Genomic DNA, 56,407 nt, shown 5'->3' with positions numbered 1-56,407 from the left:
GTCACCGGCGACGACGGCGAGCGGGCCCGGCACGACGTCACCGTCGCCTACCGCCACCTGGTGGCGCTGGAGGCGCTCGGCGCCGGCGGCCTGGCCGGCACGGTCTCCGACGTGTGCGGGCGGCTCGCGACCGTCCCGCTGCTCGCCCCGCCGAACGGCGAGGTGCTGGAGATCGGCACCGCCCACGGGCTGTTCGCCGCCGCGCTCCGCCGGATGCTGCGGCGCGGCGGGGTCGAGGCGCGGCTGACGATCGTCGACCCGCTGGACGGCTCCCCCACCCGGGAGGACGTGGTGCGCGGCAACCTGGCCCTAGGGGGCGTGGCCGCACCGGCGGACATCGCGCGCATCGAGCGGGGCGGGTTCGAGGACGGCGGGGTGCGCGAGCGGATCGCCGACCGCCGCTACGGCGTCATCGTGGTGAACGGCCGGCACGACCTGGCGGCCGTGCGGGACCTCGCGGCGCCCGGCGCGGTCGTCGTCATCGGCGACCAGCCGCGCCCGGCGGGCCTCACCGGCCTCGGGCGGGTCGCCGACTCGGTGTACTGCCGGGCGGCCTGACCGCGGAGCAGTCCGCACGGAACGGAACCGGACCGCCCCGGTCACCGCGGTGGCCCCGGTGGCCCCGGCGGGAGGGCGGCGGCCGGGCGGACCGGGGGCGGGGTCACACGCCGCGCATCTGCCGCTGCCGTTCGAGCGCCCGGCGCAGTTCCGCCGGCAGCGGGTGGTACGGGCCGTACACCCGCTCGGTGTCGTACAGCAGGTTCTGGAGCTGCTGCTGGGCCGCCGTGTGGTCGCCCATGGCGAGGAGCAGGTGCCCGATGCGGTGCCGGATGTCGAAGGCGCGGGCCGGGTCGGCCGCGGCGGACCCGCTGCCCGTGTAGTAGGGCAGGACCGCGCGGTACTCGGCGAGCGCGGCGGCCGTCTCGCCCAACTGCTCCAGGCACAGGGCCGCGTCGTACCGGAACTGCAGCGTCTGCGGGTCGGCCGGGCCCGCCTCGGCCGCCCGGTCGTCGGCGAGCCTCCGCAGTTCGGGCAGGGCGCGCCGGAACTGGCCGTCGTCCATCAGCGTCGTCGCGTACTGCTTGCGCAGGATCCGGACGACCGGGGAGTGCTCGCCGTGCTCGGCGGCGGCCGCCGGGAGGATCCCGCCGAGGATGTCGACGGCCTGCGTGATGCTGCCCTCGCCGAGCAGCCGCTTGACCTCGTCCACGGCGGCCGCCACGTCGGGGCGGGTCGCGGCGGGCGGGACGGTCGGCTGCGGCACCGGCGGGGGCGTGGTGACCCGGTCGGGCCAGGGGGCGTGCGGGCGCAGGAAGGGGCGCGTGGGGTCGAGCGGGCCGGTCGGGACGCCGCGCGCGGGCAGCAGCGGGGCCAGCGCCTCGTACACCTCCTGCGCGCCGGACGGCCGGTGCTGCGGGTCCTTGGCCAGCAGCCGCAGGACCAGGGCCTCCAGCGCGTCGGGGATCTCCGGGCGCAGCTGGCGGACGGGCAGCGGCGGCTCGTAGAGGTGGCGGTGGAGCACGCCGAGCGCGGTGGAGCCGGCGAACGGCACGTTGCCGCTGAGCAGTTCGTGGAGCAGCGCCCCGAGCGCGTACAGGTCGGTGTACGGGCCGACCGCGCCGCCCATGGCCTGTTCGGGCGCCATGTAGGCGGGGCTGCCGATGGGCGAGCCGGTGTGGGTGAGGCGGGTGGTGTCGGTGTCGATGACGGAGGCGACGCCGAGGTCGAGGACGGTGACCGTGCCGTCGGGCTTCACCATGACGTTCCGCGGCTTGAGGTCGCGGTGGACGATCGGCACGGCGTGCACGGCGGCGAGCACCGCGCACAGCTGCGCGGCGACGGACACCGCCCACTGCCACGGGTAGGGGTCGTGCTCGGCCAGGTGGTCGGCGAGGTCGGCGCCCTCCACGTACTGCATCACCAGGAACAGGTCGTCGCCGTCGCTGCCGGCGTCGTGCACGGTGACCAGGCCCGGGTGGGAGACCTGGGCGGTGACGCGGCACTCGCGGACGAAGCGGCGGCGCATCTCGTCGGCGCCGGTAGCCGCGGCCATGTGGTCGGGGCGCAGCAGCTTGACGGCGACGCGGCGGTCGAGCCGCCCGTCGTAGGCGGTCCAGACCTGGCCCATGCCGCCCTGGCCTATGACGGTGGACAGCTCGTACCGCCCGGAAATCACCCGGCCGTTCACTTGCCCTCTTCCCGCGGGTCCTGGGGCTCCCGGCGCAGCAGGTCGCTGAGCTCGTCCAGCTCGGCGCGCACCTGGTCGATGCGCTGCGACTTCGGCTTGGCGGAGGGCTGCGGCGGGGTGTGGGGGGCCTGGGACTGCGGGTGCGGCCGGGGGGCCGGCGGGGCGGGGACGGGCCCGGCGGCCGGGGGCCGGGGCGCCTGGTGGAGCGGCGGGGGCGTCGCCTGCTGCGGGAAGGTCTGCTGCGCCGGGGCCGCGACGGGCGGGTAGCCGTACCCGGTGGCCCGGGCGGGCCCGTACCCGCCGACGGGCGGGACGGGGCGCCCGTAGTGCCGTATCTCGGCGATCAGGTAGTAGATGGTGACGCCCACGATGGTGACGATCATCCACCCGCCGAAGAAGAGCGCCGCCCCGTCGCTCATCTCCTGCTTCTCGTCCTCGGGAACCGTCTTGCCGAGGAAGACGAAGATCCCGGCCGTGGACAGCAGGAGAAGGCCGAACAGGGCCCAGTCGAGGGCCTTCCGGGTGACGACGGCCAGCCGCAGCAGCGGGGTCCAGGCGAGGAAGCCGCAGCTCAGCACGGTGAGGACCACGAAGAGCGTGCGCAGGACGACCAGCGTGCCGTCGGCGGGGCGCCCTGGCTGAGGCGGTGCGTGGCCGTGGCCGTGCATTACTGCTCCTGGATGACGTGTGCCGACCCGGAGAGTCGGGCGAGAGGACGAGCGTATACATCGACACCGACAGCGGTGCCGGGGTTGTACGGAACCGTTGTGGAAACGATCACCCGCCCGGTGCGGCCTCCACCGTGCCGTCCGTCAGTCCGTCGTACATGCCCTGCACCAGCCGCTCCCCCAGCCGCCCCGCGAGGCGCAGGGCTTCCTCGAACTCGGCGAGCGCGCGGAACGTCTCCCCGTACCGCTGCTGCTCGGTGAGCGGCAGCCGGGGCAGTTGGAGGCGCCGCACGTCGAGCCGGGTCGCCGTCGAGGCGTAGCTGCTGGCCTGCCGGTTGTTGGCGGTGCCGCGCAGGAAGCCGGCGAGGAACCAGGGATCGATCGCCGCCGGGTCGGGGCGCAGCAGCTGGAGGTTGCGGCCCAGGGCGGCGCCCGCGGTGGCGTCGTCGACGACCCGGGCGATCGACCCGCCGCCGAGGACCGGGACGACGACGTCGCCGGCGCGGACGAGCACGGGCTCCTCGGCGGCGCCCTCGGGGAGGCTCCCGGAGGGCCCCTGGCCGGCCAGGACGTCCTGCTCGGTGAGGACGGGTACGGAGGCGGGGCCGTCGCCTGCCGTGGCGGCGGCCGCCGTGCCGGAGGGGGCGGTGGCGGCGGGCGCGCCGGGGACGGTGACCGCGGTGCCGCTCGCGGGGGCGGTTCCGGTGCCGCCCGCGCGCAGTTCCAGGGCGCCGGTGCGGGCCAGTTCGCCGACGGTGACGCCGGGGAGGCGGGCGGGCTCAGGGTGCGCGGCGGTGCGGGCGGGCGGCGGGGTCAGCTCGCCGGTGCGGCGCAGCACGGCCGTCAGCCGGTCGCGGACACCGGCCAGTTCCTCCGCGCCGCCGACGGCCGGCGGGGGCGGCAGGTGGCGGGCGGGGGCGAGGTCGACGTCGTCGTCGAGGAGTTCGATGACCGGCACGCAGCGGTGGCCGCCGGGGCGCTCCTCGACGGTGCCGTGCTTGTCGAAGGGCTGCCAGGCGTCGAGCACGGCGGAGTGGACGGCCGGCCAGTCGAGCTTGTCGCGGCCGGTGTCGGTGTGCTCGGCGGTGTCCACGACCAGCAGCGCGGGCGGGGCCGGGACGCCCGCGACCGGCTTGCGCAGCACCCACAGGTGGAGCGGGATGCCGTACGGGGGTGCCGCGCCGGCCGGCAGGGCGACGACCGCCCGCAGCGCGCCGCGCCGCAGCAGGTCGGCGCGGATGCGGCGGCCGGAGCGGCGCGAGGCGGCGGCGGGGGGCATCAGCAGGACGGCGGTCCCGCCGGGGCGCAGCCGGGCCAGGGCGTGCTGCACCCAGGCCAGTTCCGACTCGGTGCGGGCGGGGAAGCCGTACTCCCAGCGCGGGTCGTAGGCCAGTTCCTCGTGGCCCCAGTTGCGTTCGTTGAACGGCGGGTGGCAGAGCACCGCGTCGGCGGTGAGCCGCGGGAAGGCGTCGGAGCGCAGTGAGTCGCCGGCCCGGACGCGGACGTCGGCGCCGGACTGGAGGGCCAGGCGGAGCGCGGTGAGCGCGGCCAGGTCGCGGTCGGCCTCCTGGGCGTACAGGGCGGTGGGGCGGGTGACGGCGCGCAGCAGGGCGCCGGTGCCGCAGGCGGGGTCGAGCACGGTCCCGGCCGGGCCCGCGAGCTCGGCCATGAGGGAGGCCGGGCCGGGCGGGGTCAGGGTGTACTGGCGGGGATTGGCGTCCAGGTGGCGGCCGAGGAGGAACTCGAAGGCCTGCCGGGCGCCCGTCTCGGCGGCGAGTTCGGCGGCGGCGCGCAGCAGGGGGACGGACGGGGCCGTCTCGGTGGGGTTCGGGGTGGGGACGGGCCGCTCGGGTCCCAGACGGAGGGTCAGGACCTCTTCCAGGGCGGGCGGCAGGAGTCGGGCCATCCGCTCGTCGGACACGGCGGTCATCTCCAGCCAGCCGCTGGGCCTGTCGCGTACGACGAGGAGCGCGCAGCCGGTGTGGACGAGGGCGGTGACGGCTCCGGCGGGGTGGCCGGCGATCTGCTGCCAGACCCGCTCCCGCAGCGGCACCTCGGCGAGCTTGCCCTGGACGCGCAGCCACCGTTCGACGTCGGCGAGCGAGAACGACGGACTGGTCTCGGTGCCGCCGACGGGCTTGGGGAAGTCGGCGTGCCGGCGCCGCCAGTTGCTGACCGCGGCACGCCCCACCCCGGCGAGGCGGGCGATCCCGGCCGCGGTCACCTCTGCTGCGTTCTCCGGCACCGGCCGACTCCCTTCCTCTGCTGCTGTGGCGCCGATCCTACAGCCGTACACAAGAGGGATCTCTTCACAGTGTGACCGGACCGCGATTCCGTGAACCGTGTTGACTCGGTTCACACGCTCTGGTCTTATTGACCCATCGCCACACGGGGCAGCTGCCACAGGCCCCGGCACACAGCCATGTCACTGTCCGGGAGGGCACCCATGTCCGACTTCACGCAGCAGCCCCAGCACGGCACCCAGCCCGGAGCGGGCCAGTACGGCGGCGCCCCCGGCGCGTACGGCGGTGGACCCGGCCAGTTCGGGGCCGCCCCGGCCTACGAGCAGCCGTCGCGTCCGGCCCGCAACGGACTGGGCACCGCGGCCCTGATCCTCGGCATCATCGGCACCCTCGCGGGCGTCATCCCGCTGATGTTCTGGCTCGCCGGCCTCCTCGGTCTCATCGCCCTGGTCCTCGGCCTGGCGGGCCGCGGCCGCGTCAAGCGGGGCGAGGCCGTCAACAAGGGCGTGACCACGGCGGGCGCGATCCTCGGCCTGGTCGCCATGATCCTGTCCGTCGTCGGCGCGGTCCTCCTCTACAAGGTCGTGGACGACGCCGTGAACGAGGCCGTCAAGTCGACGAGCAGCACGGCTCCCAAGGACCCGGCCGCCGGCAGCGGCGGCACCGCGTCCGGCAAGCCCGCCGGGGACGCCGAGGCCACCGAGGAGGCCGCCAAGGGCAAGCCGCTGGCCGCCGGCGACACCTCGATCTACGACGACGACCTCCAGGTGACCGTCTCCGCGGCCACCTCCGTCAAGCCGGGCGAGTTCGCGATCGGCCACACCGAGGGCAACAAGGTCCACGAGCTGACGATCACCGTCGAGAACGCCGGCAAGGAGAAGTTCTCCACCGACGGCCTCACCGTGAGCGCCCGCGCGGGTGCCGACGGGGTCGCCGCCGAGGAGATCTTCGACGGCGAGACGTACGGCGAGGGCTTCACCGGCAGCATCCTGCCCGGCAAGAAGGCCACGGTGAAGTACGCCTTCGACGCCCCCGCCGACGCCAAGTCCCTGACCGTCGAGGTCTCCCCCGGCTTCGACTACGACGCCACCCAGTGGGACCTGAAGCTCTGACCCGGCACCACCGCACCACCCTTCCCCCGCCTCCCCGTCCCCAGAAAGCACCCCCATGTCTTCCACCGCCCCCCGCGCCCTCACCCGCTCCGTGCTGACCGCCCTCTGCGCCGTCGCCGCGCTCGGCCTCACGGCCTGCGGCCCGTCCGGCTCCCCGGGCGGGGGCCAGGCGAAGGACAGCGGCCCGTTCCCCGGCCTGTCCGGCCCGCAGATCGCCAACAAGGCCGTCAAGGCGACCAAGACGGCCGAATCCCTCACCCTCGACGCGAACCTGAAGACGGCCGACGGCCAGATCAAGGCCTTCATGGCCATGGACACCAAGGGCCGGTGCGCGGGAACCATGACCATGGGCTCCACCGGCACCATGGAGCTCATCAAGACGGGCGAGGACGCCTACATGCGCTTCGACGAGGCCTTCCTGCGCGAGCAGAACGAGGGCGGCTCCGCGGAGGAGACGGAGGCGGTCCTGAAGATGCTCAAGGGCCGCTGGATGAAGACCGACGCCACGGACCCCGAGGCGAAGGACAGCCTGGAGATGTGCGAACTCGACACGATGCTCTACGAGTTCGAGACGGGCATCAACTTCGCCCAGCGGGGCGCGGAGACCACCGTCGACGGCAAGAAGGCGCTGATACTCACCGAGAAGGACGGCGCGGCGACGTACAAGATCTACGTCGCCACGGAGGGCGAGCCCTACCTGCTGAAGATCGAGCAGAAGGGCGGCGAGGAGCCGGGCACCATGTCCTTCCGGGACTACGACAAGCCGGTCGCGGCGAAGAAGCCGGCCGCCAAGGACATTCTCGACCTCGACGAACTCGGCGCGCAGTAAAGAGGCCAACGGGGGGCACACGGGGGAACGGTGGAGCCGGACGGGCCGTCGGAGGGGACGGCCTGTCCGGCTCCGCCGCGCGTCCCGGCGCCCCCGCCGGCACGCGCCCCGCCGCCTACAGCCGGTGGCGCACCCACACGTTGGGCTCGACGTACACGGCGTACCCGCTCGACGCCTCGCACCGCACCGGCACCAGCGCGCCCGGCACCTCCACGGGCCCGTCCGTGTCGAACGGCAGCCCCGTCCACTCGCGCCACCGCTCCACCGAGTGCGCGATCGTCATCGACGCGGGCGCCACGGACTCCACGACCGCCCCCGCGCGGACGTGGACGCGCAGCCACGGATCGTGCGGCAGCCCGTCCTCCTCCCGCGTCCGGAAGGCGTACTCCCGCATCGGTGAACCCGGCTCCAGGTGCTTGCCGCTGGGCCGGACCGGCGCCACCACCTCGCGGAAGCCCATCGCCCGCGCGTTGTCCCGCATCGCCGCCAGCATCCGGGCCGACAGCCCCTTGCCCTGTACGCCGGCGTCGACGGCGATCTCGATGGCGCTCACCGTGTCCGGGATGCGCCCGTGCCGCCGGTCCGAGAACGCCCACAGCAGCACCTGGTCCCAGCCGGTCGCCGGCAGTTCGCCGCGCCCCTCCGCCGCCAGCTGGAACGGAACGCTGAACGCCCGCGCCACGACCGCCCCCTCGGAGTCGGTGGCCACCAGGACGTACTCCGGCAGCTCGGCGACGATCCGGCCCATGTTGGCCCAGCCGATGGGGTCGTGGCGCATGAACTCGGGCCACAGGTCACCCATCCGCCACAAGGGGCCCTGGAGTTCGGGTCGTTCGGCGAGCGTCGTTATGTGCAGTTCCATCCGGGCAGGCTAAACAGCCGCCCCGGCGGAGCCCAACGTGTTTTCCGCCGGCTCAGCCGCCGCACTGCCGCAGCATCGTGTCCTTGTCCGCGGCGGTGACCGGCAGCGCGTACTTCTTCGCGACCTGCGCGAACCGCACGGCGTACGCGCACCGCACCGACCGGTCCGGCGGCAGCCAGGACGCCGGACCGGAGTCCCCCTTGCGGCTGTTGGACGGCCCGTCCACCGGCAGCAGGTTCAGCGGGTCGTTCGCCAGTTGCTCGCGCCTACTCTCCGGCCAGCGCGAGGCGCCCATCTGCCAGCTGTAGGACAGCGGGACGACGTGGTCTATCTGCACCGCGGCCGCCTCCGCCTTCTTCCACACGATGGCCTTGCCGGTGTACGGGTCGTGCAGCGTCATCGCGACCACCACGCAGTCCGAACCGGAGCGGAGCCGCACCTCCCGGCCGTCCCGGCGCAGGAGGTCGTTGCGGGTGTCGCAGCCGTTGCGGGCCAGCGGTACGCCGTCGGCGGTGTCCATCCAGGCGTACCCGAACTCGTCGCGGTCGTACCCGGTCCGGGGCCCGCGCCCCTTCACGGTGAGCGTCTCCACGAGCCGGCGGGCCTCCGCCCGGTCGGCGTCGGAGGCGAGGGGCGCGAGGCCCGGCCTCGTCCCGTCCGGGTTGTCCAGCGGGACGACCCCGGCGGCGCGGGCCGGCCCGGGCCCGGCGGTCCCGCCGCCGTCGACGAGACCGGCCGCGTCGCACCCGGTGAGGAACGACGCGGCGAGCGTCGCGGCGAGCACCGCCGCCGCGGTGGGCGCCGACGGCCGGGGCATCCGTGTCAGGGGCATCCCCGCATCGTAGGCGCCGGGCCCAGGGGGTGTCTCGCCGGTCAGGCCGGATCGGCGGGAGCCCGGCGTGATCGGCGAGACGCCCCCTACACCTTGCCGATGCCCAGGGTGTTCTCACCCGGCAGCAGGCCGCTGCCGATGACGGCGAGCCAGACGCCGCCGAGGGCGTCCGCGAGCCGTGCGGTGTCGTCGGCGCCGAGCGCCGCCCAGGGCCCGGCGGCCATCTCGTCGGTACGGCGCTCCACCTCGTCGCGCAGGGCGCGCCCCGCGTCGGTGGCGGTGCCGTCGGGGGCGAGGAGGCCGCGTGCGACGAGCCGTTCGCGGGCGGCGGCCCACTGCTCCGCGCTCCACCCCCGGCTCGCGAACACCTCCGGGGACGCGGCGCCCACGGCGGCGAAGGAGACCAGCGACTCGGCCGGGTCGAGCCCGGCGGTGAGCAGCGCGGCCAGGTGGCCGTCCCCGCGGTGCTCGCGCAGCACGGTCGCGGCCTGCCACAGCTCCAGGTGCGGCTCGCCCGGCCACTCCAGGGCGGCGTTGGCGGCGGCGAGCGGCCGCCCGGCGTGGACGGCGGCCTCGGCGGCGCGCCGGGCGAGGGCGGCGGCCTCCTTCAGGGCGCCCGCCTCCTCCCCGAGCAGCCGCCGGTAGAACCGGTCCACCGCCCGCAGGCGCGCCGCCAGGACGTCCGCGGGTGCGGCGGCCTCCCAGGCGGCGGGCACGTACCGCTCGACCATCGCGGGGGCGAAGCCGTAGAACGCGGCCGTCACCTGTCCGGCGCCCACCGGCCCGAGCGGCGCGGCCCGCCAGGCGAAGTAGGACGGCCAGCGCTCCTCGGTGGCGTACCCGAGCGCGGCGGCCTCCTCGAACGTCTCGGGCGCGTAGTAGAGCACGGCGTGCAGGGGCTCCAGCAGGTGCCACATCTGCCGTACGCGACCCAGGTCCTGGTTCATGACGCCTCCGCATCTAGTCACTGACTAGTCCGAGCGTCCTCCCGCCACACCGACTTGTCAATGCCTAGATTGGGCGTACGGTGGTCCCATGACCGGACAGCGCGCCTACCACCACGGCGACCTGCGGCGGGCCGTCCTCACCGCCGCCCTCGACGTCATCGGCTCCGACGGCCCGGCCGCCCTGAGCCTGCGCGACCTGGCCCGCCGTGCGGGCGTCTCGCACGCGGCCCCCGCCCACCACTTCAAGGACCGCACCGGGCTGCTCACCGCCATCGCGGCCGAGGGGTTCGACCTGCTGGCGGCCACGCTCGCGGACGCGGACGGACTGCGCGACGCGGGCGTCCGCTACGTGCGCTTCGCCAGGGAGCACCCCGCGCACTTCCAGGTCATGTTCCGGCCGGACCTCCACCGTCCCGAGGACCCGGCGCTCCAGGAGGCCAGACTCCGTGCCGGCGACCGGCTCCGGGAGGCCGTGACCGCCGCGGTCGACACCGGCGACCCCCGCCTGGCGGGCGTCGCCGCCTGGTCCCTGGCCCACGGCTTCGCCACACTGCTGCTGACCCACAACCTCACCGGCCCGGTGGGCGACCGCGACCCGGAGGACGTCTTCCGCGCGCTCACCGGCATGCTGTTCGGGTCCTGACCGACGATCCCCCCGACCGCCGATGAGTTTCCGGCCCGGCGCCGGTCCACAACGACGACGACACACCGACGGCTCGCCCACGGCTCAAGGAACCCACCTCATGCGCACCTTCAAGCTTCAGCTCCAGATGAGCGTCGACGGCTACATGGCCGGCCCGAACGGGGAGATGGACTGGCTCACCTTCCCGTGGACCGACGACATCAACGCCCACCTCGACGCGCTCACCGCCCCGGTCGACTGCATCGTGCTCGGCCGCAGGCTCGCCGAGGGGTTCATCCCGGCCTGGGCCGCCGGCCCCGAGGGTGAGGACCAGGCGTCCATCGACAAGATGAACGACACCCCGAAGGTCGTCGTCTCCGACAGCCTCACCGAGTCGCCGTGGGAGAACGCCGTCGTCGCCGGCGGGGACCTCACGAAGATCGTGGCGGAGCTCAAGGCCCGGCCCGGCGGCGACATCATCACCTACGGCGGTGCCACGCTCGCGCAGCGCCTGATCGCCGCGGACCTGCTCGACGAACTGCACCTGCTCGTCAACCCCGTCGCCCTCGGCACCGGACTGCCCGTCTTCCCCTCCACCGGGGCCCACCAGCGGTTCGAGCTGGTCGCCGCCCGGCCGTTCGACTGCGGCATCACCGCCCTGCACCTGGCGCCGAAGCGCGGCTGAGCGGCGCGGCCGGACGACGGCGCGGCCGGACGACGCGGCGGGGCGGCCCGCCTCCCCGGAGGAGAGCCGCCCCGCGCCGTACGTGCGGGCGGCGGCGCTACGACCCCAGGATCGTCGTCAGGAACTCGCCCGTCCACGCGAGCAGTTCACGGCCCACCACCGGCTTGCCGCCGATCTTCCCGGTGGTGGGGCGGGGCACCAGGATCTGGTGGGCCTGCGGCTTGATCACCGTACGCGGGTACAGGCGCTTGAGCCGCAGCTCCTGCGACTCGCGCAACTCCACCGGCGCGAACCGGATGTTCGGGCCCTGGAGGACGATCTCGCCGACCCCGCAGGCGCGCGCCAGCATGCGCAGCCCGGCGACCAGCAGGAGGTTCTCGACCGGCTCGGGCAGCTTGCCGTAGCGGTCGGTCAGCTCCTCGCGGACCGCCTTGATGTCCTCCTCCGAGTTCGCCGAGGCGATCGCCCGGTACGCCTGGAGCCGCAGCCGCTCGCCGGGGGCGTAGTCGTGCGGGACGTGCGCGTCGACCGGCAGCTCGATCTTGACCTCCAGCGGCGGCTCCTCCTCCACGCCGCCCTCCAGGGAGGCCCGGTAGTCGGCGACCGCCTCGCCCACCATGCGGACGTACAGGTCGAACCCGACGCCCGCGATGTGGCCGGACTGCTCGCCGCCCAGCAGGTTGCCCGCGCCGCGGATCTCCAGGTCCTTCATGGCGACGTACATGCCGGCGCCCATCTCGGTGTGCTGCGCGATCGTCGCGAGCCGCTCGTGGGCCGTCTCCGTGAGCGGCTTCTCCGGCGGGTAGAGGAAGTACGCGTACCCCCGCTCGCGGCCACGGCCGACCCGGCCGCGCAGCTGGTGGAGCTGGGAGAGGCCGAAGTTGTCACCGCGCTCCACGATGAGGGTGTTGGCGTTGGAGATGTCGATGCCCGACTCCACGATGGTCGTGGAGACCAGGACGTCGAACTTCTTCTCCCAGAAGTCCACCACCACCTGCTCCAGGGCCTGTTCGGTCATCTGGCCGTGGGCGATCGCGATACGGGCCTCGGGGACGATGTCCCGCAGCCGGGCCGCCGCCCGGTCGATCGACTCCACGCGGTTGTGGATGTAGAAGACCTGGCCCTCGCGCAGCAGCTCGCGCCGGATCGCCGCGCCGATCTGCTTCTCCTCGTACGGCCCGACGAAGGTGAGGACCGGGTGCCGCTCCTCCGGGGGCGTGGTGATGGTCGACATCTCCCGAATGCCGGTCACCGCCATCTCCAGCGTCCGGGGGATGGGCGTGGCGGACATGGTGAGCACGTCGACGTTGGCCCGCAGCTTCTTCAGCTGCTCCTTGTGCTCGACGCCGAAGCGCTGCTCCTCGTCGACGATGACCAGACCCAGGTCCTTGAACTTCGTCTCGGAGGAGAAGAGACGGTGCGTACCGATGACGATGTCGACGGAGCCGTCCTTCAGCCCCTCCAGCGTCGCCTTCGCCTCCGTGTCGGTCTGGAACCGGGACAGGGCGCGGACGACGACCGGGAACTGCGAGTACCGCTCGGAGAACGTGCCGAAGTGCTGCTGGACGAGGAGCGTGGTGGGGACGAGGACGGCGACCTGCTTGCCGTCCTGCACCGCCTTGAACGCCGCCCGCACGGCGATCTCCGTCTTGCCGTAGCCGACGTCGCCGCAGACCAGCCGGTCCATCGGGACCGTCTTCTCCATGTCCTCCTTCACCTCGGCGATGGTGGACAGCTGGTCGGGGGTCTCCGCGTACGGGAAGGCGTCCTCCAGCTCCCGCTGCCACGGGGTGTCCGGCCCGAAGGCGTGGCCGGGCGCCGCCATCCGGGCGCTGTAGAGCTTGATCAGGTCCGCGGCGATCTCCTTGACCGCCTTCTTGGCGCGCGCCTTCGTCTTCGTCCAGTCGGCGCCGCCCAGCCGGTGCAGGGTCGGGGCCTCGCCGCCGACGTACTTGGTGACCTGCTCCAGCTGGTCGGTGGGGATGTACAGGCGGTCGCCGGGCTGTCCGCGCTTGGCCGGGGCGTACTCGACCAGGAGGTACTCGCGGGTGGCGCCCTGGACGGTGCGCTGCACCATCTCGATGTAGCGGCCGACGCCGTGCTGCTCGTGGACGATGTAGTCGCCGGTCTCCAGGGTGAGCGGGTCGATCGTCTTGCGGCGCCGCGTCGGCATCCGCTGCCCGTCCTTGCCGGCCGCCTTCTGGCCGGTCAGGTCGGTCTCGGTGAGGACCGCGAGCCTGAGCGCCGGGTCGACGAAGCCGTACTCGATCGAACCGCACGCCACGTGCACCACGGACGGCGACAGGTCGGTCAGGTCCCCGGCCAGACGGGCCGCGATGCCCTCGCCGCCCAGCACCTCGGCCGTGCGGGCCGCCGGGCCGTGCGCCTCGGTGACGAACACCGTGCGCCACCCGTCGGCCAGCCAGCCCTTGGTGTCGGCGAGCGCCCGGGCGGTGTCGCCCCGGTAGGCCTCCGGGGCGTGCATGCCCAGCGTGAGCGTGCCGTCGTCCAGCTCCTCGCCGGCCGCGAACGGCGACACCGACCACCACATCATCCCGAGCTCGCGCGCCCGGTCCCGTACGTCCGCGATGCCCCACAGCGACGCCGCGCCCACGTCGATCGGCGCCTCGCCGCCGCCGGCCGTCGCCGCCCAGGAGGCCTGGAGGAACTCCTGGGAGGTGGCCACCAGGTCGGCGGCCCGGGTGCGCACCCGCTCGGGGTCGCACACCACCGCCATGGACCCCTCGGGCAGCACGTCCAGCAGCAGTTCCATGTCGTCGACCAGGACCGGGGCGAGGGACTCCATGCCCTCCACCGCGATCCCCTCGGCGATCTTCCCGAGCAGCTCGCCCAGCTCGGGGTGCTCCTCCGCCAGCGCGGCCGCCCGCCGCCGCACCTCGTCGGTGAGCAGCAGCTCCCGGCACGGCGGCGCCCACAGGCCGTGCTCGGCGACCTCCAGGGACCGCTGGTCGGCCACCTTGAAGTACCGGATCTCCTCGACGTCGTCGCCCCAGAACTCGACGCGCAGCGGGTGCTCCTCCGTCGGCGGGAACACGTCCAGGATGCCGCCGCGCACCGCGAACTCGCCGCGCTTCTCGACCAGCTCCACGCGCGCGTACGCGGCGGCCGCGAGGCCCTCCACCACGTCGTCCAGGTCCGCCTGCTGCCCGGTGCGCAGGGACACCGGTTCCAGGTCGCCCAGCCCCTTGACCTGCGGCTGGAGCACGGACCGCACGGGTGCGACGACGACCGACACGGGGCCGGTCGCCGGGTCGTCCGCCGACGGGTGGGCGAGGCGGCGCAGCACGGCCAGACGGCGGCCCACGGTGTCGGAACGGGGCGAGAGGCGCTCGTGCGGCAGCGTCTCCCAGGACGGGTACTCCACGACCGAGTCCGGCTCCAGCAGGCTGCGCAGCGCGGCCGCCAGGTCCTCCGCCTCCCGGCCGGTCGCCGTCACGGCGAGCACCGGGCGGCCGGCGTCCCGGGCCAGCGCGGCGAGCGCGAAGGGGCGGGCCGCGGGCGGGCCGACCAGGTCGACGTGGGCCCGGTGGCCGTCGGCGGCGGCCTTCACCGCTTCGGCGAGGGCGGGGTCCTTGACGACGGCGTCGAGCAGACCGTGCAAGCTCATGAAGGCTTCCATCCGGGGGGTGGGGGCAACGCGAACCGCCCGACACGTCGCACGGGCCGGGGGTTTCCAGCCTACGACGTCGGTCCGGTGCCCGCGCCCGAAACCTTCCCCCGGCGGGTGTGCGGGCGGCCGGGCCCTGTGGCGGGCCGGCGGGCGGGTGCCGCGGCCGGCGCTGCGGTGGTGCGGCGCTGCGGGGGCGGACCTCGCGCGGATCTCGGGCGGACCCGGGGCGGACCTCGCACGGACCTCGTGTCGGACCCGCCCGCGAGCTGTCCGAAAATATGTGCGGCGGAGTGTCAACCGGGACGGTGCCCGCGGACGTATACGCCGTGAGAGCCGTCCGATCCGCTGGGAGCCGCATTGACCGAAGAGGAGTTCCAGGAGCTCTACGCCCACTCCGTCACGCGGCTCGTCGGCCAGCTGTACCTGATGACGGGTGACCTCCACGAGGCCCAGGACGTCGTCCAGGAGGCGTTCGTACGCGCCTGGGGCCGCCGCTCCCGGCTCGTCAGGGACGCCGGGCCCGAGGCCTGGCTGCGCACCGTCGCCTGGAGGCTCGCCGTCAGCCGGTGGCGCCGCCGCGGGCGGGCCGCCGAGGCGTGGCGCCGGCACGCGGGCGGACTCGCCGGCACGGTGCCAGCCCCCGGCCCGGGGACGGTCGCCCTGGTCGCCGCGCTGCGCCGGCTGCCCGACCGGCAGCGGCGGGTCGCCGTCCTGCACTACGTGTGCGACCTGAGCGTGGAGCAGGTCGCGGCCGAGACCGGCATCTCGTCCGGGACGGTCAAGACGCACCTGTCGCGGGCGCGGACCGCTCTGGCGCCCCACCTGTCCGCCACCGAGGAAGCCGACGACGGCCGAGGAGCAGCACGGTGACCGATCCGCGTGACGAAGGCCCCGACCGGGCCCTGTCCGCCGCCCTCAAGGCCGCCGCCGCGGCCGGCGCGCGGGCGGCCGTCCCCGAACCCGCCGCGCGGGTGGTGCTGCGGGGCGCGCGGCGCCGGCGCCGTACCGCGGCCGCCGCGGCCGCCTGCGCCGTGTGCGTCCTGGCCACCACGGGCGCCCTCGCGGTGCTGGGGCTCCGGCCCGACCCGCTGCCGGGGCCCCTGTCGCCGTCGTCGCCCTCACCGTCGCCGTCCCCTTCCGTACCGGTGTCGGTGTCGCCCTCCCCCGCGTCCCCGGCGGGCTCCTCGTTCCCGGTGTCCCCGGCTTCCCCGGCCTCCCCCGGGACCCCGTCCGCGCCGCCGGACCCGCCGGCCACGGCCACCCCCACTCCGACCACGACCCCGCCCACGCCCCCGACCGGGACGGTGCTCCCCTCGTCCTCCTCCCCGACCCCCACCGGGTCCAGCACCCCGTAAGCGACCCGAAGGAGAAACCCGACCCATGCGTGGAGCCCTCCTCTCCCCGCCCGCCGGTGGCACCGAGCCGGTCCGAATACCCGGCGCGCGCCGTCCGCCCGCGCCGGGGCTCCGGCAGCGGACGTGGACGGACCGCGCGCCGTACCTCCTCGCGCTCGCGCTGTTCGCCGCGTACAGCACCCTGTCCGTGCTGCGGTACCACCGCATGGAGACCCGCTCCTGGGACCTCGGCATCTTCGAGCAGGCCGTCCGCGGCTACGCCCGGCTCCAGCTCCCGGTCGCCGACCTCAAGGGCCCGGGCACCAACGTCCTCGGTGACCACTTCAGCCCCGTCACCGCCCTGCTGGCGCCCGCCTACCGGCTCTTCCCCACCCCCGTCACCCTGCTCGTCGCGCAGGCCGCGCTGTTCGCGCTCGCCGCCGTCCCCGTCACCCGCGCCGCCACCCGCCTGCTGGGCCGGGCGTCCGGAACGGCGATCGGCGTCGCGTACGGGCTGTCCTGGGGCATCCAGCAGGCGGCCGACTTCGACTTCCACGAGATCTGCTTCGCCGTCCCGCTGATCGCTCACTCCCTCGAAGCCCTCCTGCGCGGCCGGTGGCGCCCCGCCCTGCTGTGGGCGGCGCCGCTCGTCCTGGTCAAGGAGGACCTGGGCGTCACCCTCGCCGCGATCGCCCTCGTCGTGGCCTGGCGGGCCCGCCGGACCGCGCCCCGCGCCGCCGCGTACGCCCTCGGTGCCGCCGTCCTCGGCGCGGCCGCCACCCTCCTCACCCTCACCGCCGTCATCCCGGCCTTCAACACCACCGGCGGCTACGACTACTGGACCAAGGTCGGCGACGGCCCCTCCCCCCTCGCCGGCGCCGACACCAAGCTGCGCACCCTCGCCTGGCTGCTGCTGCCCACCACCGGGCTGCTCGCCCTCCGCTCCCCCCTCGTGCTGGCCGCCGCCCCCACCCTCGGCTGGCGGTTCCTGTCCGGCGACGACCACTACTGGTCCACCGACTGGCACTACAGCGCCGTGCTGATGCCCGTGCTGTTCCTGGCCCTCGCCGACGCCGCCGACGTCTCGCGCCGCAGCCCGCGCCCGTGGCTGCGCGCGTACGCGGACCGGCTGCCCGCCTGCGCCGCCGCCGTCGCGCTCGCCCTCACGCCCTCGCTGCCGCTCTCCGCGCTCACCGAGGCCGCCGCCTACCGCAAGCCGCCCCGGGCCGTCGAGGCCGAGGAGCTCCTCGCCCGGGTCCCCGACGGCGCGACCGTCGAGGCGAACGTCGGGCCGATCAGCCGCCTGGCCGGAAGGTGCCGGGTGCTGTGGGTCGGCGGCACCGGCCGGGTGACGCCCGACTGGATCGCGCTCGACAACTCCTCCGGCTGGGTGCGCGACCCGCACGCCTACGCCCGGCAGCTCCACCCGAAGGCCCGCTACCGCGTGGCCGGCGAGGCCGGCGGCTACCTCCTGATGGAGCGTCGCACCCCGTGACGCCCTCACCCCCGCATGGAATGCTGCTCCATACATGCATCCTGGAGTCCTGGGGGGAACGTGAGCGGCACCGCCGGCCGAGCAGACCCCGAGGACGGCGCCACCCCCGGCGGACCGCACCGCCCGGGCACCCCCGCGGCCCCCCGCGGACGCGGGCCGGTCGTCGCGGCGCTCATGACGGGCATGGCCCTCGCCGCCCTCGACGGCACCATCGTCTCCACCGCCGTACCGCAGATCGTCGGCGACCTGGGCGGGCTCTCCGTCTTCTCCTGGCTCTTCTCCGGCTACCTCCTCGCGGTGACCGTCACCCTCCCGGTGTACGGCAAGCTCTCCGACACCTTCGGCCGCAAACCCGTCCTGATCGCCGGCATCGTCCTGTTCCTCACCGGCTCGCTGCTGTGCGCCGCCGCGTGGAGCATGGAGTCCCTCATCGCCTTCCGGATCGTCCAAGGGCTGGGCGGCGGCGCCCTCCAGGGCACCGTGCAGACCATCGCGGCCGACCTGTACCCGCTCAAGGAACGCCCCAGGATCCAGGCGCGGCTCTCCACCGTCTGGGCGGCGTCCTCCGTGGCCGGCCCCGCCCTCGGCGGACTGCTCGCCGGGTACGCGGACTGGCGCTGGATCTTCCTGGTCAACCTGCCCGTCGGCGGCGTGGCCCTGTGGCTGATCGTCCGCCACCTCGCCGAACCGGACCGGGCCGGCGCCCGCCCCGCCGCCGGCGCCCGCCCCGGCCCCCGGGCGAGGGCCCGCGTCGACTGGCCGGGCGCGCTCGCGATCTTCGCCACCGGTACGTTGCTGCTGACCGCGCTCGTCCAGGGCGGCGTGGCCTGGCCCTGGCTGTCCGCACCGTCCCTGGCCCTCTTCGCGGGCGCCGCGGCCCTCACGGCCGTCACCGTCCTGATCGAACGCCGCGCCGCCGAACCGATCATCCCCGGGTGGGTCTGGCGCCGCCGCACGATAGCCGCCGTCAACCTCTCCCTCGGCGCGCTGGGCCTGCTGATGGTGGCGCCGACGGTGTTCCTCCCCACCTACGCCCAGTCCGTGCTGGGTCTCGGGCCCATCGCCGCGGGGTTCGTCCTGTCCGCGATGACCCTGTCGTGGCCCATCACCGCGGCGCTCTCCAACCGCCTGTACAACCGCATCGGCTTCCGCCTGACCGCCGTCACCGGCATGACGCTCGCCGTCCTGGTCCTGCTCGCCTTCCCGCTGCTGCCCCACCCGGGCGAACCGTGGCAGCCGGCCCTCCTCATGCTGCTGCTGGGCGCCGCCCTCGGCCTCTTCCAGCTCCCGCTCATCGTGGGCGTGCAGTCCACCGTCCCCTGGGCGGAGCGCGGCACCACCACCGCGTCCGTCCTCTTCTGCCGCCAGGTCGGACAGAGCGTCGGCGCCGCCGTCTTCGGCGCCGTCGCCAACGCCGTCCTGTCCACCCGCCTCACCGAGGGCGGCCTCGACGACCCCGCCGCGCTCACCCCCGCCGCGGTGGACACGGCCGTGGAGTACGTGTTCGCCGGCGCCGCCGCGGCCGGGGCGCTGGCGCTCGCCGTCCTGCTGACCCTCGCCCCGCGCCGCTTCCCCGTCCTCACGGACGACGACCGGACGACCACCTGACGACCACCTGACGGCGACCTGAGGGCGACCTGACGACGACAGCGGAGACGGCGGCGGCACACGGCCCGTACGCGAGGACCACGGCGCCGCGTGCTACTCCGAACGGCCCGTCAGGGCGGCCAGGCTGCTGCGGACATGGGCCATGTGGGCGCGCATCTCGTCACGTGCCGTCTCGTGCTCCCGCAGGATCCGCTCCGTCTCCCGCTCCACCCGCTCGGCCCGCAGCCGCGCCTCGGCCAGCAGCGCCGCGGCCCGCGCGTCCGCCTCCTCCTGTTCGTGCCGCGCCCGCTCGGCCGCCGCCGACAGCGCCCGCTCCGCCTCCGCGAGCCGCCCCTCGGCCACACCGGACCGCTCCGCGTGGCGCCGCTCCAGCTCCGCCTCCCGCCCGGCCGCATCGCGCTCCGCCGCGTCCCACCGCTCGGCGTGCCGGGTCTCCACCTCGGCCAGCAGCCGCTCCGCGCGCTCCCGCGCCGCGTGCAGCGCCGCCAGGCCCTCGCCCCGCCGCTCCTCCGCCTCGGCGAGCGCGCCCGCCATGACCTCCGCCGCCGTGCCCCGCGCGGCCGCCAGGGTCTCCTCCGCCCGCTCCTCGGCACGGCCCCGCACCTCCTGGGCCGCCTCGCGCGCCGCGTCCCGCAGCGACCGGGCCGCCTCCTGCACCCCGTCCGCCAGCCGCCGCGCCTCCTCCAGCGCGTCCGCCCGCAGCGCGTCGGCCTCCTCCTCCGCGAGCATGAGGATCTGCTGCGCGCGCCGCCCCAGGTCCTCGTACCGCTGCGGCGGCAGCTCCGCGACGAACTCCCGCAGCCGCGCCGCCTCCGCCGCCAGCTCCCCGGCACGCCCGGCCAGTTCGTCCGCCCGGCGCCGCGCGGCGTCCCGCTCCGACTCCAGAACGGCGACGGCCCGGTCGACCTGCTCGGCCCGGTAGCCGCGCCCCCATACGACAGAGAAACCGCTCATGACAGACGCCCCTTTCCCCGGTCCAGGATGCAACAACCCGTACCGTCGGAAAGGGGCGCCCGTGCGCCAAGCTGCGGCCGGACGCGGCCTAAAGCAGCCCGTCCCACATCTGCTCCAGCAGCACCGACCACCAGCTCTCCGGCGACGACAGGGCCGCCGGGTCCAGCATCGCCAGCTGCGCCTGGAAGTCGACCGTCCAGCGGCCCGCCTGCTCGGGGGTCAACCCGAACCGCAGCCGCCACATCCGACCCAGCAGGCCCAGGCACCGGGTGAACTCCGGCAGCCCGCTGTTGACGAACTGCGGCGCCACCGGCCGCCCGTCCGGCCCCGCCTCCACCGGCACGGCCACGATGTGCGCCGTCCCGTACTGCACGCAGATCGCCCGCCCGAAGTCGGACCCGATCACCAGGTACGAGCCCGCGTCGGACGCCGGCTGCACCTGCCGCTGCGCGGCCAGCTCGGCGAGCGTCGGCACCACCGGCTGGGCCGGCTGCGCCCAGAAGAACGGCCCGAAGTCCGCCGGCAGACCCGCCCACACCAGCGTGCGCGCCACCAGCTCCGGCACGCCCTGGCGCGACACGGCCCGCTGATCGAACCGGCAGATCCCCTGCGGCCCGAACGCGCCCACCAGCTCCTGCGCGACCGCCTCCGGCGGAACCGGCGGAACCGGCTGCACCGGCGGCAACGGCACCCGCAGCGGGGCCGGACGCGCCGGACCGTCGGCGACCTGGTGCAACTCGCCCTGGTGGGCGATGAGTTGCCGCATGCCCTGCTGACGGCCGGTGTGGTCCCGCCCGTACGGGGCGATCGACGTGATCCGCGCCTGCGGCCACGTCTCCCGGATCATCCGGGCGCAGTAACCACCCGGCAGCTCGCACGACTCCAGCTCGGTGTGCAGCTCCAGCACCTGCTGCGGCGGCACGTTCATGGCCCGCAGCTCGTGCAGGATCTGCCACTCCGGGTGCGGCGTACCGGGCGCGGAGCGGCGGATCAGCTGGGCCTCGGAACCGTCGGGCGCGCGGTAGCGCAGCACGGCCTGGTAGCCCGGGCCGACGGTCGGCATCCCGGTGGGCGGCGCCTGCGGGTAGCCGTACGCGGGCGGCGCCGGCGGCACGGGGCCGGGCGGGACCGGCCCCGGCGGCGGCACCTGACCGGGCCCGCCCGGACCGGGCTGCGCCAGCATCGTCGCCGCGTGGTGCACCCCGCCGCCGGGAGGACCGGGAGGCGCCGGGGGCGGCGGCGTACCGGGACCGCCGGGCACGCCGGGAGGACCGGGCGGGGGCGGAGTGCCGGGACCCGGCTGCGCGAGCATCGTCGCCGCGTGGTGCACCCCGCCACCCGGCGGCGGCGTCGCACCCGGAGGCGGCGGCGGAGCCGGCGGACCGGGCGGCGGCGTGGCGCCGGGACCGCCCGGCACGCCGGGAGGACCGGGCGGCGGCGGAGTGCCCGGACCCGGCTGCGCGAGCATCGTCGCCGCGTGGTGCACCCCACCGCCCGGCGGCGGCGTCGCACCCGGAGGCGGCGGCGGAGCCGGCGGACCGGGCGGCGGCGTGGCGCCGGGCGGGAGCTGCGAGACCAGCTGCGTCGGTACGTATCCCCCGGCCGGAGCACCGGGCGCACCGGGCCCGGACGCGGGCGGGCGGGCGCCGGGCGTCCCCGGGGCGCCGGGCGGCGGCGGGGTCGTGGGGCCGGTCCCGCGCGAGGGCCTGGCGCCGCGCGGCGTGACGGCGGCCTTGCTGGTGGCGGCGTCAGCGATGTCGCCCGCCGGACCCGCCTGCGCGTCGAAGGCCGGCACCACGGCGGTGCGCGGCAACTGGCTGCCGCCCGACATCAGCGCGGTCGGCGCGTCGGCGCCCACCGCCGGCGGCGGGGTGTCGTCGTCGTCCGACCCCGACAGCGGCGGCGCGAACACGGTCGCGGGCAGCGGCACGGAGGCGTCGTCCCCCTCGGAACCGGGCGCGTCGACACCGCTCCACGGCACGGAGGCGGGCACCCCGTCCGGGGTGGTGGGCTCGTGGTCCCCGGGCGCGGCGGGCCAGGCGGTCACCCCGCCGTGGGACCCGCCGTCCACCGGCGCCGCGGGGGCGGGCGGCGCGGCCGGCACGGCGTCGGACGCCGCGACCACCGGGGCGGCCGGCACGTCGTCGGCGGGAACAGGGGCTCCGGGCCCCCCGTCCGCGCCGGAAGCACTCCCCGGACCATCCGCACCGGAAGCACCAGGAGCACCAGGAGCACCGGAAGCGCCACCGGAGGTGTCCCCGCCGGAACGCCGGTCCGGCACGCCCATCCTGTCCGCCGCGTCCTGCAACCACTCCGGCGGCGTCAGCAGGAACGACGTCTGGTTCAGGTCGATCCGCTCCGGCGGGGCCGCCGCCGGGACCGGCGCGGCCGCGGCGGCCCCGTACTCCTCCTCGTACCGGCGGATCACCTCACCCACCGGCAGGCCCGGCCACAGCGTCGCCTCGCCGCTGTCCCGGGCGATGACCAGCCGCTGACGGCCCCCGTCCGACGTCGGACCGTTCTCCCGGTCCTCCGCCCACACCACGAACCCCAGCTCGAACTCCCGCACCCGCACCTCACGGTGCTGGTACGCCGGCAGGTCACCGTTGACCCACTCTTCCGCACGCTCCTGCGCCTGCGCGAAGGTCACCATCGAAAGCTCACTCCCCCACCGGAACGGCCCGCGCGAAGCCGCCGTCCACCATCAGGTTCGCCACCGTCTCCAGCTCCGGCGGACCGCCCGCCAGCCGCTGGAGGAACGCGTCGAAGTCGTCCCCGCACGGCAGCAGCAGCCCGTCCATCCGCTCCTGCACCGTCAAGCCGTCCCGGTCCCGGGCGTCGTCGTAGGCGCAGAACCACACCGAGCCCACGTCACCGCCGCCCCGCACCTTCACCGCCAGCAGGCCGCCCTGCACGAAGGCCACCCCCAGGTAGTCCTTCGTCAGGTGGTCCCGCAGACACTTGTTGACGTACACCAGGTCGTTGACCGCCGCCTCGTCGCGCACCGTGAAGAACGGCTGGTCGACCAGGAGCCCCAGCTCGGCGTCGAGCGCGGCGCCGACCGGCGCGCAGCCCCCCGCCGCCTTCAGGAACGACCGGTACGCCCCCGGCAGCCGGTAGCCCAGGTCCTCCTCCACGCCCTGCAACTGCGCCTCGGTCACCGACAGCGCGCCCTTCGGCAGCCCGAAGTGCGCCGGGCGCGTCTCCTGCAACGGCCGCGTACCGCGCTTGCCGTGGTCCACCGCGGCCGTCGTCAGCCCGCCGTGATGCCGCAGCAGCGCCTTGACCTCCACCGGCACCAGCTCCATGCGCCGCGTGCCGGCCACGTGGTGCCAGGTCCAGCCGTGCGGCGTCGCCACCGCCGGGACCGTGTCCCACAGCGGGTGCCCCGACGCGGACAGCGCGGCGTTCGCCGACACGTAGTCCGTCAGCCGCAGCTCGTCGACGCCGAACCCCTCCGGCGGGTCGGCGATCTCGGCCGCCGCACGGGCGTACGGCGAGAAGTCCGGGTGGCCGTTCCCGTCCACCCGCACCCCACCGGGATGCCGGGCGGCCCGGACCGGGTCCGGGAAGTGCACGACCTGCCCGGCGTAGGCCGCGTTCGGTGGCGCGGCACTCTGCTGCCCGAGCCGACCTGTCGTCATGGCGGATGCCCCCTGCTGCTGCTGGCTGGTCCGCACAGCCTAAGCGGTGGGCCGACAGGGGGAACCCGCCCTCCGCTCCGGTGACCAACCGTCACACTCAGGTGACCCAATGACGATCACCCGACACACCGATCACACGTTTCAGCGCCCCCGCTTTCCCATGGGCTCACCCATTTGGCAGGCTGTCCCACGCAACTCGGGGGATTGCAGAGGGGACGACACGCATCATGCACACAGCGCGACCAGGCACGACGCCAGCCACCGGCGACCCACGCCTCAGCTGGAGCAGCACCGGCCCCGACCTCACCCCCATACTCCGCCACCGCCGCGACGGCATCCTGCCGACCGTCGGAGCAGCACTCTCCGTACGCGGCGAGACCCTCACGTGCACCGCCGGCCGCGGCGACCGGCCCCCCACCCTCCACCCGCTCGTACAGGACTTCCTCGACACCCTTACCAGCGGCCAGCGCGAACGCTTCACCGGGCGCTGCCCCGAGGCGATCCTCCTCTCCCGCCACCTCACCGCCACCGAGGCGAACCGCTCCAAACGCGCCCAGCGCAAACCCCTCAGCCAGGGCGAGGCCCGCCGGTCCCTGAAGAACGCCAAGATCACCGCTCGCAGGATCCGCGAGGACGGCGACCCACTCCACGGCAGCTACGCCGCCCCCTGCCGCTCCTGCGCCGCACTCCTCGCCCACTTCGGCGTACGCCCCGTCGACCCGACCACCGCCCAGAACGGCTGACCGCACGCTCATGCCCGACCTGAACACCACCCGCTTCCCCGTCGCCGTCGACGCAACCCTCAGGGAAGCGGGCTGGCAGCCCGGCCGCTGGGACATCAAACGGGCCGAACACTGGGCCGACGTCCTCCGCGCCCACGTCTCCCCCGCCGGCCACCGGCACAGCGTCTTCCCCGCCGCCGTCGAGGCCTGGGCCGAGTTCGGCGGCCTGCGGATCACCGCGTCCGGACCCGGCCGCCAGATCGCCCCCACCCCGGTGCACCTCGACCCGCTCGCCGGACTCCACCACGCCCGCAGCCTCACCGACCTCGGCCGCGCCCTCGACACCGAGATGGCGCCCCTCGGCGAAGAGGCCGACAACCGGGCCGTGCTCGCCATCGACGCCGAAGGGCGCGTCTACAGCCTCGACCACGCCGGCGACTGGTTCCTCGGCCCCGGCATCGACCACGCCCTGGCGACCCTGATCACCGGCGCCCAGCCCGCCCGCCTCACCTCGACCTGACCCCGGCCCACGCCCCCGCCCGGCCCGACGGCCCCATCCCCCCGGCCCGCCGCACCCCTCAGACAGCGGCGGCCGGCAGTACCGCCGACACCTTGAAACCGCCCTCGTCGGTCGGCCCCGACACGAACACCCCGCCCAGCGCCGTCACCCGCTCCCGCATCCCCACCAGGCCGTTGCCGCCGCTGGGCAGCCCCGCGTCCGCCGCACTCCCGTCCGTCGGACCGTTCTCCACCTGCATGGCCACCTCACCCTCCCGGTGAGCCAGCCGCACCACCACCTTCGCCCCCGCGGCGTGCTTGTGGACGTTCGTCAGCCCCTCCTGCACCACCCGGTACGCCGTCCGCTCCACCCGCGCACCGTACGACCGCGTCTCGCCCGACACCCGCAGCTCCACCACCATCCCGGCCTGCCGGGACTGCTCCACCAGCTCCTCCAGGGCGTCCAGGCACGGCCCGTCGTCCACCGGGTCCGGCGCCCCGGCCCCCACCGGGCCGTCCGCCCCCACCGCCGCCGCGGCCGCGGCCACCCGCCCCACCGCGGCCAGCGGCACCGAGCCGCGCACCGGAGCCACGTCCCCCGCCCGCAGCACGCCCAGCATCTCCCGCAGCTCCGTCAGCGCCTGCCGCCCCATGTCCCCCACCAGCGCCGCGTTCCGCACCGCCTTCTGCGGGTCCTTCAGCGCCACCGCCTGGAGCGCCGCCGCGTGCACCACCATCAGGCTCACCCGGTGCGCCACCACGTCGTGCATCTCCCGCGCGATCCGCGTCCGCTCCTCCGTCCGCGCCATCTGCGCCCGCTGCTCCGCCCGGTCCGCCAGCAGCGACAGCTCCTGCTCCAGACTGTCCGCCCGCTCCCGCAGGCTCTCCAGCAGCCGCCGGCGCGCCCCTATGTACAGCCCGAACAGCACGGGCGGCGCGTTCATCCCCAGCGACAGGATCACCGCCATCAGCAGCACGTACCACGGCCCGGGGTCGAAGTCGGCCGACGCGATGTCCTGCCGCACGCGCACGAACGTCACGATCAGCACCGCGGCCAGCGACATCCCCGCCAGTACCGCGATGATCCGCCGCGGCACCTCGGAGGCGGCGAGCGTGTACAGCCCGACCATCCCCATCAGGTAGCCCATCTCGGCCGGCGTGATCGCGATCGAGACCAGCACCACCGCGACCGGCCACCGCCGGCGCACGACGAGCACCGCCCCCACCGCGAACCCGAACAGCACCCCGACGGGCACCGGCAGCCCGGCCCGGTCGGCGAACCCCACCCCCTCGGCCGCGCACTCCACGGCCGACACGGCCCCCAGCGTCACGTCCAGCACGGCACTGCGCCGCCGCCCCCACCACCACCAGCCCCGGGCGGTCCGGCCCGCGGCTTCCTGGTGAGCCCCCGTTGTGGTCATGTCCACCAGCCTACGGGCGGCCGCGACCCATTTTCCGGGCACTGCGGCGGGGACCGGCGCGGCGGAACGGCGTGGAGAACGGCACGCGGAACATCCGCCCCGCCCGGTCGGCGGCGTCCGGTGGAGCACCGGCTCCTACCGTCGCACTGAGGGCACTTGGTACGGCATAGTAGGGGCTGCCGTCGCAACCGATGCATGAAATCGGACATAGAAGGCGAACCATCCCGGGTCGTCTAATGGCAGGACAAATGGTTTTGGTCCATTGAATGAGGGTTCGATTCCTTCCCCGGGAGCTCATGTTCGGGTCCTGACCACACGGTCAGGACCCGCTCCCGTTCCCGGAGCCCCCCGCCCCCGGTTCCGCTCCGAAACCCCCCGGTATCCTGCGGGTGTCCACCACCCGAAGCCGAAGGGCATTCCCGTGAGCGCCAACCGCCCGGCAGCCGTCGTCGTCCTCGCAGCGGGTGAGGGCACCCGCATGAAGTCGAAGACCCCCAAGGTCCTGCACCAGATCTGCGGGCGCTCGCTCGTCGGACACGTGGTGTCGGCCGCACGCGAGCTGGATCCGCAAGCCCTCTGCGTCGTCGTCGGGCACGCCCGCGAGCAGGTGACCGCGCACCTCGACGAGTACTACGCCGGTACCCGCACCGCCGTGCAGCACGAGCAGAACGGCACCGGTCACGCCGTGCGCATGGCTCTGGAGGAGCTGGGCGCAGGCGCGCTGGACGGGACCGTCGTGGTCGTGTGCGGGGACACCCCGCTGCTGTCCGGCGAGACGCTGACGGCGCTCACGCGGACCCATGCCGAGGACGGCAACGCCGTGACCGTGCTGACGGCCGAGGTGCCGGACTCGACGGGTTACGGGCGGATCGTGCGGGACGCGGAGACGGGCGCCGTGACGGCGATCGTGGAGCACAAGGACGCGACGGAGGCCCAGCGGGCGATCCGGGAGATCAACTCCGGGGTGTTCGCGTTCGACGGGAAGCTGCTGGCGGACGCGCTGGGGAAGGTCCGTACGGACAACAGCCAGGGCGAGGAGTACCTCACCGACGTGCTGGGGATCCTGCGCGAGGCCGGGCACCGGGTGGGTGCGTCGGTGGCGGGCGACCACCGGGAGATCCTGGGGATCAACAACCGCGTCCAGCTCGCGGAGGCGCGCCGGCTGCTGAACGACCGGCTGCTGGAGCGGGCGATGATGGCGGGCGTGACGGTCGTGGACCCGGCGTCGGTGTTCCTGGACGTGACGGTGACGTTCGAGCGGGACGCGGTGGTGCACCCGAACACCGAGCTGACGGGTGCGACGCACCTGGCGGAGGACGCCGAGGTGGGTCCGAACAGCCGGCTGAAGGACACGAAGGTCGGCCGGGGCGCCCGGGTGGACAACACGGTGGCGGACCGCGCGGACGTGGGCGAGGGCGCGACGGTGGGCCCGTACGCGTACCTGCGTCCCGGCACGGTGCTCGGTGCCGGGGCGAAGGCCGGCACGTACGTGGAGATGAAGAACGCCCGGGTGGGCGAGGGGTCGAAGGTGCCGCACCTGTCGTACGTGGGCGACGCGACGATCGGCGAGCACTCGAACATCGGCGCCGCGAGCGTCTTCGTGAACTACGACGGTGAGAGCAAGCACCACACGACGATCGGGTCCCACTGCCGGACCGGCTCGGACAACATGTTTGTGGCTCCCGTCACGGTCGGGGACGGCGCGTACACCGCCGCCGGGTCGGTGATCACCAAGGACGTGCCGCCGGGGTCGCTGGCGGTCGCCCGTGGCCAGCAGCGGAATATCGAGGGTTGGGTCGCCCGGAAGCGGCCCGGCAGCGCTGCCGCGCAGGCGGCTGCGACGGCCTCCGAGCAGGGTTCTCGCGAGGACTGACCGGAAACAGGTGCGTCCAACTCGGCGTACCGTGATACGTGCACACAAATTCGGCTGGTTCGCGCGAAAGTGGTCGCGGCCAGGGAACACGTCTGAGGAGACAGTGCTGTGACCGGGATCAAGACGACCGGCGAGAAGAAGCTGATGCTCTTCTCCGGCCGCGCCCACCCCGAGCTGGCCGAGGAGGTCGCGCACCGGCTGGGTGTCGGCCTCGTGCCGACGAAGGCGTTCGACTTCGCCAACGGTGAGATCTACGTCCGGTTCCAGGAGTCGGCCCGTGGTGCGGACTGCTTCCTGATGCAGAGCCACACGGCTCCCATCAACAAGTGGATCATGGAGCAGTTGATCATGATCGATGCTCTGAAGCGGGCCTCGGCCCGGAGCATCACCGTGATCATCCCGTCGTACGGCTACGCCCGGCAGGACAAGAAGCACCGCGGCCGTGAGCCGATCTCGGCCCGTCTGGTCGCCGATCTGCTGAAGTGCTCGGGTGCGGACCGGATCCTCACGGTGGACCTGCACACGGACCAGATCCAGGGCTTCTTCGACGGCCCGGTGGACCACCTGTCGGCGCTGCCGGTGCTGGCGGACTACGTCGGTGCGAAGGTGGACCGGTCGAAGCTGACGGTCGTCTCGCCGGACGCCGGCCGTGTCCGGGTCGCCGACCGCTGGTGCGACCGGCTGGACGCGCCGCTGGCGATCGTGCACAAGCGCCGTGACAAGGACGTGGCGAACCAGGTGACGGTGCACGAGGTGGTCGGCGAGGTCGAGGGCCGGGTGTGCGTCCTGGTCGACGACATGATCGACACGGGTGGCACGATCTGCGCCGCCGCCGAGGCGCTGTTCGCGCACGGCGCGGAGGACGTCATCGTCACCGCGACGCACGGCATCCTGTCGGGTCCGGCGGCGGACCGGCTGAAGAACTCGAAGGTGAGCGAGTTCGTGCTGACGAACACGCTGCCGACACCGGGCGAGCTGGAGCTGGACAAGATCACGGTGCTGTCGATCGCGCCGACGATCGCCCGCGCGGTGCGCGAGGTGTTCGAGGACGGTTCGGTGACGAGCCTCTTCGAGGAGCAGGGCTGATCGTCCGCCCTCGCCGTACGGGAAGGCCGCTTCCGACTCTCGGGTCGGGGCGGCCTTCCGCGTTCGGTTAGGATGGTGTAGTTGCTCGGCGAGGGAGGCCGTACCTGTCAGGTGCGGCGGTCCGTTATCGACGCGCTCTTCGTAGCAGGCCAAGTCCAGTCGTGGCCGGGTGACCTCCCCCGAACTCCTTCGGAGCAGGGGGCGCCCCCAGACCGTTGATCTGCCTGTCTCTTACGAGGAGTGCACATGTCCGAGGTGAAGCTCACCGTCCAGACCCGTACCGAGTTCGGCAAGGGCGCTGCCCGCCGTATCCGCCGTGCGAACCAGGTTCCGGGTGTGCTGTACGGCCACGGTTCCGACCCGATCCACCTGACGCTGCCGGGTCACGACCTGCTGCTGGCGCTGCGTACGCCGAACGTCCTGATCGCCCTGGACATCGACGGCAAGACCAACGAGCTGGCCATCCCGAAGGCCGTGCAGCGCGACCCGCTGAAGGGCTTCCTGGAGCACGTCGACCTCCAGCTCGTGCAGCGTGGCGAGAAGGTCAACGTGGAGATCCCGGTGCACACCGAGGGCGAGCTGGCCGCCGGCGGCAACCTGCTGGAGCACGTGCTCAACGCGCTTCCGGTCGAGGCCGAGGCCACCCACATCCCCGAGTCCGTCTCGGTCTCCGTCGAGGGCCTGGAGGCCGGTGCCTCCATCCTGGCGAAGGACATCGCGCTGCCGAAGGGCACCACGCTGGCCGTCGACGGTGACACCGTCGTGCTGCAGATCCTGGCCGCGCAGGCCGAGGAGCCGGCCGCCGAGGGTGCCGAGGGCGAAGAGGCCGCCGAGGCCTGAGCCGTCCTGGGCTCTGCTTGACGGGGTGGCGGGCTGCGGCCCGCCACCCCGTTTCCCTGTTCTGTGTACCTGTACGCACACGAGGAGACTGACGACATGACGACGGCGACGGAGGCCGGTGCGCCCTGGCTGATCGTGGGCCTGGGGAACCCGGGGCCGGAGTACGCCGCGAACCGGCACAACGTCGGGTTCATGGTGGCCGATCTCCTCGCGGAGCGGATCGGCGGGAAGTTCAAGCGGGCGGGCAAGGCGCAGGCGCAGGTGGTGGAGGGCCGTATCGGCGCTCCGGGGCCGGCGAGCCGGCGGGTGGTGCTGGTGAAGCCGATGTCGTACATGAACCTGTCGGGCGGTCCGGTGACGGCGCTGCGGGACTTCTACAAGGTGCCGACGGCGCACGTCGTGGCGGTCCACGACGAGCTGGACATCGACTACGGCACGATGCGGCTGAAGCTGGGCGGCGGGGACAACGGGCACAACGGTCTGAAGTCGATGACGAAGGCGATGGGCGCGGACTACCACCGGGTGCGGTTCGGGATCGGGCGTCCGCCGGGCCGGATGCAGGTCGCCGACTTCGTGCTGAAGGACTTCTCGTCGGCGGAGCGCAAGGAGCTGGACTACCTGGTCGACCGGGCGGCCGACGCGGTGGAGTGCCTGGTGACGGAGGGGCTGGAGCGGGCGCAGTCCGCGTACAACTCCTGACCGTTCCGGACCGGAATTGACCGGGTGCGGTCGTGTGCCAGAGGATCGCGCCCCATGAGCAAGAAGCGGACTTCAGCCCTCCCGTATGCCCGTGCTGCCGCGATGGCGCTGGTCGCCCTGGTGCTGGTGGTCGCGGGCGTGTGGGCGTCATGGGGGTCGGCGCAGCACGTGCTGCTGGCGAAGGGCCGTGAGCACGGCACGCTGACGGTCACGGGCTGCTCGACGGACGTGTGCACGGGGCGCTTCGACCCCGAGGGGCCGGCCGGTCCGCGTACGGACATGACGATCGGCCACTCGGTGGCCGTGGAGAAGGGCGGCCGGTACGCGGTCGTGGTGAAGCCGGGCACGACCGAGCTGGTGCGCACGGGGTGGTCGGGCGGGCTGCACGCGTGGCTGCCGCTGGGCGGGGCGCTGCTGCTGGCGGCGCTGGTGATCGGCGGCGGGATGCGGTTGCCGAGGCTGGCGTGGGCGTCGGCGTCGGTGGGCGGGGCGTTGCTGGTGGGGACGTTCCTGGCCCTCTAGGGAGCTGCCTTCCTGGCCCTCTAGGGAGCTGCCGGGGAATTGCGGGGAGGGACGCGAAGGGGGCGCCCGGTTTCGGCCGGGCGCCCCCTTCGTGCTGTCCGGGCGCGGGTCAGCCGGTGTTGCGCAGACCGGCCGCCACGCCGTTCACGGTGAGCAGCAGAGCCCGCGCGAGCAGCGGGTCCGGTTCCTCGCCGCTCTCGGCGGCGGCGCGCTGGCGGGCGAGCAGGGCGACCTGGAGGTAGGAGATCGGGTCCAGGTAGGCGTCGCGGATGGCGAAGGTCTGCTGGAGGACCGGGTTGGAGTCGAGCAGTTCCTTGCCCCCGGTGACGCGCAGGACCTCGCTGACGGTCAGCGCGTGCTCGGCCTCGATGTCGTCGAAGACGTGCCGCAGGTTCTCGGGCACGAGGGTCTCGACGTAGTGGCGGGCGATCCGCAGGTCCGTCTTGGCGAGGGTCATCTCGACGTTGGACAGGAAGTTGCGGAAGAAGTGCCACTGCTCGTACATCTCGTCGAGCACGGCGTCGAGGCCGGCCTCGCGCAGGGCCTTGAGGCCGGAGCCGACGCCGAACCAGCCGGGGACGATCTGCCGCGACTGGGTCCAGCCGAACACCCACGGGATGGCGCGCAGTCCGTCGAGCGAGACGCCCGAGCCGGGGCGGCGGGAGGGCCGCGAGCCCAGGTGCAGGTCGGCGAGCTGGTCGACGGGGGTGGAGGCCAGGAAGTACGTCGGCAGGTCGGGGTCCTCGACGAGCTTGCGGTAGGCCGTGTGGGCGGCGTCGGAGACGACGTCCATGGCGGCGTCCCAGCGGGCGAGGGCCTCGTCGGACTGGCGGGGCGCGGTGTGCAGGGCGGACGCCTGGAGGGTGGCGGCGACCGTCAGCTCCAGGTTCTCCCGGGCCAGCGACGGGATGAGGTACTTGTCGGAGATGACCTCGCCCTGCTCGGTGACCTTGATCTCGCCCTCCAGGGTGCCCCAGGGCTGGGCGAGGATCGCGTCGTGGGAGGGGCCGCCGCCGCGGCCGACGGTGCCGCCGCGGCCGTGGAAGAGGCGCAGGCGGACGCCGTAGCGGTGGGCGACGTCGCGCAGCCGGCGCTGGGCGCGGTGGATCTCCCACTGGCTGGTGGTGATGCCGCCGAACTTGGAGGAGTCGGAGTAGCCGAGCATGACCTCCTGGACGTCGCCGCGCAGCGAGACGAGACGCCGGTAGGACGGGTCGGCGAGCATGTCGTTGAGGATGACGTCGGCGGCCTTGAGCTCGTCGGTGGTCTCCAGCAGCGGCACGATGCCGATCTTGGCCCAGCCGGCGTGCAGGTCGATGAGTCCGGCCTCGCGGGCGAGGACGGCGGCGGCGAAGACGTCGTCGGCGCCCTGGCACATCGAGATGATGTACGACTCGATGACCTCGGGGCCGAAGCGCTCGAAGGCCTGCTTGACCGTGTGGAAGACGCCGAGGGTCTTGGTGCCGGCCGCGTCGAGCGGGGCGGGCGACGGCGCCAGCGGGCGCCGGGAGCGCAGCTCCTTGGCGAGGAGCCGCTGCCGGTAGTCGCGCGGCATGTCCGCGTACCGCCAGGACTCCTCGCCGAGGCGGTCGAAGAGCTGGCCCAGCGCGTGGTGGTGGGCGTCGGCGTGTTCGCGGACGTCCATGGTGGCGAGCTGGAGGCCGAACGCGGTCAGCGTGCGGATGGTGCGGTCCATGCGCCCGTCGGCGAAGAGGCCGCCGCGGTGCTCGCGCAGGGAGGTCTGGATCAAGGTGAGGTCCTGGATCAGCTCGGCGGTGCCGAGGTAGTCGCGGCCTTCCTGGTGGGCGGTGCCCTTGGCGAGGCGCTCGCGGGTGTTGACCAGCTTCTGCCGGATGCAGGTGGCCTTCAGCCGGTAGGGCTCCTCGGCGTTGAGGCGCTTGTAGCGGGGGCTGATCTCGGGGAGCTGCTCGAGGTCCCGCTGGAGGGAGTCGAGGAGTTCCTGGGTGGCGCCGGCGTAGCGGATGGAGTTCGACAGCTGGCTGCGCAGGTGGTCGATCAGCTCGATGGCGTCGGTGATGCCGTGCTCGTGCTGGAGGATCAGCACGTCCCAGGTGACGGCGGGGGTGACGTTGGGGTTGCCGTCGCGGTCGCCGCCGATCCAGGTGCCGAAGGTCAGCGGGCGGGTGCCGGGGGGCAGCTCGACGCCGACGCGCTCCAGCTCGGCGGCGAGGTCCTCCAGGACGTCGCCGACGGCATTGGCGTGCAGCTCGTCGAGGTAGTAGATGGCGTTGCGGGCCTCGTCGGTCGGCTCGGGGCGGACGACGCGGAGTTCGTCGGTCTGCCAGATGAGGTCGATGGCCTCGGCCAGGCGCAGGTCGTGGCGGCGCCGGTCGGAGGCGATGACGGGCGTCTCCAGCAGCTCGGCGACGCGGCGGAGCTTGTTGAGCACGGAGCGTCGCGCGGCTTCGGTGGGGTGCGCGGTGAAGACGGGACGGACGTTGAGGTGCTTGACCGTCTCGCGTACGTGTTCGGGGTCGCCGTCCTTGAGCATGTCGGCGGTGCGGGCGAGCAGGCCGCCCTCGGCGGCGCGCCTCTCGCGCAGTTCGCGGCCGCGGTGGACCTGCTCGGTGACGTTGGCCAAATGGAAGTAGGTGGAGAAGGCGCGCACCAGGCGGGCGGCGGTCTCCAGGTCTGTGTCTCCGAGGAGCGCGGCTGCGGCCTCGCCGTTCTCGCGGGTCAGGTGGCGGACCTTCTCGACCAGGTCGAGGAGCTCCGGTCCTTCCTGGCGGACGAGGGTCTCGCCCAGCAGGTCGCCCAGTCGGCGGATGTCGGCGCGCAGCTCGGCGCTGGCGGAGGGGGTCTGGTCGGCACTGCTCACAGGTGCGGCTCCTTGCAGTGTTTGAGCACGTCTGGAGGGGTACTGGAGGCTGCGGACCGCGCTGTCCGACGACACCCAGGATAGGTGTCGCTTCCGGCGGCACCGCCCCCAGCCCTCTTGCCGCGTGCCGAACCGCTGCCATACTTACGTCGCCGTAGGTTACGGGACCGTAGCCTCGGCTTCCTTTGCATCCCTCACCCCCCAGGGGACCCCATGACCACAAGCCCCGACGTGCTCGAGAACTCGGACCCGTCCGCCTCCCCCTCTCCGGACCTGCCCCCCGGCACCCTCGGCGGGGACAGCAAGCGCTCGGTCGAGCAGATCGCGCTGCTGCTGTTCATCACGGTGCCGTTCCTGGCGCTGCTCGCGGCGGTGCCGCTGGCGTGGGGCTGGGGGGTGAGCTGGCTGGACCTCGGGCTGATGGTGGCGATGTACTACATCGGCTGCCACGGCATCACGATCGGCTTCCACCGTTACTTCACGCACGGCTCGTTCAAGGCGAGGCGTCCGCTGCGGATCGCTCTGGCGGTCATGGGGTCGCTGGCGGTGGAGGGGCCGCTGGTGCGCTGGGTGGCGGACCACCGCAAGCACCACAAATTCTCGGACGCCGAGGGCGACCCGCACTCGCCGTGGCGGTTCGGCGAGACCCTGCCGGCGCTGATGAAGGGCCTGTGGTGGGCGCACATCGGCTGGATGTTCGACGAGGAGCGCACGCCGCAGGCCAAGTACGCGCCCGATCTGATCAAGGACCCGGCGCTCCGGGCGATCTCCCGCTGGTTCATCGGCTTCACGGTCCTGTCGCTGGCGATCCCGCCGCTGGTGGGCGGTCTGGTGACGATGTCGTGGTGGGGGGCCTTCACAGCGTTCTTCTGGGGCTCGCTGGTGCGGGTGGCGCTGCTGCACCACGTCACCTGGTCGATCAACTCGATCTGCCACGCGGTCGGCAAGCGTCCGTTCAAGTCGCGGGACCGCAGCGGGAACGTGTGGTGGCTGGCGGTGCTGTCGTGCGGTGAGTCGTGGCACAACCTGCACCACGCGGACCCGACGAGTGCGCGGCACGGCGTGATGCGGGGGCAGATCGACTCCAGCGCCCGGCTGATCCGCTGGTTCGAGAAGCTGGGCTGGGCGTACGACGTGCGCTGGCCGACCGCCGAGCGGATCGCCGCCCGACGCCAGGACCGCGCCGCGAACGCGGCATGATGGACGGTGTGGCGATCGACGGCAGTGGCAGCGGTAGTACTGACAAACCCAGGCGGGGGCGCCGGGTCCGGATGACGGGCGCCGAGCGTCGGCAGCAGCTGCTCGACATCGGCCGCGCGCTCTTCGCCGAGCGGGGGTTCGAGGGCACGTCGGTGGAGGAGATCGCCGCCAAGGCGGGTGTCTCCAAGCCGGTGGTGTACGAGCACTTCGGCGGCAAGGAAGGTCTGTACGCGGTCGTGGTGGACCGGGAGATGCGCCAGTTGCTCGACATGGTGACGGGCGCCCTGACGGCGGGCCACCCGCGTGAGCTGCTGGAGCAGGCCGCCTTCGCGCTGCTCGACTACATCGAGACGTACACGGACGGTTTCCGCATCCTGGTGCGGGACTCGCCGGTCGCGCAGTCGACGGGTACGTTCGCGTCGCTGATCTCCGACATCGCCACACAGGTCGAGGACATCCTCGGCCTGGAGTTCAAGGCGCGGGGCTTCGACCCCAAGCTGGCGCCGCTGTACGCGCAGGCTCTGGTGGGCATGGTGGCGCTGACCGGCCAGTGGTGGCTGGACGCCCGCCGGCCGAAGAAGGCCGAGGTGGCCGCCCACCTGGTGAACCTGGCGTGGCACGGGCTGGACGGCCTGGAGCCGAAGCCGCGGCTGATAGGGCACCGCAAGAGCTGACCGCGCCGGGGTGCGGGCGCCGCTGCGCGCCGCACCCCGGCGCGGCCGTCGCCGGGTGCGCCGGTAAGTGGGACGTCACCCCGCCGCCTCCGGGCTCCTGGTGGCGACGGCGAAGACGCGGCGGAACGGGAACACCGTGCCGTGCGCGCCGGGCGGATAGGCCTCGCGGAGCAGGTCGCGGTACTGGGCGAGGAAGGCGGCGACCGCGTCGTCGTCGCCGTCCAGGGCGGTGAGGACGGGGCGCAGGGCGGTGCCCTTCACCCAGTCGAGGACGGGGTCCTCGCCCTGGAGGAGCTGGGAGTAGACGGTCTCCCACACGTCGACGGCGAGGCCCAGGTCGGCCAGGCGGGTGAGGTAGTCGGCGGGTTCGAGGATGTGGACGAAGCGGCGGCCGTGGCCGGTCAGCCGGGCCCGCCACTGGGGCGTCTCGCACAGCTCGCCGAGGAGCGCGTGGCTGGGTGAGGTGAAGTTGGCGGGGACCTGGAAGGCCAGGGTGCCGCCGGGGACGAGCCCCTGGGTCCACACGGGCAGCGATTCGGGATGGTTGGGCACCCACTGGAGCGCGGCGTTGGAAATGATCAGGTCATAGGGTTCGTCGGGTGTCCAGTGGGCCGCGTCGGCGGGGCGGAAGTCGAGCCAGCCGCCCCCGTCGGTGGTGCCGGCGTAGTGCTTCTCGGCCTGTTCCAGCATCTCGGGCGAGAGGTCGAAGCCGGTGATGCGGGCGTGCGGCCAGCGGTCGGCCAGCAGCGCCGTGACGTTGCCCGGTCCGCATCCCAGGTCGGCGATGCGGGGGGAGCGGCCCTCGGCGGTGGCGGGCAGTTCCGGTATGCGGGCGAGCAGGTCGAGGAACGGTCGGGTGCGGTGGGAGGAGTGGCGCAGGTACTGCTGTGGATCCCAGATCGGTGCGGAGTGCATGTGTGGAGCCCCCTTGCTGGAACGAAGTGCCGAAGCGGAACAGAGTCCCGGCCCCGTCATGCCCAATGGTCCAGGCAGATATTTCTTGACGTCAAGAGACTTCACATCGACAGATCGCCTACACTGATCGCCATGGAGGACGAGGTCGACCGACTGGTCGCTGCATGGCGCCGCGAGCGCCCCGACCTCGACGTGGAACCGCTCGAGGTGCTCAGCCGCGTCTCCCGGCTGGCCCGCCACCTCGACCGCGCCCGCCGCCTCGCCTTCTCCGAGCACAACCTGGAGCCCTGGGAGTTCGACGTCCTGACGTCGCTGCGCCGCGCCGGAGCCCCCTACCAGCTCTCCCCCGGCCAGCTGCTCACCCAGACGCTGGTCACCTCCGGCACCATGACCAACCGCATCGACCGGCTCGCGAAGAAGGGCCTCGTCGAGCGGCTGCCCGACCCCAGCGACCGCCGCGGCGTCCTGGTCCGCCTCACCTCCGAGGGCCGCGACCGCGCCGACCAGGCGCTCGCCGGGCTCCTCGCGCAGGAGCGGGCCATCCTGGCGGAGCTGTCCCGCGCCCAGCGCGCCGAGCTGGCCGCCCTGCTACGCCAGCTGACCGCCCCGTTCGACAACATCCCCGGCTAGGCCGGGCGCCGGCTCCGCCGGTCCCACCCCCGCGCGGCGGGCCAGCGCGACCGCCGCCAGCGTGGAGTGCACCCCCAGCTTCCCCAGCACGTTCTGCATGTGCGTACGCACCGTGTGCGGGGACAGGAACAACCGCTCGGCGACCGCCTTGCGGCCCAGGCCCGCCACCATGCAGCGCAGCACCTCCCGCTCGCGCGGCGTCAGCGACTCCACCAGCCGCTCGCTCTCGGTCCGGTGCTTGCGCGCCGCCGTCAGCTCCCGCAGCACCCCGGTGAGCAGCGCGGGCGGCAGGTGCGTCTCGTCGCGCAGCACGCCCCGTATCACCGTCAGCAGCCGCTGGAGCGAGCAGTCCTTGGCGACCCAGCCCGAGGCCCCCGCCTGGAGGGCCAGCGCCGCCCGTCCCGGGTCGTCCTTCTCGGCCAGCACGACCGTACGCACCTCGGGGCGGCCCTCGCGGACACCGGCCACCAGGGAGATGCCGTCCACGACCCCCTCGCCGTTGTCCGGTACGGCGCGGGCGACCGCCGGCGCGTTCGCCACGCCCAGGTCGGCGTCGACGAGCAGCACGTCGAACCTGCGGCCCTCGGCCGTCGCCCGGTCCAGGCAGCGCAGCGCGGCGGGGCCGCTGCCGGCCGCCGCGACGTCCACGTCGGGCTCGGCCGCCAGGGCGGCGGCGAGCGACTCGGCGAAGATGCGGTGGTCGTCCACCACCAGAACCCGGATACGGACCACTGACACCCCCATGTGTCGAGGAAACGGAGCAGCTGCGGGTACGGCGCCCGGAGACGACAGGCCCCAGTGGTCGCACGGCCGCCGCCGTGCAGTGACTGTTACCCCCGCCCCGGGCGTCGTACCCGGCTGTCTCGCCCCCTGATCAGCACCGGCCCCCACCGGTGCTGTGCATCAGCGTACGGCGGCGTGGCCCGAGGGGAAGGCCACTTGCCCAAACTCACCGGCCCGCACCCGCCACCGCCACCGCCCTTCGCGGCCGCCTCCGCCGCCGAGGACCACGGGCGCCCCGGCCCCCCGCCCGCGCTCAGCCGACCCGCCGCGCCCCCGCCGACGGCACCGCCGCGAACACCCGCGGAGCGGTGTGCCCGGCCGCCGCGAACGCCTCCGCGACCGCCTTGGTCACCGTGTCATCGTCGGCCGCCTCGACCAGCACGATCGCCGAGCCGCCGAACCCGCCGCCGGTCATCCGCGCCCCCAGCGCCCCGGCGTCCGTCGCGGCCGTGACCACAAGGTCCAGCTCGGGGCAGGAGACGCGCAGGTCGTCGCGGAGCGAGGCGTGGCCCTCGGTGAGGACCGGCCCGACCGCCCGCACGTCGCCGCCGTCCAGCAGCGCGATCGTCCGCTTGACCCGGCGGTTCTCGGACACCACGTGACGGACGTACCGGCGAACCGTTTCGTCACGCAACCGGGCCAGGGCGTCCGGCAGTTGCACGTGATCCACCTCGCGCAGCGTGCGCACACCGAGCGCCCGCGCGCCGGCCTCGCACCCGGCGCGCCGCTCGGCGTACGCGCCGTCGCCGAGCGCGTGCTTCACCCGGGTGTCGACGACCAGCAGCCGCAGGCCCCGGGCGCCGAGGTCGAACGGCACCTGGCGGGTCGACAGGTCCCGGGTGTCGAGGTACAGCGCGTGCCCCTCGGTGCAGCACGCCGACGCCATCTGGTCCATCACGCCGCACGGGACGCCCACGAACGCGTTCTCGGCGCGCTGTCCGAGGACGGCCAGCCGCGCGGCGTCCAGCCCGAGGCCGTACAGGTCGTTCAGGGCGAGCGCGGTGACCACCTCCAGGGCGGCCGACGACGACAGCCCGGCGCCCGTCGGGACGGTGGAGGCGAGGTGGACGTCGGCGCCCGCGACGGCGTGACCCGCCTCGCGCAGCGCCCACAGCACACCGGCCGGGTAGGCGGCCCAGCCGGTGTCGGCGAGCGGCTCCAGGGCGTCGGCGTCGAGCTGGACCACACCCTGGCCGGTGTCGGCCGAGTGGACGCGCAACCGCCCGTCGGTGCGCCGCGCCACGGCGGCGACGGCGGTGTGCGGGAGCGCCAGCGGCATCACGAACCCGTCGTTGAAGTCGGTGTACTCGCCGATCAGGTTGACCCTGCCGGGGGCGGCCCACACCCCCTCGGGGGCGTACCCGTACAGCCGCCGGAACTCCTCCGCGACGCCCACGCCCACTCCCACGTGCCTGCTCCCGCTCCCGGTCCTGCCCCCGCTCCCGCCGCGGCCCGTACCGGCGCTCATTCCCCCGCCTCCGCCGGCCGCGCCCGGGCGAACTCCCAGGCGTCCGCCACGATGCCCGCCAGCTCCGGGCGGGACGGCTTCCAGCCGAGCCGGTCGCGCGCGGTGGCGGCCGAGGCGACCAGTACCGCCGGGTCTCCGCCGCGCCGGGCGGAGACGACCTCCGGCACCGGGTGGCCGGTGACCTCGCGCACGGTCCGGACGACCTCGCGGACCGAGAAGCCGTTGCCGTTGCCGAGGTTGCAGATCAGGTGCTCGCCCGGGGTGACCGCGTCCAGTGCGAGCAGGTGCGCCTCGGCGAGGTCGGCGACGTGGATGTAGTCGCGCACGCAGGTCCCGTCGGGCGTCGGGTAGTCGTCGCCGTACACCGCGATCGAGGGGCGCCGGCCGAGCGCCACCTGGAGGACCAGGGGGATGAGGTGGGACTCGGGGTCGTGCCGCTCGCCGTACTTCCCGTACGCCCCGGCGACGTTGAAGTACCGGAGCGAGGCGGCGGCCAGGCCGTGGGCGGCGGCCTCGCCGCTGATCATGTGGTCGACGGCCAGCTTGGAGGCGCCGTAGGGGCTGGTGGGGGCGGTGGGGTCGGTCTCGGTGAGGGGGACGGAGACCGGCTCGCCGTAGGTCGCGGCCGTGGAGGAGAACACCAGGCGGCGCACGCCCGTGTCGCGCATCGCGGCCAGCAGCGCCATCGTGCCGCCGACGTTGTTCACCCAGTACTTCTCCGGGTCGACGACGGACTCGCCCACCTGGGAGAAGGCGGCGAAGTGCAGGACGCCGTCGTAGGAGGCGTCCAGGTGGCGGGCGGCGTCCTGGACGCGGCCCTCGACGAAGTGCGCGCCGTCCGGGACGCCCTCGCGGAATCCGGTCGACAGGTCGTCCAGGACGGTCACCCGGTGCCCGGCCTCCAGCAGGTGCGCGGCGACCACACTGCCGACGTAGCCGGCCCCGCCCGTCACCAGGTACTTGCCTCTGCTCACGTGGTCGCCACCTCTCGGAGTCGGCGGGCCGCGGTCTCCGGCGGCACGTCGTTGATGAACACGCTCATACCGGACTCCGAGCCCGCGAGGAACTTCAGCTTGCCGGAAGTGCGTCGGATGGTGAAAAGCTCCAGATGCAGCGCGAAGTCGTCCCGAGCGGGGTCCCCGAACGGCGCCTGGTGCCAGGCCGCGATGTACGGCGTCGGGGGTTCGCCGTCCCCGAAGATCCGGTCGAAGCGCCGCAGGAGCTCCAGGTAGACCGCGGGGAACCCGGTGCGCGCCGCGCCGTCGAGCGCCCGGAGGTCGGGCACGCGCCGCTTGGGGTAGAGGTGCACCTCGTACGGCCAGTGCGCGGCGTACGGCACGAAGGCGATCCATTCGCCGGTCTCCAGAACCACCCGTTCGGCCTCCGCGCGCTCGCGCTCGACGACGTCGTCGAAGAGGTTGCGGCCGGTGGCCTCCCGGTGGGCGGCGGCGGAGCGCTGCATCAGCTCCGTGCGCGGGGTGATGAAGGGGTAGGCGTAGATCTGGCCGTGGGGGTGGCCGAGGGTGACGCCGATCTCGGCGCCGCGGTTCTCGAAGCAGAACACCTGCCGGACGCCGGGGAGTTCGGCGAGTTCGGCGGTGCGGTCGGTCCACGCCTCCAGGACGAGTGCGGCACGGTCCTCGTCGAGGTCTGCGAAGGAGGCGTCGTGGTCGGAGGTGAAGCAGACGACCTCGCAGCGACCGGAGTCGCCGGCGAGGGAGGGAAAGCGGTTCTCGAAGACGACGACGTCGTAGTCGTCGTCCGGGATCTCGCTGCGGCGGCCGTCGCGCGAGGGGCACAGGGGGCACTCGTCGGCGGGCGGGTGGTAGGTGCGGCCCTGGCGGTGCGAGGCGACGGCGACCCGGTCGCCCAGCAGGGGGTCGCGGCGGACCTCGGACGTGGTGGAGATGGGGTCGAGGGGCCGCCGGTCCACGGCGTCGCGCACGACGTCGTCCCGGGCGTCGTAATAGACCAGCTCACGGCCGTCGGCCAGCCGGGTCGACGTCTTCTTCACTCGGGCTCCTCGCAGGCCTCGCACACCCACCCAACAGAATCAAACATAAACAACCACAGACCAACAGCGGCCGTCAATGACGTCGCCGCTCACCGTCGATCGCCCCCAGACAAGCGCTTGCTCCAGGACAAATCCCCTCACCCGATCACAATCAAACAAAGAAAACGAACAGAAGTGTTCAGATTTCGAAGGTGGCGGCGTAGGTTCCGGGCTGATCAGTTCCCGCGACGAAGCGAGTATTCATGCGTCCCCTGGCCGACGGGCCGTACCTGGCCGACGGGCTCCGGCTCCCCACCAACGGGCTCGACTACGCGATCCTGGCGATCTACTTCGCCGTCGTCCTGGGCATCGGGTTCGCCGCCCGGGCCAGTGTGAGAACCAGCCTCGACTTCTTCCTCTCGGGCCGCTCCCTGCCGGCCTGGGTCACCGGGCTGGCCTTCGTCGCCGCCAACCTCGGGGCGACGGAGATCCTGGGCATGGCCGCGACCGGCGCGCAGTACGGTGTCGCCGTCGTCCACTGGTACTGGGTCGGCGCCATACCCGCCATGGTCTTCCTCGGTCTGGTGATGATGCCCTTCTACTACGGCTCCAAGGTCCGGTCCGTACCCGAGTTCCTGCTCCAGCGGTTCGACAAGCCGGCGCACCTGCTCAGTTCGGGGCTGTTCGCCTTCGCCGCCGTCCTCATCGCGGGCGTCAACCTCTACGCCCTGTCGATCGTCGTGGAGGCGCTGCTCGGCTGGCCGCAGTGGGTCTCCATCGTCGTCGCCGGCTTCTTCGTGCTGGCGTACATCACCGTCGGCGGCCTCTCCTCGGCGATCTACAACGAGGTGCTGCAGTTCTTCGTGATCCTCGCCGCGCTCATCCCGCTGACCGTCCTCGGTCTCAAGCGGGTCGGCGGCTGGGACGGTCTGACCGGCTCTCTGGAGAGGAGCCACGGTCCCGACTTCCTCTCCGCCTGGAGCGGCACCGGCATCGGCGACGCCAACCCATTGGGCGCCAACTGGCTGACCATCGTCCTCGGTCTCGGGTTCGTGCTCTCCTTCGGCTACTGGACCACCAACTTCGCCGAGGTTCAGCGCGCCCTGTCCGCGAAGAACCTGTCGGCCGCCAAGCGCACCCCGCTGATCGCGGCCTTCCCGAAGATCTTCATCGTGTTCGTGGTGATGATCCCCGGCCTGGTCGCCGCCGTCCTCGTGCCGAGGATCGGCACGGCGGGCTCGGACCTCACCTACAACGACGCCGTCCCGCTGCTGATGCGGGAACTGCTGCCCAACGGCGTGCTGGGCATAGCCGTGACCGGCCTGCTCGCCGCCTTCATGGCCGGCATGGCCGCGAACGTGTCGTCGTTCAACACCGTCGTCACCGCCGACATCTGGGCGAAGTACGTCGTCATGGACCGCGACGACTCCTACTACCTGCGCTTCGGCCGGCTCGTCACGGTCCTCGGCGTGCTCGCCTCCATCGGCACCGCGTTCCTCGCCGCGAGCTTCTCCAACATCATGGGGTACCTCCAGACCCTGTTCTCCTTCTTCAACGTGCCGATGTTCGTCGTCTTCATCATCGGCATGTTCTGGAAGCGCGCCTCCGTCAAGTCCGGCTTCTGGGGCCTGATCGCGGGCACGGTCGCCGCGATGGTCAACTACTTCGTCGTCTACAAGCACGGCCTCATCGCCATGCCCACCGACCAGGGCGCCAACTTCGTCTCCGCGATCGTCGGCTTCGCCGCCGGCGCGGTGGTGATGGTCGCCGTCACGCTCTTCACCGCCCCCAAGCCCGAGGCCGAACTGGCGGGGCTGGTGTACGGCACGACGTCCCCGGGCATGGAGGAGGCGCCCTCCGAGGGCGACGACGCCTGGTACCGCCGCCCCGCCCTGCTCGGCTGGGGAGCCGTCCTGCTGGCCGCCGTCTGCTACCTGCCGTACTCCTTCTGACCGCCCCGGAGGCACCGAACCATGTCCGAACTGCAGCGCGAGGTCTCCGAGCTGGAGAAGAAGTCCGCCACCGCCGCCCGGCTCTTCGACATCCGGCGCATCATCGGCGGCCTGTTCACCGTCTACGGGGTCATCGTCACCGTCGCCGGTCTCACCGCGTCCGACGCGGACCTGGAGAAGGCCGTCGGCGTCAACATCAACCTCTGGACCGGGCTGGGCATGCTCGCCCTCGGCCTGTTCTTCCTGGTCTGGCTGTGGCTGCGGCCGGTCGCCCCGCCGGCGCCGCGACCGCCCGCCGAGTGAGGCCCGGGGCCGGACGACCGGGACGGGCCGTCAGGCCACCCCGTCCGGACGCACGAGCGCCCGGACGCGGGACGTCCGGCGCCGGGACGTCACAGGACGTCCGGCCCCACCGGCCCCACCGGCCCCGCCGGTCCACCGGGACCCACCGGCCCCACCGCGGACCCGGCCGCCGCGCCCGAGGACGCCGCCCGGTCCAGCAGACCGGTACGGGCGGCGAGCGCGGCGGCCTCCAGCCTCGACCCGACGCCCAGTTTCATCAGCACCCGCTGCACATGCGTCCGCGCGGTGCTCGGCGCGATCCTCATCCCCGCCGCGATCAGCCGGGTGTCCTCGCCCTCCGCGACCCGCACCAGCACCTCCACCTCGCGCGGGGTGAGCAGCCGCAGCAGCCGCTGCCCCTCGTCGTCCGGCTGCGCCGCCGGGTTGAGCAGCTCGGTGAAGGCGCCCTGGAGCAGTTGCGGCGCCACCGCCGCCTCCCCCGCCCGCGCCTTCATCATGGCCCGCTCCACGCCCTCGATGCGCTCGTCGTGGCGGACGTAACCGGAGGCACCGGCCGCGAACGCGGCCGCGATCCCGCGCGGCGACGGCACCGGGCCGAGCACCACGACCGCCACCTGCGGGCGCTCCCGCTTGATCGTCACGACCGGGTCGAAGACCCCCGGCTCGGCCGGTGCGGCCGTCCCCAGCAGGCACACCTCGGGCGCCCGGCTCACCACCAGCTCGGCCGCGCCCGCGGTCGGCGCGGCGGCCGCGAGCACCCGGTGCCCGCGCAGTTTGAGCGCCGAGGCCAGTGCCTCGGCATGCAGCCGGTGCTCGTCGACCACCATGAGCCGCACGCCCATCGACCATCCCCCATCCCCCGGGGTCCGACCCCCCGCCGCCCCCGGCACCGTTGACCCGGCAAGCTACACGCTTGTTCGACGCCGCGCGCCCCCTACGTGGCAGAAGCCCCCCGTAATGTCGAATAGTTCGCCGAACAGGGCGACACGCGGGGCACCAAGTGGACGGCCCGGCACATCGGGTGCTCCCGATGTGCCGGGCCGCGGGGCGGACCGGAGTACGGCTCAGCTCGTGCTGAACGAGATGGCCAGGTACTCCTTGCGGTCCGTGGACGAGCCGCTGGGGGCGTCGAACAGGTCGTCCGCGATGAACAGCCGGCCGTTGGTGTACACGATCTCGGCGGAGTCCAGCACGAAGGACGACTCCGCGTCCCGGACGGACTTGTCGGACGGGTTCTCCAGCAGGACGGTCTGCTTGAACGTCGCGCCGTCGATGCTCACGACCTGCCCGCCCTTGTCGTACGGCGGCTTCTTGTAGGCGAGGATGTTGCCGCCGTCCATCCGCAGCGGGAACATCGAGTACCGGTCGCCCGCGTCGGCCTTGTCGGTGGTGGGCTTGCCGGTGGTGAGGTCGAAGGAGACGATCTCGTTGGTGTCGCCGTACTCGCCGCCGCCCTCGTGGTCCTCGGTCGGCAGGTAGAGCCGGTTGTTGCCGACGACCACCCGGTGGCAGACCTCCACACCGGTCGAGTCGCACTCGGCCGCGTACCGCTCGGCGTCGGCGGCGATCTTCACCTTGAGCTTGCCGGTCTTCTCGTCGATGGAGAAGAAGTCCGAGATGCCGGAGCCGTCGCCGGCGGTGTCGCCGACGTCGGCGGCGACCACCAGCGGCTTGGTGGAGACGATGCCCGCGTCCTCGACGCCGGCCGGCATCTTGAACGACGACAGGGGCGCGCCCGTCTTCGGGTCGAGGTTCTGGATGAGCAGGTACCCGTTGTCGATCGACCCGCACAGCCGGGCCGCGACCAGGGCCTCGCCGCCGCCGTAGCCGCGGTCCTCGCACTCCTCGGCGTCGACCTGCGGCTTCCACAGCTCCTTGCCGGTGGCCAGGTCCCAGGCAGCGCCGCCGTCCAGGCCGCCCGCCGCGACGGTGGTGGCACCGATGGTGACCTCGTCGAACCCGGCCTTCTCGTCACCGGAGTCGGGGCTGGTGACCGACTTGCGCCAGAGCAGCTTGCCGGTGGCCAGGTCGATGACGCCGACCTCGGTGCAGGGCTGGAAGTTCTTCGGCGGGACGCGCTTGGCGGCCTCGAAGACGATGGCGGTCTTGTTGTCCTTCACGTGCCGCGAGGCCGCGCAGACCTGGCCGGGCAGCGCGGTGGTCCACAGGGGCGTCCCCTTGGCGATGTCGTAGCCGACGACCGACTCGATGCCGGTCTTCACGTACGCCTTGTCGGTGGCCCAGGAACCGGCGACGTTGGTGATGTCGGTGACCTTCGGCAGCGGGAGCTGGAACGCCACCTTCGCCTTGGTGTTGCCCGGCGCCTTCTCCTTGCCGCTGCCGCCGGGGGCGCCGCCGGACCCCTTGCCGCCGGTGGTGTCACCGGTGCCCGTGGACCCCTTGGCCTCGTTGGCGGGGTCGTCCTTGGAGGAGGCGTACCAGATGCCGACGCCGACGATCAGGACCACGGCGACGACCGCCGCGATGATGATCTGCATCTGCGTGGACAGCTTGCGGCCCCCGCCGGCGCCCTGCTGCGGCGGCACCGGGTGCTGCATCGGGGCGGTGGGGTAGCCGTAGGCGGGCTGCTGGGGGTAGCCGGGGCCGGACTGCGGGGCCGGCGGGTACGGGCCGGGGGCCTGCGGGCCGGGCGCCTGCGGATAGCCGTAGCCGGGCGGCTGGGCGGGCGGGGGCGTCTGGGGCGGCTGCGGCGGCTGGCCCTGCGGGTAGCCGTACGCCGGGTCCTGCGGCGGCGGCGTCGGCGCGCCGAAGCCTTGCGGGGGAGGGTCCTGCGGGGCGCCGAATCCGCCCGAGGGCGGCTGGTTCGGCGGGGGTGGCGGCTGGGTCATGGGTTGAGCACCTCGGGAAGTGAAGGGTGTCGGTTCGGGGCGTGGGGCATCAGGACGCGATCACGGGCCGAAGGCCATGAGGACGTCACTCGTCCTCTCATGGGCGTCGTCGCCGACGAGGTTGGCGGACACCAGGAAGTAACGGCCGTCCTGGTACACGGCGTTCGGCTCGTCCAGTCGCAAGTGGGCCTTGGCACTGGACTCCGGCAGCCGCAGGAGCGGCCGGAACGCCGTCGCGCCCGGTCCGGCGGACGCGACCGCGCCCGCCCGGGCGGTTCCGGTGGGGGCGGGCAGGACCTCGACCAGCAGGTCGGGGCCGGACATCCGCAGCGGCATGACGAGCCGCCCGGGCGGGGCGGACACGCGGCGGACGACGGTGCCGGTGTCCAGGTCGAAGCCCACCACCTGGTTGCCGGCGCCGGGCCCGGTGCCGCTCGCCCGCGTCGCCATCCAGAAGACGCGGCCGTCGGTGACGGTCCGGCAGTTCTGGAGGCTGTTGGTGTCGCTGCTGTGCGACGTGCACCCCGGGGCGTACTGGTCCGGGCCCACGAGCGCGGACCGCCTGGCGCCCCTGTCGGTGAGCGCCAGGACGGCCCGCTTTTCGTTGGCCCGGTCGTACAGGGACACCACCAGCGGGCGGACGGAGTAGACGTGGTCGATGTGGTAGCCGCGCTTGATGTCGTACGTCCACCGCGCCCGGCCGGTGACCGGGTCGACCTCCTGGATCTGCTCGTGCGGTACGTCGGCCGTGCCGTCCTGGCACGACAGGGAGGCGATCAGGGCGGGCCCGCCGGCGAAGGCCTGGGCCGTGCACCGCCCGGGCGCCTGGCGGAAGAGCTGCCTGCCGTCACTGAGCCGGTAGGCGGTGGAGAAGCTGACCCGGCCCGCGGTGACCGTGTCGCCGGTGATCGCCAGGGAGTAGTCGGTGAAGGCGTCCCACGGCCCCTCCTGGGTGATCTTCTTCTGCCAGCCCTGCTTGCCGGTGCGCAGGTCGATCATCCGCAGGGAGCGGCACTCGCTCTTCGGCCCCGGCTCCAGCCGGGTCACCACGGCGATCCGGCCCTCGGCCGACGCCGTCGGTGTGGCCCGGCACAGGTCGCGGTCGAGGGGCAGGCTCCAGCGGAGCCGGCCGTCGCTCGTCCCGTACGCCGAGACCGTGCGGTGGGTGGCCGTGACGATCGTGTCGCCGACGGTCCACGGACCGAGGACCTCGACCAGCGCGTTGGGCAGGTCGGTGTCGTTCTTCCGCAGCCACAGCGCCTTGGCGTCGCCGGGCTTGCGGCCGGCGTTGATGCGCGCGGCCCCGGCGGTGTCCGGGCCGGCCGGCGGCGCGGCGGACGGACCGCCCGGGGAGGCCGGGGCGCTGTGCGCGGGTGCGCCGGCGGACGGCCCGTCGCCGTGACCGCCGCCGTCCCGGGTGGCGGCGTACCAGGTGCCGCCGCCGAGGACGGCCAGCGCCGCGGCGGCGGCGAGCAGGATCCTGCCGGTGCGGCGCCGCGGACGGGGCGGACCGGAAGGACCGGTGGGCGGACCGGTGGGCGGACCGGTGGGCGGACCGGACTGCGCCGGTGCGCCCCCGTGCGGGTTGAGCGTGCCGTACGGCCCGGCCGGACCGGGCGGCGGCGGAGTGTGCTGAGTCATCGAAGGTGCCCTGCCGTCACGTGCCGAAAGCCATCATGGTCGCCGCTTCCCGCTCCTGGTCGTCGCCGAAGCCGTCGACCCTGCCGGTGACGAGCAGGTAGCGCCCGTCGGCGTACAGCGGTTCGGGGTCGGAGAGCCGCCCCTCCTCCTGGGCGCGGCCGACCGGGGCGCGCATCAGGACCCGGGGCGTGGTGGCGCCCGGGGCGACGGACCCGACCAGGTGCGGGCCGTCGTCCAGCGGCGCTGCGTCGAACAGCAGGTCCCGGCCGGACATGCCCAGCGGGCGGGCGAGCGCCTTCGCGGGCGTGGCGATGCGGCGTACCGTTTTTCCGGTCGCGAGGTCGACGGCGACGATCGCGTTGCCCTCGCCCCCGTCCGCGCCGGGAGCCGTGGCCACGTAGAGCGTGTCGCCGTCCACCGCGGTCCGGCAGCTGAGCAGTTCGCTGTCGTCGGGGTCGCCGCAGTGCGCGTCGAACCCGGCCGCGCCGGCGAGCGCGGACCGCCGGGCGCCGCCGTCGGTGAGGGCGAACACACCGGTCGTCGCGCCCGCGTCGTCGCCCACGGCCACGACCAGGGGGGCGACCGAGTAGACGCCCTGGACGCGGGAGCCGGGCGGGAGGGGGTGCCGCCAGCGCACCGCGCCGGTGACCGGGTCGAGTTCCTGGACCTCCTCCCGTCCCCCGCCGCCGGGCCGGAGGCAGGAGGCCGCCGCGACGAGCTTCGGACCGCCGGCGAACGCGTAGGGCACGCACCCGGTGACCGGGGGCGAGCCGAACAGCCGCTTGCCGTCGGTGAGGCGGTACGCGCTGGAGGCGCCGAGTCGCCCGACGGCCACCGTGCCGCCGGTGAAGGCCAGCGAGTACGTCTCGCTGACGTCCGACCCGTTCTCCTTGGCGATCCGGGTCTCCCAGCCCGCCCGGCCGGTGTTCAGGTCGATCATGCGGAGCCGGCGGCAGTCGCCCTTCTTGCCGGGACCGTCCTTGGTGACGACGGCGATGCGCCGGTCGGCGGTCATGCGGGTCGAGGCGGAGCAGAGGTCGCCGTCGAGCGCCAGGCGCCACTTCTCCCGGCCGTCGGCGGCCGAATGGGCGGTGACGGTGCGGTACATGGCGGTGACGACGGTGTCGCCCACCTGCCAGGGGCCGTGGACGGCGACGCCCGTACCGGGGACGTCCACGGTGTTCCTGCGCAGGTACAGCAGCTTCGCCTCGTCCGCCGCGCGGGCGGCGTTGACGCGGTCGGCCACCGCCTGGTCCAGGCTCGGCGGGGCCGTCCGGCCGGCGCCGGGCAGCGGCCGGCCGGACGGCGGGGCGGAGCCGCCGGCCGCGGGGCTCCCGCCGTCGCGGTCGCCACCGGTGCCGGCGTACCACCAGGCCCCGCCGCCACCGAGGACGACCAGGGCCACCACGGCGGCGAGCAGGGCCCGGCCGCCGCTCCGGCGGGGCGGGGACGGCGGACGGGGGGCGCCGCCGTGCGGGTTGAGCGAGTCGTACGGCCCGGGCGGGCCGTACGCGTCGTGGATCGGCTGACTCATCGGACGGGCCCTGTGCTCACTTGCCGAAGGCCATCATCGTCTTGGTCTGCTTCTCCTCGGTGTCGTTGCGGGCGCTGACGCGGCCGCTGGCGATGAAGAAGCGCCCGTCGGCGTAGGCGTACCGCGGCGAGTAGAAGTCGCTCTCGATCTCGGCCGTCGACGCCGGGTGCTGGAGCAGCACCTTCGGGGCGCCGCCGGTCGGGGCGAGGGTCGCGACGGCGCCGCCGCGGTCCCAGGAGCCCTCCATGTACAGCAGCACATTGGTGCCCTCCATGCGCAGCGGGGTCATCGTCCGCTGCGGCCCGGCCGGGGCGCGCCACTTGGCCTTGCCGGTGTCGAGGCTGAACGCCACGACCTCGTTGGTGCCGTTGGTGAGCTGGGTGGGCTCGGTGGCCATGTAGAAGGTGGCGGCGTCGGCGGCGACACCGACGCAGCCCTGGAGGTTCTCACCGAAGACGACGAAGGAGCCGCCGCACTTGGGGTTGAACTTGTCCTTGCCGCCGTCGAGCGTCGAGCGGAGCTTGCCCGCGTCGGTCAGCGCGATGATGCTCCACGTCTTCTTGTCCGGCTCCTCGATGGAGACGACCAGCGGGCTGACCGAGAAGACCTTGGTGACCTCCCAGTTGGCCGGCAGGCGGTACGTCCACCTCGGCTTGCCGGTCGCCGGGTCGACCTCGGCGACCTGGTGCTGGGTCGTCTTGTAGTCGCCCGTGCGGCACTGGGCGGCGGCGATGAGCTTGGGACCGCCCGCGAAGGCGAACGGCTTGCAGTCGGCGTCCGGCGTCCCGAACAGCTGCTTGCCGTCGGCGAGGGCGAAGCCGTGCGAGTTGCCGGTGCCGGCGGCCGTCACGGTGCCGCCGCTGATGGCGAGCGTCATGTCGGACAGCGCGTTGAAGCCGGTGCCCTGCGGGACGGGCTTCTTCCAGCCCGCCTTGCCGGTCCTGAGGTCGATCTGCTGGAGCACGGTGCAGTCGGCCTTCTCGCCGGCCTTGTCGTTGAGGCCGATGACGATCGTGCCGTTGTCGGCGGGGGCGACGGGGGCGGTGCACACCTCGGTGGTGAACGGCACCTCCCACTTCTTCTTGCCGTCGGCCGCCGAGTAGCCCACGACGCTCTTGTACATGGCCTTGACGATGGTGTCGCCGACGACCCACGGGCCGTACACGTCCGCGCCGTTGCGCGGCAGGTCGATGTCATTGGTCGCCAGCCACTCGACCTTCGCCTCGCCGTCCTTGCGGCCGGCGTTCAGGTCGTCGTTCGCCTCACGGTCGCCACCGGTGCCGTCGCCCTCGTCGACCTCGCCGGAGCCCGTGGGGGCCGGTGCGGCGCTGGAGCCCTTGGCGTCGGACTTCCCGGACTCGCTCCCGTCACCGCTGAGGGCGAGGTACGTGCCGCCGCCGACGACGAGCAGGGCGGCGACGGCCGCCGCGACGATGACGGCCGGCTTGCCCTTGAACGGCCCGCGCGGGCCGGCGGGCGGCGGGGTGGGCGCACCCGGGTACTGCGGCTGGGTGGGGTAGCCGCCGTAGGGGTTCGGCTGCTGGCCGTAGGGGCCGGGCTGCGCCGCGTACGGACCGGGCTGGCCGGGCGGGTTCTGCGGGTAGCCGGGCTGTCCGCCGGGCGCCTGCGGGTAGCCGTAGCCGGGCTGGGCCGGGGGCGCCTGCGGGTAGCCGTAGCCCGGGGCGGCGGCCGGCGGCGGGCCGGGCGGCATCTGGGGCGCGGCCGGCGGCGGGCCGGCGGGCGGCTGCGGGGCAGCGGCCGGCGGAGTGCCCTGACCGGGTGCGGCGGAAGGCGGCTGCGGGGCCTGGGGAGGCTGCTGGTGCGGGTCCTGCGGAGACCCGAAGCCCCCCTGCGGCGGTTGCTGGCTGGGCGGCTGAGTCATCAGCGCTTCCCCCTTCGTGCGGCCCGCTGCCCGACCGGCCTCCCCCGCGATTCCGGCGCGCACGTACCGCCGGAAAGGAGCGAATCGGACATGGATTCCGCAGTGTTGCGTGAGTCGAGCGGGGCTTCTTTCTATCACCCGGCACCGTTACGAAAGGGGCCGGTGCGCCCCTGTTCCCAAGGGAGGACCGGCCCGTGACGCCCTCGTTATCCGCTCTCCACGCCTTCTCTACGTACGCGTCGGGCTAGGCGTCCTCGGCGAGTTCCAGCCACCGCGTCTCCAAGTCCTCGCGCTGGGAGGCCAGTTCCCGCAGCTCCGCGTCGAGCTTCGCCACCTTCTCGAAGTCCGTGGCGTCGTCGGCGATCTGGGTGTGCAGCCGGGCCTCCTTCTCGGAGACCTTGTCGAGCTGGCGCTCGATCTTCTGCAGCTCCTTCTTCGCGGCCCGGGCGTCGCCCGCCGACTTCTCCCTGGCCGCGGCCGGGGCCGCGGCGGCCGGCGCCGGGGCGGCCGTCTCGATCATCCGCCGGCGTCGCTCCAGGTACTCGTCGATGCCGCGCGGCAGCATCCGCAGCGTCGCGTCGCCGAGCAGGGCGTACGTCTTGTCCGTCGTCCGCTCGATGAAGAACCGGTCGTGGGAGATGACCACCATCGACCCGGGCCAGCCGTCGAGGAGATCCTCCAGCTGCGTGAGGGTCTCGATGTCGAGGTCGTTGGTGGGCTCGTCCAGGAAGAGGACGTTGGGCTCGTCCATCAGCAGCCGCAGCAGCTGGAGCCGGCGGCGCTCACCGCCGGACAGGTCCCCGACGGGGGTCCACTGCTTCTCCTTGGTGAAGCCGAACTGCTCGCACAGCTGCCCCGCCGTCATCTCCCGGCCCTTGCCGAGGTCGACCCGGTCGCGGACCTGCTGGACGGCCTCCAGCACCCGCAGCGTCGCCGGGAGTTCGGCGACGTCCTGCGACAGGTAGGCCAGCCGCACCGTCTTGCCGACGACGATCCGCCCGCCCTCCGGCTGCTTCTCGCCCCGGGTGGTGGCGGCGTCCGCGAGGGCCCGCAGCAACGAGGTCTTGCCGGCGCCGTTGACGCCGACCAGGCCGATGCGGTCGCCGGGGCCGAGCTGCCAGGTCAGGTGCTTCAGCAGCACTTTCGGCCCGGCGGTGACGGTCACGTCCTCCAGGTCGAAGACGGTCCGGCCGAGCCGGGCGTTGGCGAACTTCATCAGCTCGCTGGTGTCGCGCGGCGGCGGCACGTCGGCGATCAGCTCGTTGGCGGCCTCGATGCGGTAGCGCGGCTTGGAGGTGCGGGCCGGGGCGCCCCGCCGCAGCCACGCCAGCTCCTTGCGCATCAGGTTCTGCCGCTTGACCTCCTCCGTGGCGGCGATGCGCTCGCGCTCGGCGCGGGCGAAGACGTAGTCGGAGTAGCCGCCCTCGTACTCGTGGACCGCGCCCCGCTGGACGTCCCACATGCGGGTGCAGACCTGGTCGAGGAACCAGCGGTCGTGCGTGACGCAGACGAGCGCGGAGCGCCGCTCCTGGAGGTGGCGGGCCAGCCAGGCGATGCCCTCCACGTCCAGGTGGTTGGTCGGCTCGTCGAGGACGATCAGGTCCTGCTCGGCGATCAGCAGCTTCGCGAGCGCGATGCGGCGCCGCTCACCACCGGACAGCGGGCCGATCACGGTGTCGAGGCCCTGCGGGAAGCCCGGCAGGTCGAGCCCGCCGAACAGCCCGGTCAGCACGTCCCGGATCTTGGCGCTGCCGGCCCACTCGTGGTCCGCGAGGTCCCCGATGACCTCGTGCCGCACCGTGGCGGCCGGGTCGAGCGAGTCGTGCTGCGTCAGCACCCCGGTGCGCAGCCCGCCGCTGTGGGTGACCCGCCCGGTGTCGGCCTCCTCCAGCTTGGCGATCATCCGGATGAGGGTGGTCTTGCCGTCCCCGTTGCGGCCGACGACACCGATCCGGTCCCCCTCCGAGACGCCGAGGGAAACACCGTCCAGCAGGGCACGGGTGCCGTACACCTTGCTGACTGCCTCGACATTGACGAGGTTGACTGCCATTTCACTCCTGTACGGGGGGACGGGCCGACCTACCAGGGTAGTCGCCGGCGGGGGTGCGGTAGCGTGCGGCGTTCGAACGGGCTCAGGGGCGGGGTTGTCATGAGGCGGTACGGGAAGCTGCGGGGCGCTGTCGTGGTGGCGGCGGCCGGGATGGCGCTCACGGCGTGCGCGGCCGAGGTGCCCGAGGCGAAGCCCTCCGTCAAGGCGCCCGGGGCGACCGCCGCGACGGGGAGCGGCCCCGGACCGGCGAAGGGCGTCACGATCGGCGGCAAGGGCGCGCCGTGCCCGCTGCCCGTGACGTTCGAGACGGAGCCGGAGTGGACCGCCGAGCAGGTGACGGTCTCCGAGGACCCCGACTTCGCCGCCCTGGCGCGGCAGGGCACGGTCACCCTCTCGTGCGAGGTCGACGCCAAGCCGGCCGGGCACATCGGGTTCCTCCGCGTCTGGACGGGCGACGCACCCGGGGCGGCGCCGCGCGAGGTGCTGGAGGCGTACGTCGGCGCCGAGAAGGGCGCCTCCAAGGCCGCGTACGCGCAGACCCGCGCGGGCGCCCTGCCGGCCGCCGAGGTGACGTTCACGGTGAGCGGCGAGTTCACCGACGGGCCCAAGCCCGAGCGGGCCTTCGCCGTCGCCACGCCGCGGGGCGCCGTCGTGGTGCACCTGGGCGGGCTGGACGCCGGGGAGCACCGGGCGATGCTCCCCGCCTACGAGCGGGCGAAGCGGACCATCGCGCTCGCGGGCTGATCAGGCACGGCCAGCCCGCTCCACCAGGAGCCAGCCCGCCAGGGCCGTGACGACCGCCGCCGGGGCGGTGACGGGGACGGCGACCAGCACGGCCGAGCGCCCCTCCAGCAGGCCGCCGAATCCCACCATCGACAGGCCGAGGACACCGAACAGGCACAGCGTGATGCCGAGCGCCGCGACGGGACCGGAGCCCCCCGCGCCGCGCACCGCCGCACCCGCGCCGCCCGCCCCGGCGCCCGGCACCGCCCGCCGCGCCGGCGGCCGCTCCACGGCGCGGAACGCGGCGACCAGCAGGCCGGTCACCGCCGCCGCGACCGCCAGCCGCACCGGCACCTGCGCCCACCACGCGCCCGACGCCGGCTCCGGCAGGGGCACGTCCAGCGCGAGCATCGCGCCGTACACGCCGAGCATCGCCGTCAGGTGCCACAGGAACGCCGTCATGGCGACGCCGTTCGCCGCGACGACCGCCCGCCACACGGCGGGGCGCCGGGCCAGCCGGCCGCCCGGCCCCCGCAGCAGCTCGACCGCGCCGACCAGCCACAGGGCGTGGCACAGCAGCGCGAAGGTGGGCGGCGCCATGTTGGAGACCTTCTCGCCCGGCATGCCGACCATGGACAGCGGGTACGGGCCGAGGGCCACCAGCGCGGCCGCCCCCGCCAGACCGCACACCGCCAGGGCCGCGGGCGCCCGGACGCGGCCGTCCGCCCGCAGGAAGCCCAGCTGGTGCACGGCCAGCCACACGAAGGCGAAGTTCAGGAACTCGACGTACGGCACCCCGGCCGCGAACCGCAGCGCGTCCACCAGGGCCGCGCCCCCGGCCAGCGCGGCGAAGGCGCCCCATCCGTACCGCTCGTGCAGCTTCAGCAGCGGCGGGGTGAAGGCCACCATGGCCAGGTAGATGCCGATGAACCACAGCGGCTGGGCGACCAGGCGCAGGGCGACGCCGGTCAGGCCGCCGTCACCGCCGAGGAGTTGGACGACGAGCGCGGCGGCCGTCCACACCCCGATGAACACCATTGTGGGGCGGAGCAGGCGTTGCAGCCGGGTGCGCAGGAAGGCCGCGTAGCCGGGGCGGGAGCGGTAGGACAGGGCGTGCGAGAAGCCGCCGACGAAGAAGAACACCGGCATGATCTGGAGCACCCAGGTCAGGACCTGGAGCTGCGGGACGACGGCCAGCAGGTTGCCGACGGAGCCGTCGGCGGTGACGGCGGCCATCAGCCAGTGCCCGAGCACCACGGTGGCCAGGGACGCGACCCGCAGCAGGTCGATGTACCGGTCGCGGGTGTCGGGGGTGCGGGCGGCGAGCTCGGAGACGCTGATTGCCATGCCGGTACGGTCCCGGACGGGACCGTACCGGCGTCAGCGCTCTCGTACTCAGGTGCGGATCTGAGTAGCCCCCGCGGCGGGGGAGGTCGCCACCCGGGCCGTGCGGCAGGTGCCGGAGGCGAGCAGGGCGTCGGCGACCGTTCGGGCCGCCTCCTCGTCCTTGACCAGGAACGCGGTGGTCGGGCCCGAGCCGGAGACCAGGCCGGCGAGGGCGCCCGCGGCGGTGCCGGCGGCCAGCGTGCCGGCGAGGGACGGGCGCAGCGAGAGGGCGGCGGGCTGGAGGTCGTTGACGAGGGCGCCCGCCAGCAG

General features: G+C 73.8%; 47 protein-coding genes and 1 tRNA gene (2 of these 48 only partly in view). 23 read left to right on the top strand and 25 right to left on the bottom strand.

All coding sequences use genetic code 11. The features are described from left to right. Positions 1 to 558: the 3' portion of a class I SAM-dependent methyltransferase gene (locus A4V12_RS33495; protein WP_064073266.1), read on the top strand. 246 nt of this gene lie to the left of the window's left edge; the window shows 558 of its 804 coding nt (coding positions 247–804); its start codon lies beyond the left edge, outside the window; its stop codon occupies positions 556 to 558. Positions 559 to 661: 103 nt separating this feature from the next. On the opposite strand, the gene A4V12_RS33490 is transcribed toward A4V12_RS33495, so the two are convergent. From A4V12_RS33490 to A4V12_RS33480, 3 genes are all read right to left on the bottom strand, one after another. Next, complete coding sequence (locus A4V12_RS33490) at positions 662 to 2,188, bottom strand: serine/threonine-protein kinase (RefSeq protein ID WP_064073265.1); 1,527 nt, start codon at positions 2,186 to 2,188, stop codon at positions 662 to 664. Then, positions 2,185 to 2,856: a hypothetical protein gene (locus A4V12_RS33485; RefSeq protein ID WP_064073264.1), complete on the bottom strand. Its 672-nt coding sequence runs from the start codon at positions 2,854 to 2,856 to the stop codon at positions 2,185 to 2,187. Before A4V12_RS33485 ends, A4V12_RS33490 begins: the two co-directional genes overlap by 4 nt. Positions 2,857 to 2,965: 109 nt before the next feature. Further along, entirely contained in the window at positions 2,966 to 5,101 is a 2,136-nt protein-coding gene (locus A4V12_RS33480; protein ID WP_199831451.1) for an N-6 DNA methylase, read from the bottom strand. Between the two features lie 201 nt (positions 5,102 to 5,302). On the opposite strand from A4V12_RS33480, the gene A4V12_RS33475 reads away from it, so the two are divergent. Further along, positions 5,303 to 6,211, top strand: a complete 909-nt coding sequence (locus A4V12_RS33475; RefSeq protein ID WP_079137563.1) for a DUF4190 domain-containing protein — start codon at positions 5,303 to 5,305, stop codon at positions 6,209 to 6,211. 55 nt (positions 6,212 to 6,266) lie between these two features. Continuing rightward, positions 6,267 to 7,040: a hypothetical protein gene (locus A4V12_RS33470; RefSeq protein ID WP_064073262.1), complete on the top strand. Its 774-nt coding sequence runs from the start codon at positions 6,267 to 6,269 to the stop codon at positions 7,038 to 7,040. A 115-nt stretch (positions 7,041 to 7,155) separates the two neighbouring features. Here A4V12_RS33470 and A4V12_RS33465 read toward each other — a convergent pair whose 3' ends face one another. The 3 genes from A4V12_RS33465 to A4V12_RS33455 form a co-directional block, all read right to left on the bottom strand. Further along, on the bottom strand, positions 7,156 to 7,902 hold the full coding sequence (locus A4V12_RS33465) for a hypothetical protein (RefSeq protein WP_064073261.1): 747 nt from the start codon (positions 7,900 to 7,902) through the stop codon (positions 7,156 to 7,158). Between the two features lie 52 nt (positions 7,903 to 7,954). Then, a complete protein-coding gene (locus A4V12_RS33460; RefSeq protein WP_064073260.1) occupies positions 7,955 to 8,719 on the bottom strand; it encodes an HNH endonuclease family protein in 765 nt (254 codons plus the stop codon). Positions 8,720 to 8,820: 101 nt separating this feature from the next. Then, positions 8,821 to 9,681, bottom strand: a complete 861-nt coding sequence (locus A4V12_RS33455; protein WP_064073259.1) for an SCO6745 family protein — start codon at positions 9,679 to 9,681, stop codon at positions 8,821 to 8,823. 88 nt (positions 9,682 to 9,769) lie between these two features. Here A4V12_RS33455 and A4V12_RS33450 point away from each other — a divergent pair, with 88 nt between their 5' ends. Then, positions 9,770 to 10,324, top strand: coding sequence for a TetR/AcrR family transcriptional regulator (locus A4V12_RS33450; RefSeq protein ID WP_064073258.1), 555 nt, complete (start codon positions 9,770 to 9,772; stop codon positions 10,322 to 10,324). Between the two features lie 100 nt (positions 10,325 to 10,424). After that, a complete protein-coding gene (locus tag A4V12_RS33445; protein ID WP_064073257.1) occupies positions 10,425 to 10,988 on the top strand; it encodes a dihydrofolate reductase family protein in 564 nt (187 codons plus the stop codon). Positions 10,989 to 11,085: 97 nt separating this feature from the next. On the opposite strand, the gene mfd is transcribed toward A4V12_RS33445, so the two are convergent. Beyond that, the gene (mfd, locus tag A4V12_RS33440; protein ID WP_064073256.1) at positions 11,086 to 14,616 is read right to left on the bottom strand and encodes a transcription-repair coupling factor; all 3,531 of its coding nucleotides are present in this window, start codon (positions 14,614 to 14,616) and stop codon (positions 11,086 to 11,088) included. Between the two features lie 360 nt (positions 14,617 to 14,976). Between mfd and A4V12_RS33435 the strand changes: the two genes are divergently transcribed. The 4 genes from A4V12_RS33435 to A4V12_RS33420 are packed head-to-tail and all read left to right on the top strand — an operon-like array spanning position 14,977 to position 19,056. After that, a complete protein-coding gene (locus A4V12_RS33435) occupies positions 14,977 to 15,489 on the top strand; it encodes a SigE family RNA polymerase sigma factor (RefSeq protein ID WP_064073255.1) in 513 nt (170 codons plus the stop codon). Then, entirely contained in the window at positions 15,486 to 15,974 is a 489-nt protein-coding gene (locus A4V12_RS33430; RefSeq protein WP_064073254.1) for a hypothetical protein, read from the top strand. The genes A4V12_RS33435 and A4V12_RS33430 overlap by 4 nt, the downstream gene beginning before the upstream one ends. A 25-nt stretch (positions 15,975 to 15,999) precedes the next feature. Next, positions 16,000 to 17,448 (top strand): DUF2079 domain-containing protein, encoded by a 1,449-nt coding sequence (locus A4V12_RS33425; protein ID WP_079137562.1) that lies wholly within the window; start codon positions 16,000 to 16,002, stop codon positions 17,446 to 17,448. Between the two features lie 15 nt (positions 17,449 to 17,463). Then, positions 17,464 to 19,056 (top strand): MFS transporter, encoded by a 1,593-nt coding sequence (locus tag A4V12_RS33420; RefSeq protein ID WP_064073253.1) that lies wholly within the window; start codon positions 17,464 to 17,466, stop codon positions 19,054 to 19,056. Between the two features lie 93 nt (positions 19,057 to 19,149). On the opposite strand, the gene A4V12_RS33415 is transcribed toward A4V12_RS33420, so the two are convergent. The 3 genes from A4V12_RS33415 to A4V12_RS33405 form a co-directional block, all read right to left on the bottom strand. Further along, positions 19,150 to 20,010: a hypothetical protein gene (locus tag A4V12_RS33415; RefSeq protein WP_064073252.1), complete on the bottom strand. Its 861-nt coding sequence runs from the start codon at positions 20,008 to 20,010 to the stop codon at positions 19,150 to 19,152. Positions 20,011 to 20,098: 88 nt separating this feature from the next. Further along, complete coding sequence (locus A4V12_RS33410; protein ID WP_064073251.1) at positions 20,099 to 22,663, bottom strand: SUKH-4 family immunity protein; 2,565 nt, start codon at positions 22,661 to 22,663, stop codon at positions 20,099 to 20,101. Between the two features lie 7 nt (positions 22,664 to 22,670). Then, positions 22,671 to 23,654 carry an SMI1/KNR4 family protein gene (locus A4V12_RS33405; RefSeq protein ID WP_064073250.1) on the bottom strand — a complete coding sequence of 328 codons (984 nt, stop codon included), beginning with the start codon at positions 23,652 to 23,654 and terminating at the stop codon, positions 22,671 to 22,673. A 227-nt stretch (positions 23,655 to 23,881) separates the two neighbouring features. On the opposite strand from A4V12_RS33405, the gene A4V12_RS33400 reads away from it, so the two are divergent. Further along, positions 23,882 to 24,397: a YwqJ-related putative deaminase gene (locus A4V12_RS33400; RefSeq protein WP_064073249.1), complete on the top strand. Its 516-nt coding sequence runs from the start codon at positions 23,882 to 23,884 to the stop codon at positions 24,395 to 24,397. A gap of 10 nt (positions 24,398 to 24,407) precedes the next feature. After that, a complete protein-coding gene (locus tag A4V12_RS33395) occupies positions 24,408 to 24,896 on the top strand; it encodes an SUKH-3 domain-containing protein (protein WP_064073248.1) in 489 nt (162 codons plus the stop codon). 58 nt (positions 24,897 to 24,954) lie between these two features. On the opposite strand, the gene A4V12_RS33390 is transcribed toward A4V12_RS33395, so the two are convergent. After that, positions 24,955 to 26,295 (bottom strand): sensor histidine kinase, encoded by a 1,341-nt coding sequence (locus A4V12_RS33390; RefSeq protein WP_064073362.1) that lies wholly within the window; start codon positions 26,293 to 26,295, stop codon positions 24,955 to 24,957. Positions 26,296 to 26,517: 222 nt separating this feature from the next. Here A4V12_RS33390 and A4V12_RS33385 point away from each other — a divergent pair. The 6 genes from A4V12_RS33385 to A4V12_RS33360 all read left to right on the top strand — a co-directional run bounded on the left by A4V12_RS33385 (position 26,518) and on the right by A4V12_RS33360 (position 31,315). Then, positions 26,518 to 26,588, top strand: a tRNA-Gln gene (locus A4V12_RS33385). Positions 26,589 to 26,716: 128 nt separating this feature from the next. Further along, positions 26,717 to 28,168: a bifunctional UDP-N-acetylglucosamine diphosphorylase/glucosamine-1-phosphate N-acetyltransferase GlmU gene (gene glmU, locus A4V12_RS33380; protein WP_064073247.1), complete on the top strand. Its 1,452-nt coding sequence runs from the start codon at positions 26,717 to 26,719 to the stop codon at positions 28,166 to 28,168. A gap of 108 nt (positions 28,169 to 28,276) precedes the next feature. Beyond that, the gene (locus tag A4V12_RS33375) at positions 28,277 to 29,254 is read left to right on the top strand and encodes a ribose-phosphate diphosphokinase (protein ID WP_064073246.1); all 978 of its coding nucleotides are present in this window, start codon (positions 28,277 to 28,279) and stop codon (positions 29,252 to 29,254) included. Between the two features lie 246 nt (positions 29,255 to 29,500). After that, positions 29,501 to 30,094: a 50S ribosomal protein L25/general stress protein Ctc gene (locus A4V12_RS33370; protein WP_064073245.1), complete on the top strand. Its 594-nt coding sequence runs from the start codon at positions 29,501 to 29,503 to the stop codon at positions 30,092 to 30,094. Between the two features lie 96 nt (positions 30,095 to 30,190). After that, positions 30,191 to 30,793, top strand: a complete 603-nt coding sequence (pth, locus tag A4V12_RS33365; RefSeq protein ID WP_064073244.1) for an aminoacyl-tRNA hydrolase — start codon at positions 30,191 to 30,193, stop codon at positions 30,791 to 30,793. A 54-nt stretch (positions 30,794 to 30,847) separates the two neighbouring features. Beyond that, positions 30,848 to 31,315, top strand: coding sequence for a hypothetical protein (locus A4V12_RS33360; protein WP_064073243.1), 468 nt, complete (start codon positions 30,848 to 30,850; stop codon positions 31,313 to 31,315). A 109-nt stretch (positions 31,316 to 31,424) separates the two neighbouring features. On the opposite strand, the gene ppc is transcribed toward A4V12_RS33360, so the two are convergent. Further along, on the bottom strand, positions 31,425 to 34,154 hold the full coding sequence (gene ppc / locus A4V12_RS33355; protein WP_064073242.1) for a phosphoenolpyruvate carboxylase: 2,730 nt from the start codon (positions 34,152 to 34,154) through the stop codon (positions 31,425 to 31,427). A gap of 213 nt (positions 34,155 to 34,367) precedes the next feature. On the opposite strand from ppc, the gene A4V12_RS33350 reads away from it, so the two are divergent. Both A4V12_RS33350 and A4V12_RS33345 read left to right on the top strand, forming a co-directional pair. After that, entirely contained in the window at positions 34,368 to 35,354 is a 987-nt protein-coding gene (locus tag A4V12_RS33350) for an acyl-CoA desaturase (protein ID WP_064073241.1), read from the top strand. Then, positions 35,351 to 36,028 (top strand): TetR family transcriptional regulator, encoded by a 678-nt coding sequence (locus A4V12_RS33345; RefSeq protein WP_199831450.1) that lies wholly within the window; start codon positions 35,351 to 35,353, stop codon positions 36,026 to 36,028. Before A4V12_RS33350 ends, A4V12_RS33345 begins: the two co-directional genes overlap by 4 nt. A gap of 75 nt (positions 36,029 to 36,103) precedes the next feature. On the opposite strand, the gene A4V12_RS33340 is transcribed toward A4V12_RS33345, so the two are convergent. Beyond that, a complete protein-coding gene (locus tag A4V12_RS33340) occupies positions 36,104 to 36,943 on the bottom strand; it encodes a trans-aconitate 2-methyltransferase (protein WP_064073239.1) in 840 nt (279 codons plus the stop codon). A 132-nt stretch (positions 36,944 to 37,075) separates the two neighbouring features. Here A4V12_RS33340 and tamR point away from each other — a divergent pair, with 132 nt between their 5' ends. Further along, positions 37,076 to 37,573 carry a MarR family transcriptional regulator TamR gene (gene tamR / locus A4V12_RS33335; RefSeq protein WP_064073238.1) on the top strand — a complete coding sequence of 166 codons (498 nt, stop codon included), beginning with the start codon at positions 37,076 to 37,078 and terminating at the stop codon, positions 37,571 to 37,573. Here tamR and A4V12_RS33330 read toward each other — a convergent pair. The 4 genes from A4V12_RS33330 to galT all read right to left on the bottom strand — a co-directional run bounded on the left by A4V12_RS33330 (position 37,532) and on the right by galT (position 41,838). Further along, positions 37,532 to 38,317, bottom strand: a complete 786-nt coding sequence (locus tag A4V12_RS33330; protein WP_199831449.1) for a LuxR C-terminal-related transcriptional regulator — start codon at positions 38,315 to 38,317, stop codon at positions 37,532 to 37,534. The two genes, tamR and A4V12_RS33330, sit on opposite strands and share 42 nt — an antisense overlap. Positions 38,318 to 38,609: 292 nt before the next feature. Further along, positions 38,610 to 39,752, bottom strand: a complete 1,143-nt coding sequence (gene galK / locus A4V12_RS33325) for a galactokinase (RefSeq protein ID WP_064073361.1) — start codon at positions 39,750 to 39,752, stop codon at positions 38,610 to 38,612. 68 nt (positions 39,753 to 39,820) lie between these two features. Next, positions 39,821 to 40,798: a UDP-glucose 4-epimerase GalE gene (gene galE / locus A4V12_RS33320; protein WP_064073236.1), complete on the bottom strand. Its 978-nt coding sequence runs from the start codon at positions 40,796 to 40,798 to the stop codon at positions 39,821 to 39,823. Further along, positions 40,795 to 41,838, bottom strand: coding sequence for a galactose-1-phosphate uridylyltransferase (gene galT / locus A4V12_RS33315; protein ID WP_064073235.1), 1,044 nt, complete (start codon positions 41,836 to 41,838; stop codon positions 40,795 to 40,797). The genes galE and galT overlap by 4 nt, the downstream gene beginning before the upstream one ends. A 242-nt stretch (positions 41,839 to 42,080) precedes the next feature. Here galT and A4V12_RS33310 point away from each other — a divergent pair, with 242 nt between their 5' ends. Further along, positions 42,081 to 43,769, top strand: a complete 1,689-nt coding sequence (locus A4V12_RS33310; RefSeq protein WP_064073234.1) for a sodium:solute symporter family protein — start codon at positions 42,081 to 42,083, stop codon at positions 43,767 to 43,769. A 21-nt stretch (positions 43,770 to 43,790) separates the two neighbouring features. Further along, positions 43,791 to 44,072: a hypothetical protein gene (locus tag A4V12_RS33305; RefSeq protein ID WP_064073233.1), complete on the top strand. Its 282-nt coding sequence runs from the start codon at positions 43,791 to 43,793 to the stop codon at positions 44,070 to 44,072. 89 nt (positions 44,073 to 44,161) lie between these two features. On the opposite strand, the gene A4V12_RS33300 is transcribed toward A4V12_RS33305, so the two are convergent. The 6 genes from A4V12_RS33300 to A4V12_RS33275 all read right to left on the bottom strand — a co-directional run bounded on the left by A4V12_RS33300 (position 44,162) and on the right by A4V12_RS33275 (position 54,028). After that, positions 44,162 to 44,914, bottom strand: coding sequence for a response regulator transcription factor (locus A4V12_RS33300; RefSeq protein WP_234372436.1), 753 nt, complete (start codon positions 44,912 to 44,914; stop codon positions 44,162 to 44,164). Between the two features lie 222 nt (positions 44,915 to 45,136). Next, complete coding sequence (locus A4V12_RS33295) at positions 45,137 to 46,921, bottom strand: PQQ-binding-like beta-propeller repeat protein (RefSeq protein ID WP_064073232.1); 1,785 nt, start codon at positions 46,919 to 46,921, stop codon at positions 45,137 to 45,139. Positions 46,922 to 46,981: 60 nt separating this feature from the next. Next, entirely contained in the window at positions 46,982 to 48,562 is a 1,581-nt protein-coding gene (locus A4V12_RS33290; RefSeq protein WP_064073231.1) for a PQQ-binding-like beta-propeller repeat protein, read from the bottom strand. Between the two features lie 16 nt (positions 48,563 to 48,578). Further along, a complete protein-coding gene (locus A4V12_RS33285) occupies positions 48,579 to 50,096 on the bottom strand; it encodes a PQQ-binding-like beta-propeller repeat protein (protein WP_064073230.1) in 1,518 nt (505 codons plus the stop codon). Between the two features lie 16 nt (positions 50,097 to 50,112). Further along, the gene (locus A4V12_RS33280) at positions 50,113 to 51,978 is read right to left on the bottom strand and encodes a PQQ-binding-like beta-propeller repeat protein (protein WP_064073229.1); all 1,866 of its coding nucleotides are present in this window, start codon (positions 51,976 to 51,978) and stop codon (positions 50,113 to 50,115) included. A 244-nt stretch (positions 51,979 to 52,222) separates the two neighbouring features. Beyond that, on the bottom strand, positions 52,223 to 54,028 hold the full coding sequence (locus tag A4V12_RS33275; protein ID WP_064073228.1) for an ABC-F family ATP-binding cassette domain-containing protein: 1,806 nt from the start codon (positions 54,026 to 54,028) through the stop codon (positions 52,223 to 52,225). A 99-nt stretch (positions 54,029 to 54,127) separates the two neighbouring features. On the opposite strand from A4V12_RS33275, the gene A4V12_RS33270 reads away from it, so the two are divergent. Next, positions 54,128 to 54,772, top strand: a complete 645-nt coding sequence (locus A4V12_RS33270) for a lipoprotein (protein ID WP_064073227.1) — start codon at positions 54,128 to 54,130, stop codon at positions 54,770 to 54,772. Here A4V12_RS33270 and A4V12_RS33265 read toward each other — a convergent pair whose 3' ends face one another. Then, entirely contained in the window at positions 54,773 to 56,098 is a 1,326-nt protein-coding gene (locus A4V12_RS33265) for an acyltransferase family protein (protein ID WP_064073226.1), read from the bottom strand. A 48-nt stretch (positions 56,099 to 56,146) separates the two neighbouring features. After that, on the bottom strand, positions 56,147 to 56,407 hold the end of the coding sequence (locus tag A4V12_RS33260) for a 4-(cytidine 5'-diphospho)-2-C-methyl-D-erythritol kinase (RefSeq protein WP_064073225.1). It continues 645 nt past the right edge of the window; the window shows 261 of its 906 coding nt (coding positions 646–906); its start codon lies off the right edge, out of view; the stop codon is at positions 56,147 to 56,149.

Origin of the sequence: Streptomyces noursei, assembly GCF_001646665.1 — a bacterium.
Lineage (GTDB): Bacteria > Actinomycetota > Actinomycetes > Streptomycetales > Streptomycetaceae > Streptomyces > Streptomyces lavendulocolor.
The sequence above is the reverse complement of the archived record's forward strand: the minus strand, read 5'-3'. Positions and strand labels throughout refer to the sequence as shown.

Excerpts from the sequence above, each read along its gene's own strand:
- A4V12_RS33485 (WP_064073264.1), bottom strand. The coding sequence starts at position 2,856 with ATGCACGGCCACGGCCACGCACCGCCTCAGCCAGGGCGCCCCGCCGAC.
- A4V12_RS33475 (WP_079137563.1), top strand. The coding sequence starts at position 5,303 with ATGTCCGACTTCACGCAGCAGCCCCAGCACGGCACCCAGCCCGGAGCG.
- A4V12_RS33470 (WP_064073262.1), top strand. The coding sequence starts at position 6,267 with ATGTCTTCCACCGCCCCCCGCGCCCTCACCCGCTCCGTGCTGACCGCC.
- A4V12_RS33465 (WP_064073261.1), bottom strand. The coding sequence starts at position 7,902 with ATGGAACTGCACATAACGACGCTCGCCGAACGACCCGAACTCCAGGGC.
- A4V12_RS33460 (WP_064073260.1), bottom strand. The coding sequence starts at position 8,719 with ATGCCCCGGCCGTCGGCGCCCACCGCGGCGGCGGTGCTCGCCGCGACG.
- A4V12_RS33455 (WP_064073259.1), bottom strand. The coding sequence starts at position 9,681 with ATGAACCAGGACCTGGGTCGCGTACGGCAGATGTGGCACCTGCTGGAG.
- A4V12_RS33450 (WP_064073258.1), top strand. The coding sequence starts at position 9,770 with ATGACCGGACAGCGCGCCTACCACCACGGCGACCTGCGGCGGGCCGTC.
- A4V12_RS33445 (WP_064073257.1), top strand. The coding sequence starts at position 10,425 with ATGCGCACCTTCAAGCTTCAGCTCCAGATGAGCGTCGACGGCTACATG.
- mfd (WP_064073256.1), bottom strand. The coding sequence starts at position 14,616 with ATGAGCTTGCACGGTCTGCTCGACGCCGTCGTCAAGGACCCCGCCCTC.
- A4V12_RS33425 (WP_079137562.1), top strand. The coding sequence starts at position 16,000 with ATGCGTGGAGCCCTCCTCTCCCCGCCCGCCGGTGGCACCGAGCCGGTC.
- A4V12_RS33420 (WP_064073253.1), top strand. The coding sequence starts at position 17,464 with ATGGAATGCTGCTCCATACATGCATCCTGGAGTCCTGGGGGGAACGTG.
- A4V12_RS33415 (WP_064073252.1), bottom strand. The coding sequence starts at position 20,010 with ATGAGCGGTTTCTCTGTCGTATGGGGGCGCGGCTACCGGGCCGAGCAG.
- A4V12_RS33410 (WP_064073251.1), bottom strand. The coding sequence starts at position 22,663 with ATGGTGACCTTCGCGCAGGCGCAGGAGCGTGCGGAAGAGTGGGTCAAC.
- A4V12_RS33405 (WP_064073250.1), bottom strand. The coding sequence starts at position 23,654 with ATGACGACAGGTCGGCTCGGGCAGCAGAGTGCCGCGCCACCGAACGCG.
- A4V12_RS33400 (WP_064073249.1), top strand. The coding sequence starts at position 23,882 with ATGCACACAGCGCGACCAGGCACGACGCCAGCCACCGGCGACCCACGC.
- A4V12_RS33395 (WP_064073248.1), top strand. The coding sequence starts at position 24,408 with ATGCCCGACCTGAACACCACCCGCTTCCCCGTCGCCGTCGACGCAACC.
- A4V12_RS33390 (WP_064073362.1), bottom strand. The coding sequence starts at position 26,295 with ATGACCACAACGGGGGCTCACCAGGAAGCCGCGGGCCGGACCGCCCGG.
- A4V12_RS33370 (WP_064073245.1), top strand. The coding sequence starts at position 29,501 with ATGTCCGAGGTGAAGCTCACCGTCCAGACCCGTACCGAGTTCGGCAAG.
- pth (WP_064073244.1), top strand. The coding sequence starts at position 30,191 with ATGACGACGGCGACGGAGGCCGGTGCGCCCTGGCTGATCGTGGGCCTG.
- A4V12_RS33360 (WP_064073243.1), top strand. The coding sequence starts at position 30,848 with ATGAGCAAGAAGCGGACTTCAGCCCTCCCGTATGCCCGTGCTGCCGCG.
- A4V12_RS33350 (WP_064073241.1), top strand. The coding sequence starts at position 34,368 with ATGACCACAAGCCCCGACGTGCTCGAGAACTCGGACCCGTCCGCCTCC.
- A4V12_RS33345 (WP_199831450.1), top strand. The coding sequence starts at position 35,351 with ATGATGGACGGTGTGGCGATCGACGGCAGTGGCAGCGGTAGTACTGAC.
- A4V12_RS33340 (WP_064073239.1), bottom strand. The coding sequence starts at position 36,943 with ATGCACTCCGCACCGATCTGGGATCCACAGCAGTACCTGCGCCACTCC.
- tamR (WP_064073238.1), top strand. The coding sequence starts at position 37,076 with ATGGAGGACGAGGTCGACCGACTGGTCGCTGCATGGCGCCGCGAGCGC.
- A4V12_RS33330 (WP_199831449.1), bottom strand. The coding sequence starts at position 38,317 with ATGGGGGTGTCAGTGGTCCGTATCCGGGTTCTGGTGGTGGACGACCAC.
- A4V12_RS33310 (WP_064073234.1), top strand. The coding sequence starts at position 42,081 with ATGCGTCCCCTGGCCGACGGGCCGTACCTGGCCGACGGGCTCCGGCTC.
- A4V12_RS33305 (WP_064073233.1), top strand. The coding sequence starts at position 43,791 with ATGTCCGAACTGCAGCGCGAGGTCTCCGAGCTGGAGAAGAAGTCCGCC.
- A4V12_RS33300 (WP_234372436.1), bottom strand. The coding sequence starts at position 44,914 with ATGGGCGTGCGGCTCATGGTGGTCGACGAGCACCGGCTGCATGCCGAG.
- A4V12_RS33295 (WP_064073232.1), bottom strand. The coding sequence starts at position 46,921 with ATGACCCAGCCGCCACCCCCGCCGAACCAGCCGCCCTCGGGCGGATTC.
- A4V12_RS33290 (WP_064073231.1), bottom strand. The coding sequence starts at position 48,562 with ATGACTCAGCACACTCCGCCGCCGCCCGGTCCGGCCGGGCCGTACGGC.
- A4V12_RS33285 (WP_064073230.1), bottom strand. The coding sequence starts at position 50,096 with ATGAGTCAGCCGATCCACGACGCGTACGGCCCGCCCGGGCCGTACGAC.
- A4V12_RS33280 (WP_064073229.1), bottom strand. The coding sequence starts at position 51,978 with ATGACTCAGCCGCCCAGCCAGCAACCGCCGCAGGGGGGCTTCGGGTCT.
- A4V12_RS33275 (WP_064073228.1), bottom strand. The coding sequence starts at position 54,028 with ATGGCAGTCAACCTCGTCAATGTCGAGGCAGTCAGCAAGGTGTACGGC.
- A4V12_RS33270 (WP_064073227.1), top strand. The coding sequence starts at position 54,128 with ATGAGGCGGTACGGGAAGCTGCGGGGCGCTGTCGTGGTGGCGGCGGCC.
- A4V12_RS33265 (WP_064073226.1), bottom strand. The coding sequence starts at position 56,098 with ATGGCAATCAGCGTCTCCGAGCTCGCCGCCCGCACCCCCGACACCCGC.